The 54,560-nt window shown below is 61.1% G+C and carries 60 protein-coding genes, 1 tRNA gene and 1 pseudogene (1 of these 62 running past the window's edge); 38 read left to right on the top strand and 24 right to left on the bottom strand.

Annotation, left to right across the window (positions count from 1 at the left end; translation table 11 throughout):
• From V4T21_RS13285 to V4T21_RS13265, 5 genes are all read right to left on the bottom strand, one after another.
• A protein-coding gene (locus V4T21_RS13285; protein ID WP_332717589.1) for a phytanoyl-CoA dioxygenase family protein crosses the window boundary here: on the bottom strand, positions 1 to 61 show its beginning. Its footprint begins 728 nt before the window's first position; only the first 61 of its 789 coding nucleotides appear in the window; the start codon lies at positions 59 to 61; its stop codon lies beyond the left edge, outside the window.
• 206 nt (positions 62 to 267) lie between these two features.
• Complete coding sequence (gene catB / locus V4T21_RS13280; RefSeq protein WP_332717587.1) at positions 268 to 894, bottom strand: type B chloramphenicol O-acetyltransferase; 627 nt, start codon at positions 892 to 894, stop codon at positions 268 to 270.
• A gap of 202 nt (positions 895 to 1,096) precedes the next feature.
• The gene (locus V4T21_RS13275) at positions 1,097 to 1,957 is read right to left on the bottom strand and encodes an alpha/beta fold hydrolase (protein WP_332717585.1); all 861 of its coding nucleotides are present in this window, start codon (positions 1,955 to 1,957) and stop codon (positions 1,097 to 1,099) included.
• Between the two features lie 124 nt (positions 1,958 to 2,081).
• The gene (carB, locus tag V4T21_RS13270; protein ID WP_332717583.1) at positions 2,082 to 5,393 is read right to left on the bottom strand and encodes a carbamoyl-phosphate synthase large subunit; all 3,312 of its coding nucleotides are present in this window, start codon (positions 5,391 to 5,393) and stop codon (positions 2,082 to 2,084) included.
• Positions 5,394 to 5,642: 249 nt separating this feature from the next.
• Complete coding sequence (locus V4T21_RS13265) at positions 5,643 to 6,101, bottom strand: GNAT family N-acetyltransferase (RefSeq protein WP_332717581.1); 459 nt, start codon at positions 6,099 to 6,101, stop codon at positions 5,643 to 5,645.
• A gap of 143 nt (positions 6,102 to 6,244) precedes the next feature.
• Here V4T21_RS13265 and V4T21_RS13260 point away from each other — a divergent pair, with 143 nt between their 5' ends.
• The 4 genes from V4T21_RS13260 to V4T21_RS13245 all read left to right on the top strand — a co-directional run bounded on the left by V4T21_RS13260 (position 6,245) and on the right by V4T21_RS13245 (position 8,450).
• Positions 6,245 to 6,457: a hypothetical protein gene (locus tag V4T21_RS13260; RefSeq protein WP_332717579.1), complete on the top strand. Its 213-nt coding sequence runs from the start codon at positions 6,245 to 6,247 to the stop codon at positions 6,455 to 6,457.
• Positions 6,454 to 6,960, top strand: coding sequence for a hypothetical protein (locus tag V4T21_RS13255; protein WP_332717577.1), 507 nt, complete (start codon positions 6,454 to 6,456; stop codon positions 6,958 to 6,960). Before V4T21_RS13260 ends, V4T21_RS13255 begins: the two co-directional genes overlap by 4 nt.
• A gap of 4 nt (positions 6,961 to 6,964) precedes the next feature.
• Positions 6,965 to 7,870 (top strand): KPN_02809 family neutral zinc metallopeptidase, encoded by a 906-nt coding sequence (ypfJ, locus tag V4T21_RS13250; RefSeq protein ID WP_332717575.1) that lies wholly within the window; start codon positions 6,965 to 6,967, stop codon positions 7,868 to 7,870.
• Positions 7,871 to 8,054: 184 nt separating this feature from the next.
• Complete coding sequence (locus V4T21_RS13245; protein ID WP_332717573.1) at positions 8,055 to 8,450, top strand: GFA family protein; 396 nt, start codon at positions 8,055 to 8,057, stop codon at positions 8,448 to 8,450.
• A 13-nt stretch (positions 8,451 to 8,463) separates the two neighbouring features.
• Here the strand turns inward: V4T21_RS13245 and V4T21_RS13240 are convergent, their stop codons facing one another.
• Positions 8,464 to 9,342 carry an NmrA family NAD(P)-binding protein gene (locus V4T21_RS13240; protein WP_332717571.1) on the bottom strand — a complete coding sequence of 293 codons (879 nt, stop codon included), beginning with the start codon at positions 9,340 to 9,342 and terminating at the stop codon, positions 8,464 to 8,466.
• Between the two features lie 85 nt (positions 9,343 to 9,427).
• On the opposite strand from V4T21_RS13240, the gene V4T21_RS13235 reads away from it, so the two are divergent.
• The gene (locus tag V4T21_RS13235; protein ID WP_332717570.1) at positions 9,428 to 10,408 is read left to right on the top strand and encodes a LysR family transcriptional regulator; all 981 of its coding nucleotides are present in this window, start codon (positions 9,428 to 9,430) and stop codon (positions 10,406 to 10,408) included.
• Here V4T21_RS13235 and carA read toward each other — a convergent pair.
• Positions 10,362 to 11,549, bottom strand: a complete 1,188-nt coding sequence (gene carA / locus V4T21_RS13230) for a glutamine-hydrolyzing carbamoyl-phosphate synthase small subunit (RefSeq protein ID WP_332717568.1) — start codon at positions 11,547 to 11,549, stop codon at positions 10,362 to 10,364. The genes V4T21_RS13235 and carA overlap by 47 nt on opposite strands.
• 217 nt (positions 11,550 to 11,766) lie before the next feature.
• On the opposite strand from carA, the gene V4T21_RS13225 reads away from it, so the two are divergent.
• The 8 genes from V4T21_RS13225 to V4T21_RS13190 all read left to right on the top strand — a co-directional run bounded on the left by V4T21_RS13225 (position 11,767) and on the right by V4T21_RS13190 (position 18,308).
• Entirely contained in the window at positions 11,767 to 12,222 is a 456-nt protein-coding gene (locus V4T21_RS13225; RefSeq protein WP_332717989.1) for a GatB/YqeY domain-containing protein, read from the top strand.
• Between the two features lie 63 nt (positions 12,223 to 12,285).
• On the top strand, positions 12,286 to 12,843 hold the full coding sequence (locus V4T21_RS13220) for an HdeD family acid-resistance protein (RefSeq protein ID WP_332717567.1): 558 nt from the start codon (positions 12,286 to 12,288) through the stop codon (positions 12,841 to 12,843).
• A 35-nt stretch (positions 12,844 to 12,878) separates the two neighbouring features.
• Entirely contained in the window at positions 12,879 to 13,181 is a 303-nt protein-coding gene (locus V4T21_RS13215) for a BrnT family toxin (RefSeq protein ID WP_332717566.1), read from the top strand.
• Positions 13,165 to 13,467, top strand: a complete 303-nt coding sequence (gene brnA, locus V4T21_RS13210; RefSeq protein WP_332717565.1) for a type II toxin-antitoxin system BrnA family antitoxin — start codon at positions 13,165 to 13,167, stop codon at positions 13,465 to 13,467. The genes V4T21_RS13215 and brnA overlap by 17 nt, the downstream gene beginning before the upstream one ends.
• A gap of 22 nt (positions 13,468 to 13,489) precedes the next feature.
• On the top strand, positions 13,490 to 15,412 hold the full coding sequence (gene dnaG, locus V4T21_RS13205) for a DNA primase (RefSeq protein ID WP_332717564.1): 1,923 nt from the start codon (positions 13,490 to 13,492) through the stop codon (positions 15,410 to 15,412).
• Positions 15,413 to 15,613: 201 nt separating this feature from the next.
• Complete coding sequence (gene rpoD, locus V4T21_RS13200) at positions 15,614 to 17,647, top strand: RNA polymerase sigma factor RpoD (RefSeq protein WP_332717563.1); 2,034 nt, start codon at positions 15,614 to 15,616, stop codon at positions 17,645 to 17,647.
• Between the two features lie 77 nt (positions 17,648 to 17,724).
• On the top strand, positions 17,725 to 18,012 hold the full coding sequence (locus V4T21_RS13195) for an HlyU family transcriptional regulator (protein WP_332717562.1): 288 nt from the start codon (positions 17,725 to 17,727) through the stop codon (positions 18,010 to 18,012).
• Positions 18,013 to 18,083: 71 nt separating this feature from the next.
• Complete coding sequence (locus V4T21_RS13190) at positions 18,084 to 18,308, top strand: hypothetical protein (protein ID WP_332717561.1); 225 nt, start codon at positions 18,084 to 18,086, stop codon at positions 18,306 to 18,308.
• 12 nt (positions 18,309 to 18,320) lie between these two features.
• On the opposite strand, the gene V4T21_RS13185 is transcribed toward V4T21_RS13190, so the two are convergent.
• On the bottom strand, positions 18,321 to 18,497 hold the full coding sequence (locus V4T21_RS13185; protein ID WP_332717560.1) for a hypothetical protein: 177 nt from the start codon (positions 18,495 to 18,497) through the stop codon (positions 18,321 to 18,323).
• Between the two features lie 84 nt (positions 18,498 to 18,581).
• Complete coding sequence (locus V4T21_RS13180) at positions 18,582 to 19,193, bottom strand: tellurite resistance TerB family protein (RefSeq protein ID WP_332717559.1); 612 nt, start codon at positions 19,191 to 19,193, stop codon at positions 18,582 to 18,584.
• Positions 19,194 to 19,309: 116 nt separating this feature from the next.
• Between V4T21_RS13180 and V4T21_RS13175 the strand changes: the two genes are divergently transcribed.
• Genes V4T21_RS13175 through copM form a run of 3 tightly spaced genes read left to right on the top strand, consistent with a single transcriptional unit; the run spans position 19,310 to position 20,636 of the window.
• Complete coding sequence (locus V4T21_RS13175) at positions 19,310 to 19,927, top strand: GyrI-like domain-containing protein (RefSeq protein WP_332717557.1); 618 nt, start codon at positions 19,310 to 19,312, stop codon at positions 19,925 to 19,927.
• On the top strand, positions 19,924 to 20,268 hold the full coding sequence (locus V4T21_RS13170; RefSeq protein WP_332717556.1) for a hypothetical protein: 345 nt from the start codon (positions 19,924 to 19,926) through the stop codon (positions 20,266 to 20,268). Before V4T21_RS13175 ends, V4T21_RS13170 begins: the two co-directional genes overlap by 4 nt.
• Before the next feature lie 2 nt (positions 20,269 to 20,270).
• A complete protein-coding gene (copM, locus tag V4T21_RS13165; protein WP_440589655.1) occupies positions 20,271 to 20,636 on the top strand; it encodes a CopM family metallochaperone in 366 nt (121 codons plus the stop codon).
• A 72-nt stretch (positions 20,637 to 20,708) separates the two neighbouring features.
• Here the strand turns inward: copM and V4T21_RS13160 are convergent, their stop codons facing one another.
• Positions 20,709 to 23,144 (bottom strand): OmpA family protein, encoded by a 2,436-nt coding sequence (locus V4T21_RS13160; RefSeq protein WP_332717552.1) that lies wholly within the window; start codon positions 23,142 to 23,144, stop codon positions 20,709 to 20,711.
• Between the two features lie 143 nt (positions 23,145 to 23,287).
• Entirely contained in the window at positions 23,288 to 23,695 is a 408-nt protein-coding gene (locus V4T21_RS13155) for a hypothetical protein (protein ID WP_332717551.1), read from the bottom strand.
• Positions 23,696 to 23,895: 200 nt separating this feature from the next.
• Here V4T21_RS13155 and V4T21_RS13150 point away from each other — a divergent pair, with 200 nt between their 5' ends.
• Together V4T21_RS13150 and V4T21_RS13145 are read left to right on the top strand one after the other, a co-directional pair.
• Complete coding sequence (locus V4T21_RS13150) at positions 23,896 to 24,318, top strand: secondary thiamine-phosphate synthase enzyme YjbQ (RefSeq protein WP_332717549.1); 423 nt, start codon at positions 23,896 to 23,898, stop codon at positions 24,316 to 24,318.
• A gap of 75 nt (positions 24,319 to 24,393) precedes the next feature.
• On the top strand, positions 24,394 to 25,224 hold the full coding sequence (locus tag V4T21_RS13145) for a sulfite exporter TauE/SafE family protein (protein WP_332717547.1): 831 nt from the start codon (positions 24,394 to 24,396) through the stop codon (positions 25,222 to 25,224).
• Positions 25,225 to 25,263: 39 nt separating this feature from the next.
• On the opposite strand, the gene V4T21_RS13140 is transcribed toward V4T21_RS13145, so the two are convergent.
• Positions 25,264 to 25,983, bottom strand: coding sequence for an SIMPL domain-containing protein (locus tag V4T21_RS13140; protein ID WP_332717546.1), 720 nt, complete (start codon positions 25,981 to 25,983; stop codon positions 25,264 to 25,266).
• 174 nt (positions 25,984 to 26,157) lie between these two features.
• Between V4T21_RS13140 and V4T21_RS13135 the strand changes: the two genes are divergently transcribed.
• The 5 genes from V4T21_RS13135 to V4T21_RS13115 all read left to right on the top strand — a co-directional run bounded on the left by V4T21_RS13135 (position 26,158) and on the right by V4T21_RS13115 (position 31,341).
• Positions 26,158 to 26,233: transfer RNA gene (locus V4T21_RS13135), tRNA-Ile, on the top strand.
• Positions 26,234 to 26,487: 254 nt separating this feature from the next.
• Positions 26,488 to 27,501, top strand: coding sequence for an ABC-three component system protein (locus V4T21_RS13130; RefSeq protein WP_332717544.1), 1,014 nt, complete (start codon positions 26,488 to 26,490; stop codon positions 27,499 to 27,501).
• Positions 27,486 to 27,977 carry an ABC-three component system middle component 2 gene (locus V4T21_RS13125; RefSeq protein WP_332717542.1) on the top strand — a complete coding sequence of 164 codons (492 nt, stop codon included), beginning with the start codon at positions 27,486 to 27,488 and terminating at the stop codon, positions 27,975 to 27,977. Before V4T21_RS13130 ends, V4T21_RS13125 begins: the two co-directional genes overlap by 16 nt.
• Before the next feature lie 4 nt (positions 27,978 to 27,981).
• Positions 27,982 to 29,868 (top strand): AAA family ATPase, encoded by a 1,887-nt coding sequence (locus V4T21_RS13120; RefSeq protein WP_332717540.1) that lies wholly within the window; start codon positions 27,982 to 27,984, stop codon positions 29,866 to 29,868.
• A 330-nt stretch (positions 29,869 to 30,198) separates the two neighbouring features.
• On the top strand, positions 30,199 to 31,341 hold the full coding sequence (locus V4T21_RS13115; protein ID WP_332717538.1) for a Fic family protein: 1,143 nt from the start codon (positions 30,199 to 30,201) through the stop codon (positions 31,339 to 31,341).
• A gap of 73 nt (positions 31,342 to 31,414) precedes the next feature.
• Here V4T21_RS13115 and V4T21_RS13110 read toward each other — a convergent pair whose 3' ends face one another.
• Positions 31,415 to 31,822: a hypothetical protein gene (locus V4T21_RS13110; RefSeq protein ID WP_332717536.1), complete on the bottom strand. Its 408-nt coding sequence runs from the start codon at positions 31,820 to 31,822 to the stop codon at positions 31,415 to 31,417.
• A 549-nt stretch (positions 31,823 to 32,371) separates the two neighbouring features.
• A complete protein-coding gene (locus V4T21_RS19205; protein WP_422394811.1) occupies positions 32,372 to 32,512 on the bottom strand; it encodes a DUF6634 family protein in 141 nt (46 codons plus the stop codon).
• 103 nt (positions 32,513 to 32,615) lie between these two features.
• Here V4T21_RS19205 and V4T21_RS13105 point away from each other — a divergent pair, with 103 nt between their 5' ends.
• From V4T21_RS13105 to V4T21_RS13090, 4 genes and pseudogenes are all read left to right on the top strand, one after another.
• The gene (locus tag V4T21_RS13105) at positions 32,616 to 32,966 is read left to right on the top strand and encodes a transposase (RefSeq protein WP_332717534.1); all 351 of its coding nucleotides are present in this window, start codon (positions 32,616 to 32,618) and stop codon (positions 32,964 to 32,966) included.
• On the top strand, positions 32,963 to 33,307 hold the full coding sequence (gene tnpB / locus V4T21_RS13100; protein ID WP_332717533.1) for an IS66 family insertion sequence element accessory protein TnpB: 345 nt from the start codon (positions 32,963 to 32,965) through the stop codon (positions 33,305 to 33,307). The genes V4T21_RS13105 and tnpB overlap by 4 nt, the downstream gene beginning before the upstream one ends.
• Before the next feature lie 73 nt (positions 33,308 to 33,380).
• Positions 33,381 to 35,011 (top strand): annotated as a pseudogene (tnpC, locus tag V4T21_RS13095) (IS66 family transposase).
• 38 nt (positions 35,012 to 35,049) lie between these two features.
• Positions 35,050 to 35,547, top strand: coding sequence for an SPW repeat domain-containing protein (locus V4T21_RS13090; protein WP_332717531.1), 498 nt, complete (start codon positions 35,050 to 35,052; stop codon positions 35,545 to 35,547).
• Between the two features lie 38 nt (positions 35,548 to 35,585).
• Here V4T21_RS13090 and V4T21_RS13085 read toward each other — a convergent pair whose 3' ends face one another.
• Positions 35,586 to 35,996 carry a MerR family transcriptional regulator gene (locus V4T21_RS13085; RefSeq protein ID WP_189424535.1) on the bottom strand — a complete coding sequence of 137 codons (411 nt, stop codon included), beginning with the start codon at positions 35,994 to 35,996 and terminating at the stop codon, positions 35,586 to 35,588.
• A 145-nt stretch (positions 35,997 to 36,141) separates the two neighbouring features.
• Between V4T21_RS13085 and V4T21_RS13080 the strand changes: the two genes are divergently transcribed.
• Positions 36,142 to 36,384 (top strand): GDCCVxC domain-containing (seleno)protein, encoded by a 243-nt coding sequence (locus V4T21_RS13080; protein WP_244639968.1) that lies wholly within the window; start codon positions 36,142 to 36,144, stop codon positions 36,382 to 36,384.
• Positions 36,381 to 37,730 carry a dihydrolipoyl dehydrogenase family protein gene (locus V4T21_RS13075; RefSeq protein ID WP_440589654.1) on the top strand — a complete coding sequence of 450 codons (1,350 nt, stop codon included), beginning with the start codon at positions 36,381 to 36,383 and terminating at the stop codon, positions 37,728 to 37,730. Before V4T21_RS13080 ends, V4T21_RS13075 begins: the two co-directional genes overlap by 4 nt.
• A gap of 260 nt (positions 37,731 to 37,990) precedes the next feature.
• Here V4T21_RS13075 and V4T21_RS13070 read toward each other — a convergent pair whose 3' ends face one another.
• Positions 37,991 to 38,344: an ArsR/SmtB family transcription factor gene (locus tag V4T21_RS13070; protein ID WP_189424737.1), complete on the bottom strand. Its 354-nt coding sequence runs from the start codon at positions 38,342 to 38,344 to the stop codon at positions 37,991 to 37,993.
• 47 nt (positions 38,345 to 38,391) lie between these two features.
• Here V4T21_RS13070 and V4T21_RS13065 point away from each other — a divergent pair, with 47 nt between their 5' ends.
• The 5 genes from V4T21_RS13065 (at position 38,392) to V4T21_RS13045 (ending at position 42,920) form a co-directional block, all read left to right on the top strand.
• Positions 38,392 to 39,285: a cation efflux transmembrane domain-containing protein gene (locus V4T21_RS13065; RefSeq protein ID WP_133676200.1), complete on the top strand. Its 894-nt coding sequence runs from the start codon at positions 38,392 to 38,394 to the stop codon at positions 39,283 to 39,285.
• An 82-nt stretch (positions 39,286 to 39,367) separates the two neighbouring features.
• Entirely contained in the window at positions 39,368 to 40,369 is a 1,002-nt protein-coding gene (locus tag V4T21_RS13060) for a sodium:calcium antiporter (RefSeq protein ID WP_332717520.1), read from the top strand.
• Positions 40,369 to 41,112, top strand: coding sequence for a cytochrome c biogenesis CcdA family protein (locus V4T21_RS13055; protein ID WP_332717518.1), 744 nt, complete (start codon positions 40,369 to 40,371; stop codon positions 41,110 to 41,112). Before V4T21_RS13060 ends, V4T21_RS13055 begins: the two co-directional genes overlap by 1 nt.
• A 27-nt stretch (positions 41,113 to 41,139) precedes the next feature.
• Positions 41,140 to 41,610: a signal peptidase II gene (lspA, locus tag V4T21_RS13050; RefSeq protein WP_332717516.1), complete on the top strand. Its 471-nt coding sequence runs from the start codon at positions 41,140 to 41,142 to the stop codon at positions 41,608 to 41,610.
• Between the two features lie 29 nt (positions 41,611 to 41,639).
• A complete protein-coding gene (locus V4T21_RS13045; protein ID WP_332717514.1) occupies positions 41,640 to 42,920 on the top strand; it encodes a cytochrome P450 in 1,281 nt (426 codons plus the stop codon).
• A 511-nt stretch (positions 42,921 to 43,431) separates the two neighbouring features.
• Here the strand turns inward: V4T21_RS13045 and V4T21_RS13040 are convergent.
• Positions 43,432 to 45,354 carry an AAA family ATPase gene (locus V4T21_RS13040; protein ID WP_332717512.1) on the bottom strand — a complete coding sequence of 641 codons (1,923 nt, stop codon included), beginning with the start codon at positions 45,352 to 45,354 and terminating at the stop codon, positions 43,432 to 43,434.
• A 131-nt stretch (positions 45,355 to 45,485) separates the two neighbouring features.
• Positions 45,486 to 46,091 carry a hypothetical protein gene (locus tag V4T21_RS13035; protein ID WP_332717510.1) on the bottom strand — a complete coding sequence of 202 codons (606 nt, stop codon included), beginning with the start codon at positions 46,089 to 46,091 and terminating at the stop codon, positions 45,486 to 45,488.
• 155 nt (positions 46,092 to 46,246) lie between these two features.
• On the opposite strand from V4T21_RS13035, the gene V4T21_RS13030 reads away from it, so the two are divergent.
• Positions 46,247 to 46,570 (top strand): helix-turn-helix transcriptional regulator, encoded by a 324-nt coding sequence (locus V4T21_RS13030; RefSeq protein ID WP_332717508.1) that lies wholly within the window; start codon positions 46,247 to 46,249, stop codon positions 46,568 to 46,570.
• 438 nt (positions 46,571 to 47,008) lie between these two features.
• Here V4T21_RS13030 and V4T21_RS13025 read toward each other — a convergent pair whose 3' ends face one another.
• Entirely contained in the window at positions 47,009 to 47,485 is a 477-nt protein-coding gene (locus V4T21_RS13025) for a DUF305 domain-containing protein (RefSeq protein ID WP_332717506.1), read from the bottom strand.
• 37 nt (positions 47,486 to 47,522) lie between these two features.
• A complete protein-coding gene (locus V4T21_RS13020; RefSeq protein ID WP_332717504.1) occupies positions 47,523 to 47,828 on the bottom strand; it encodes a hypothetical protein in 306 nt (101 codons plus the stop codon).
• A gap of 21 nt (positions 47,829 to 47,849) precedes the next feature.
• Between V4T21_RS13020 and V4T21_RS13015 the strand changes: the two genes are divergently transcribed.
• The 3 genes from V4T21_RS13015 (at position 47,850) to V4T21_RS13005 (ending at position 49,925) form a co-directional block, all read left to right on the top strand.
• Positions 47,850 to 48,314 (top strand): hypothetical protein, encoded by a 465-nt coding sequence (locus V4T21_RS13015; protein WP_332717502.1) that lies wholly within the window; start codon positions 47,850 to 47,852, stop codon positions 48,312 to 48,314.
• A 127-nt stretch (positions 48,315 to 48,441) separates the two neighbouring features.
• Positions 48,442 to 49,485 (top strand): acyltransferase family protein, encoded by a 1,044-nt coding sequence (locus tag V4T21_RS13010; protein ID WP_332717500.1) that lies wholly within the window; start codon positions 48,442 to 48,444, stop codon positions 49,483 to 49,485.
• A complete protein-coding gene (locus tag V4T21_RS13005; RefSeq protein WP_332717498.1) occupies positions 49,482 to 49,925 on the top strand; it encodes a FixH family protein in 444 nt (147 codons plus the stop codon). The genes V4T21_RS13010 and V4T21_RS13005 overlap by 4 nt, the downstream gene beginning before the upstream one ends.
• A gap of 22 nt (positions 49,926 to 49,947) precedes the next feature.
• Here the strand turns inward: V4T21_RS13005 and V4T21_RS13000 are convergent, their stop codons facing one another.
• The 4 genes from V4T21_RS13000 to V4T21_RS12985 form a co-directional block, all read right to left on the bottom strand.
• A complete protein-coding gene (locus tag V4T21_RS13000; protein WP_332717496.1) occupies positions 49,948 to 50,844 on the bottom strand; it encodes a cytochrome c in 897 nt (298 codons plus the stop codon).
• Positions 50,841 to 51,410, bottom strand: coding sequence for a c-type cytochrome (locus tag V4T21_RS12995; RefSeq protein WP_319019399.1), 570 nt, complete (start codon positions 51,408 to 51,410; stop codon positions 50,841 to 50,843). The genes V4T21_RS13000 and V4T21_RS12995 overlap by 4 nt, the downstream gene beginning before the upstream one ends.
• Positions 51,411 to 51,852: 442 nt before the next feature.
• A complete protein-coding gene (locus tag V4T21_RS12990; protein ID WP_332717491.1) occupies positions 51,853 to 52,716 on the bottom strand; it encodes a WD40/YVTN/BNR-like repeat-containing protein in 864 nt (287 codons plus the stop codon).
• Between the two features lie 56 nt (positions 52,717 to 52,772).
• A complete protein-coding gene (locus V4T21_RS12985) occupies positions 52,773 to 54,254 on the bottom strand; it encodes a multicopper oxidase family protein (RefSeq protein ID WP_332717489.1) in 1,482 nt (493 codons plus the stop codon).
• Positions 54,255 to 54,560 lie beyond the last annotated feature (306 nt).

Here is a 54,560-nt window from a genome sequence, read left to right as displayed (position 1 = left end):
TGCGGACGAAGCCGTCGGTGATGAAGGCGTCGATCTGCGCCGGGGTGAGGGTATTGGGCATTTGAAAAGTCCATGAGTTCGCATTGCCGCGATGCGCGCGGCGGGAGGGCGGTGGCCCTGCTGATGCTTCCGAGGAGAAGCGCCTGTCAGGCGCCGAGGAAGACTGCGAACTTGGTGGACGTCATGAACATGAGCGGCATTATAAGGTTGGCGGCAGGAGCGTCAACTGGGAGAGGTGCCCGCGCGCCGAGGCGCGCGGGGGATGGGTTAGCGGCGGCTTTGCCAATGGGCATGGAGCGCGCCGACATCGCCGGTGGTCATGATGGGCATGGCGGTGGCCAGTGCGTCTTCGGGCCAATCCCACCAGGCCATTTCCAGAAGCTTGGCGATTTCATCCTCGGAAAAGCGTTTGCGGATCGGCTTGGCGGGGTTGCCGCCGACGATGGTGTAGGGTTCGACATCGCGGGTGACCAGTGCGCGGGTGCCGATCACCGCGCCGTGGCCGATGGTGATGCCGGGCATGACGATAGCTTCCGAGCCGATCCAGACGTCGGAGCCGATGACGGTATCGCCGGAGGGGAGATAGCCGTTGGCGGCGCCGGCGAAGGTTTCGACTTCAGCCATGAAGTGGAACGGGAAGGTGGAAATCCATTCGTTCCGGTGGCCCTGATTGCCGGCCATGATGAAGGCCGCGCCCGAGCCGATGGAGCAGAAGCTGCCGACGATCAGTTTGTCGGCATCCGGATCGGGCAGGAGGAAACGGGCGCAATCGTCGAATGAATGGCCGTGGTAGTAGCCGGAATAATAGGAATACCGGCCGACGGTGATGTTGGGATGGGTGACCTGCTCGCTGAGCAGCTTGCCCTTGAAGGGGCTTTCGAAAAAATTGGTCATGATGAACCTGAAATCGATATGTACCTGTCGGACGGTAGCGCAGCACAACGAATGGCGGCGCCCCGCCCGGCGGATGCGCTTTTGGCTCGGTTAGGCCGAGTAAAGCGCGATGGAGGTGGTTCGGTCTGCCGATTTCATGGTGGCTGAGGTTTAGCAGCGCGGGCCGGAAAAGAGAAGGGGCACCGGGGCGCCCCTTGCAGTGTTACATGAAGCCGGCGGGTGTTTCATCCTGGAGGAAGGGCTCGATCAGGAGGTGGAGCAGGTCGGGCTGGTTGATGACCGCCGTGTGCGAGGTGGCGGGCAGGACGGCGAGGCGGGAGGCGGGGAGGGGTTCGCCCATATCGCCCATGACGCCGCCGCCGAGCAGGCGGAACAGGGCGACGTTGTGTTCCAGCGTCGAGACGTCGGCGTCCCCAGCGATGATGAGGATGGGGAGATCGAGTTCTTTCACATCGTCTTCCCAGGCCATCGGCTCGTGTTCCAGGGCGATGAGCTTTTCGACCAGGGCGGGGAAGCCTTCGGGATCGGCGGCGAGCTCGCGATAGGCGTCTTCCATCGGCGTGCCGATAAACATGTCGGGCGTCATTTGTGGGATGAAGTCGCTAAACGCGGGCTGCCAGCCTTCGGCGTCATAGGCGACCGAGGCGGCGACGAGGCGGTCGATGCGGTCGGGGTGGCGGATGGCAAATTGCAGGCCGGCGGCGGCGCCCATGGAATAGCCGAAGACATCGGCAGTTTCGAGGTCCACGGCGTCCATGAAGGCGGCCACGTCGTCGGCGAGGTTGGGGTAGGTGATGGGGCGGTCGATATCGGTGGTGCGGCCGTGGCCCTGGAATTCGATGGCGTAGACGGTGTGGGTTTCGGCCAGCATGGGGATGATTTCGCCCATGGAGGGGATGTTCATATAGGCGCCGTGCAGGACGACGAGCGGGGGGCCTTCGCCCGACACCTCGTAATACATGTCCATGCCGTTGACCTCGACGGTCTGGTCGGTGGCGTCCTGGGAAAGGGCGGGCTGGACGGTCAGCAGAAGGGCGGCGGCGACAAGAGTTGCGCGATGCATTTTCGGTCTCCTCGGTTTTGAGCGGTTTTTTGCTCTTCACAGAGGAAGACGAAGGGGCGGGGTTCGATCCGACATCCGGGCAAATAAAAACGGCCGGGGTGGTGCCCGGCCGTTTTTGGGAAGATCAGGCTGCGAAATATTCTTGCAGCGCTTTGACCGTGAGGGCATCGCCGCGATAGGCGAGGATGCCCTGGACGGCGGCGGCGGCGCCGCGAACGGTGGTGTAATAGGGCACCTTGCTCATCAATGCGGCGCGGCGGATGTCGCGGCTGTCGGAAACGGCCTTGGCGCCATCGGTGGTGTTGATGACGAGCTGGACGTCGCCATTCTTGATGGCATCCACGATATGCGGGCGGCCTTCGAGGACCTTGTTGATCTTGGTGCAGTCGATGCCCTGGTCGGCGAGGAAACGCTGGGTGCCGCCGGTGGCGATGATCTTGAAGCCGGCGGACGCCAAATTGCGGATGGAGTCGACGATGGCGGCCTTGTCGTCATCGCGGACCGAGACGAAGACCGTACCCTCGCGCGGGACCTTGACGCTGGCGCCGAGCTGGGACTTGGCGAAGGCGGTGGCGTAATCGGTGTCGAGGCCGATCACTTCGCCGGTCGATTTCATTTCCGGGCCGAGGACCGTATCGACGCCGGGGAAGCGGGCGAAGGGGAATACGGCTTCCTTGATGGCGATGTGGTCGATCTGACGTTCTTCGAGGTTGAAGGCGCCAAGCTTTTCGCCGGCCATGATACGGGCGGCGATCTTGGCGATGGGGTAGCCGATGACCTTGGCGACGAAGGGCACGGTGCGCGAGGCGCGCGGGTTCACTTCGAGGACGTAGAGCGTGCCGTCCTTCAAGGCGAACTGTACGTTCATCAGGCCGCCGACATTGAGGGCCTTGGCGAGGCCGGCGGCCTGGCGCTTGAGCTCATCGATGATTTCGGGGCTGAGCGAGTGCGGGGGGAGCGAGCAGGCGCTGTCGCCCGAATGGATGCCCGCTTCCTCGATGTGCTCCATGATGCCGGCGATGAAGACGTCTGTGCCGTCCGAGAGGCAGTCGACATCGATTTCGGTCGCGCCCTGGAGATAGCTGTCGAACAGGAGCGGGTTGCCGGCGAGGACGGAGTTGATCTGGCCGGTCTTGTCGTTGGGATAGCGCTGGCGAATCTCGGGCGGGACGAGCTCGGTGAGGGTCGACTGGACGTAGCGCTCGAAATCGTCTGCCGAATAGCAGATGACCATGGCGCGGCCGCCGAGCACGTTGGACGGGCGGATGACCAGCGGGTAACCCAGACCGTCAGCGACGATGCGAGCCTGTTCGAGGCTATAGGCGATGCCGTTGCGCGGCTGGGTGAGATCGAGCCGGTTCAGGAGCTTCATGAACTGGTCGCGATCTTCGGCCAGGTCGATCTTGTCGGGCTGGGTGCCCAGGATCGGGATGCCAGCGCGCTCGATGGCGTTGGCGAGCTTGAGCGGCGTCTGGCCGCCGAACTGGACGATGACGCCATGCAGCGTGCCGTTCTGCTGCTCGGTGGTGAGGATTTCGAGAACGTCTTCCTCGGTGAGCGGCTCGAAATAGAGGCGGTCGGAGGTGTCGTAGTCGGTCGAAACGGTCTCGGGGTTGCAGTTGACCATGATGGTTTCATAGCCCGCGTCCGAGAGGGCGAAAGCGGCGTGGCAGCAGCAATAGTCGAACTCGATGCCCTGGCCGATGCGGTTGGGGCCGCCGCCCAGGATGACGACCTTCTTGCGGTCGGACGGGCGAGCCTCGTCGGCGACGGCGCCGGCAAAGGGGGCTTCGTAGGTCGAATACATATAGGCGGTCGGCGAGGCGAATTCGGCCGCAGAGGTGTCGATGCGCTTATAGACGGGGCGGACGCCGAGCTTGTGGCGGTGGCTCCAGACGTCCTTGGCGGTCTTGCCGGAAAGTTCGGCAAGGCGGGCGTCGGAAAAGCCCATGGCTTTGAGGCCACGCATCTGGCCTTCGGTGTCCGGCAGGCCGTATTCGCGGACCTTGGCTTCGGTATCGACGATCGACTGGATCTGTTCGAGGAACCAGGGGTCGATGCGGCAGGCCTCGTGGATCATCTGGTGGTCGTGGCCGAGCCGCATGGCTTCGGCGACCCAGAGCAGGCGGTCGGGAGTGGGGGTGCCGAGTGCGGCCTTGACGGCGTTCTTGTCGTCGCCTTCGCCCAGGCCGGGGATGCCGATCTCGTTCAGGCCCGTGAGGCCGGTTTCGAGCGAGCGCAGGGCCTTTTGCAGCGATTCGGGGAAGGTGCGGCCGATGGCCATGGCTTCGCCGACAGACTTCATCGAGGTGGTCAGGCGATTGTCGGCGCCGGGGAATTTCTCGAAGGCGAAGCGGGGGATCTTGGTGACGACATAGTCGATAGTGGGCTCGAACGAAGCGGGGGTGGCGCCGCCGGTGATGTCGTTTTCCAGCTCATCGAGTGTGTAGCCGACGGCGAGGCGCGCGGCGACCTTGGCGATGGGGAAGCCGGTGGCCTTGGACGCCAGCGCCGAGGAGCGCGACACGCGCGGGTTCATCTCGATGACGATCATGCGACCGTCTTCGGGATTGATCGCGAACTGGACGTTGGAGCCGCCGGTCTCCACACCAATCTCGCGCAGGACGGCCACCGAGGCGTCGCGCATGATCTGGTATTCCTTGTCCGTCAAGGTCAGGGCCGGGGCGACGGTGATGGAATCGCCTGTATGCACGCCCATGGGATCGATGTTCTCGATCGAGCAGATGATGATGCAGTTGTCCTTTTTATCGCGGACGACTTCCATCTCGTATTCTTTCCAGCCGAGGACGGATTCCTCGATCAGGACTTCGCTGGTGGGCGAGGCGTCGATGCCGCTCTCGCAGATGGCGAGATATTCCTCGCGGTTGTAGGCGATGCCGCCGCCGGTGCCGCCCAGGGTGAAGCTGGGGCGGATGATGGCCGGCAGGCCAATATCCTCAAGGGCTTGCAGGGCTTCGATCGTGTTGTGGGCGAGGCGCGATTTGGGGGTGGCGAGGCCGATCTTGGTCATGGCGTCGCGGAACAGTTCGCGGTCCTCGGCCTTGTCGATGGCCTCGGCATTGGCGCCGATCATTTCGACGCCGAATTTTTCGAGTACGCCCATCTTGTTGAGAGACAGCGCGCAATTGAGCGCGGTCTGGCCACCCATGGTGGGGAGCAGCGCGTCGGGGCGCTCCTTTTCGATGATCTTGGCAACCACCTCGGGAGTGATGGGCTCCATGTAAGTGGCGTCGGCGACGTCGGGATCGGTCATGATCGTCGCCGGGTTGGAGTTCACCAGGATGATACGGTAGCCCTCTTCGCGCAGCGCCTTGCAGGCCTGTGTCCCCGAATAGTCGAACTCGCAGGCCTGACCGATAATAATCGGTCCAGCCCCGATGATGAGGATGGATTTGATGTCTGTGCGTTTGGGCATAGGGCTTCTCGTGCGGCAAGCGCGCGGCAGCGGAAACTGACGCGCCTGGGAAGGGGCTGGAGCTTTCCGGTGAACCCTCTCACCGAAAATGCCCCAAGTCTTCTATTTGTCGCGCTTCCGACCGCAAAAGTGGGCTCCACTTTTGCTGGATGCGCTCAGAACGTTGGCTAGGCGGTCTCCTTAGAGCAAGCTTGGGCCGATTTCCAGCATTATGGCGCGGATTCTTTTTTGCCCCGGCGTGGGGTGGGTTCACAGATAGAGCTTGAACCCTTCGTGGCTTTTGGAAAATCCGAGGCGTTCGTAAAAGCGGTGGGCGTCGGTTCTTTGCTTGTTGGAGGTGAGCTGGACCAGGATGCAGCCTCGGGCGCGGGCGGCCTCGGCGGCCCAGTTCATCATCTTTTCGCCGATACGTTTGTTGCGGTGCGCGGGCGAGACGTGCACGGCCTCGACGGTGCAGCGCCAGGCGCCTTTGCGCGCGATGCCGGGGGTAAAAGTCAACTGGAAGGTGCCGACCGGCTCTCCCTCCAAAGTCGCGATCAACAGCATCTGGTTGGGGTCCGCATCGATGGCGGCGAGCGCAGCGAGATAGGCGGGGCCTTGCGGGTTCGACACATCTTCGGTGGAGCCGGCCACGCTGTCGGATTCTATGTGGTCTATGATGAAGGGCAGGTCATCTGCCGTTGCGTTGCGGATGATGATTTCAGCCATGATTGCCTCCGGACGGTGTGTTCATGTCTCACGATTCGGCAGGAAGGGGCAGCGGCGCCGAACCGCGCTTCAACCGCCGCAGAGGAACTTTGGTTCGGGCTTTCCGTTTTCCGGGTGAAAGCAAGACCCAAAGGAATTGAAAAATGATCGAACGGGATCGTGAAACTGTCGTCGTCACCGATGGCGGAGGTGGAGGGCGTGGGGGCGGATTGATCGCCGTGATCGTCGTGGCGCTGATCGTGGTCATCGGCGTCATCTATTTCGTCAATGCCAATTCGGGCGGCGAGGGTGGCTCGGTTTCCATCGACGTGCCGGCGGTCGATGTTCCGGAGGTGGATGTGGACGTCACGCAATGACAGCCGGCGTCGAAACCATGACACTGGGGCGCAATGGGTATTTTCCCAATAGCGAGTTGCCCGTGCTGGTTTATCGCGGGACGGTGGCCGGACCGGTTACGGCAGAGGCCGTCAAAGCGGTTTTTGCCCGCAACGATTGGCCGCCGCAGTGGGTCGATACGATTTTCGACTACCATCATTTCCATTCCACGGCCCATGAAACCTTGGGTGCCGCCTCGGGATGGGCGAAATTGGAATTGGGTGGGCCCGGCGGGCGGCTCGTCGCAATCGAAGCGGGCGATGTGATCGTCATTCCGGCAGGGGTGGCGCACAGGCTCGACGATTCCGGTGGGGAATTCGCCGTCGTGGGTGCGTATCCGCCCGGTCAGGATTGGGATATTCTCAAAGGCGAAGAGGGCGAGTGGGATATGGCGATGCAGAATCTGGCGCGCGTTCCACTGCCGCGAACCGATCCCGTAGAGGGTGCGGGCGGCAATTTGCCGAACGTTTGGGGCAAGGAGTGACGACATGAAGTGGCGGGGACGCAAACGCTCGAGCAATGTGCAGGACCGGCGCGGCGCGAGCGGCGGCATGTTCGGCCGGTCGGCGGGGGGCAGCGGCTTTCGCATACCCACTGGAGGCGGGGCAGGCGGCGGCTTGGGGATCGGGGCGATCGTCATCATCCTCATCATTGGCGTGGCGTTGGGGATCAACCCGCTGTCGCTGCTCGATGGATCGCTGGGGACGGGGACGAGCGGGACCGGTTCGGTTTCGCGTCCGCTGCCCGAGGCCGGCGAGGACGACCTTGCCGATTTCGTCGGCGTGGTGGTTCAGGACACCGAAGATCTCTGGACCGAGGTGTTCCTGGAAAATGGATCGACCTATGTGCCCGCGACCGTGGTTCTGTTCACGGACATGGATCAATCCGGATGCGGGATGGCCGATGCGCGCACGGGGCCGTTCTACTGCCCGAACGACCAGACAGTTTACATCGACCTAGCGTTCTACGAGACGCTGCGGAGCCAGTTCGGGGCGCCGGGCGATTTCGCGCAGGCCTATGTGATCGCCCATGAGATCGGGCATCACGTTCAGAACCTCACCGGCGTTCTGCCGGAGTATTCGCGGGCCATTCAATCGATGAGCCAGGAGGAGGCCAACGCCTATTCGGTGCGGATCGAATTGCAGGCCGATTGCTATGCGGGTGTGTGGGCAAACTATATCGGGGAAGAAAACCTGCTCGAAAGCGGGGATGTCGAAGAGGCGATCAATGCCGCCGAGCAGATCGGGGACGATGCCATCCAGCGGCGCACGCAGGGCGTGGTCGTTCCCAAGACCTTCACCCATGGGACTTCGGCGCAGCGGCAGGACTGGTTCGCGCGCGGTTATTCGGCCGGCGATCCGGGGCAGTGCGACACGTTCTCGGGAGCGATCTGACCGCGAAACCTGAAGTTGAACCATGAGGCAAGGGCGCTTCGGTCCTGAATCCGAAGCGCGGGGTAAGTGGTTGTTTCGGAATCGAGAATTTACGCGAGGTTGGTGGATGTAGCCTGCTGACAGGAGTTGTCATGGCGTGGGGGTAGGGTCGTTTCCGTCAACACCTGAAGGGAAGACCGAAGCGATGAGCACCAAAACCTATCACGGAAGCTGCCAGTGCGGATCGATCCGTTTCGAGGCCGACATCGACCTCTCCGAGGGGACGGGGAAATGCAATTGCACGAGCTGCCGCAAGCGGAGGTGGTGGAGCGTGAGCGTCAAGCCCGAGGCGTTCCGGGCGCTGGAGGGCGAGGCGCTTCTGGAGCCCAATTCAGCGGGGAAATCGTTTTGCCCCCATTGCGGCATCACCCCGTTCGGGCGGGTGGCCGCCGCGGAGTGGAACGATGGTGAGAGCGTTTCGATCAACGTCGCGGCTCTCGATGACGCGACGCCGGAGGAGCTGATCGCTGCGCCCGTCACCTATTATGACGGGCTCAACGACAATTGGTGGGAGACGCCGGCAGAGACCCGGCATCTCTAGATTGCGCCAGCCGTTATTGGGCCGCGACCCTGATATCGGCGACGATGCGGCCGATGGCGTGTTCCAGCGTCGTGGTGCCATGCCGGGTTTCGTGGCCTCCTTCGGGAGCTATGCGACCGCTTTCGATCCCCTCATACATGCCGAGCAAGGCATCGGCGACTTCGCGGGGCACGCCGGTTTCTTCCATGAGCGCGGGGCGTTGTTCCGGCGGGACGAAGACGGCTTGCACCGGGCGGCCGAGGGCGGTGGCAAAGGCGTGCGCCACGTCGGTCGCCGTCCAGTCGGCGAGACTGAACAGTTCGACGATGCGCTTGCCCGTCCAACTCTCACTCATGAGTTGGGCGGCGGCGTGGCCCACGTCGGTCGTGCTCGCCATGGAAATCTTGAGGTCGAGCGGGAGGAAACTGGGCAGGACGCCATCGGCCACGGCGGACTGGGCGACTTCTTCCCAGGTCTCGACGAAATAGCTCGAGCGCAGGAAGGCCACGTCCGGCGCGGCGTTCTCAAGAGCGGTTTCGAACTGGTGCAGCGTGGCGATCACGCCGGTGCCCTGGTCGAGTTGTGCGCCGATGGAGGACAGCAACACGGCCCTGGGAAGGGAGGCTCTGTCGGCAGCTTCGGCGAGCGTTGCGCTGACTTTCGCGGCGCGAGCATAAGGATCGCCGCTGACCGGCGGTGGGCTGAGCAGGAAGGCCGCGGAGGCGCCTTCCAGCGCGGCGACCACCGTGGCCACATCGTCGAAATCAGCGATGGCGACATCGGCACCCCGTTGTTTCCAGCGCTCGCCTTGTTCGGGGCGCCTGACCACCACGCGTACGCGATGGCCGCGTTCGATTAGGGCGTTTGCCGTTTCTCCGCCGGCCCTTCCGCTTGCTCCAAATACCACGTGCATTTTTCCGTTCTCCGTTTCGGTTGATGTGGCGGAAGAATACCGAGGTGCGCTGTCATGCGTCCAATGCATGCGATATATAGTCAGTATGCGTGAAGTGGATTTACGGAAACTCGACCTCAACTTGCTGGTGATCCTCGAAGCGCTTCTGGAAGAAAGAAGCGTGACACGGGCAGCCGAACGGCTGGGCATGAGCCAGCCGGCGGTAAGCCGTGCGCTCGCGCGGTTGCGCGCGATGTTTTCGGACGCGGTGCTTGTCGAAGCGCGGCAGGGTTATGTGCTCAGCGCTCGCGCCGAGCGGATGCAGCCGGTGCTGCGGCGACTATTGGCCGGCGTCGGCGATCTGCTCGATGCGCGGCCGTTCGATCCGGCGGGCGCAACCGGGCAGGTGCGTCTGATGATGCCCGATTTCCAGGCCGGCGTGCTGGCTCCGCGCTTGCTTGCCCGGATCACCGCCGAAGCGCCCGCGCTTAACCTCGATATCGTGCAGCCGGATGCCGCGCTGCTTGAGGCGCTCGAAAAGGATGCTGTCGATGCCATTGTGGGGGTGATCGATGACGCGCCTGCCGGTATCCGTCGGCGCGGGCTCTATGACGACGGCTTCGTTACGCTGATGCGGGTCGGCCATCCGGCGGCGGAGGGCACGTTGACGCTGGAGCGATATCTGGAGCTTGCTCATATCGTCATCAGCGTCACCGGAGTCGGCCCGGCTCCCATGGACGAGGCCTTGGCGCGCATGGGGCGCACCCGCAGGATCGGTGTGCGCGTGCCGAGCTTTCTGGCGGCAGTGGAGATCGCTGCACGCTCCGACCTTGTGATGACACTGCCTGCCAGTCTCGCGCAGGCAGCGGCCGGCATGGCGCGCTTCGTCGTCCTGCCGCCGCCGGTGGACCTGGGCTCTTTCACAATGAGCCTGGTCTGGCACGAGCGTCATCAGGATGAGCCGCGGCATATGTGGTTGCGCGGCGTCGTGGTCGACGCCGCCAAGGAGGTTGCCGGCCGCGGTGGCGGGGCGAAAAAGCCTATTCGGCGAGCGCCGGCTGGCCCTTCTGTTCGCGCACGAGATTGAGAAAGCGCGTGAACAGATAGTGGGAATCGTGGGGGCCGGGGGAAGCCTCGGGGTGGTATTGCACCGAGAAGATCGGCTTGCCGTCCACGGTGAGCCCGGCGTTCGAGCCGTCGAAGAGCGAGACGTGCGTCTCGCTCACGCCCGCCGGCAGGCTGGTGCTATCGACCGCGAAGCCGTGGTTCATCGAGGTGATCTCGACCTTACCGGTGGTCATGTCCTTGACCGGATGGTTGGCGCCGTGGTGGCCTTGATGCATCTTTTGGGTCTTGGCGCCCAGGGCGAGGGCCAGGAGCTGATGGCCCAGGCAGATGCCAAAGACCGGCGTACCGGTTTCCATGATCTTCTGGATGGTGGGCACCGCATATTGGCCGGTCGCGGCGGGATCGCCGGGGCCGTTTGAGAGAAACACACCATCGGGGTTGTGGGCCATGATGTCTTCGGCGGTCGCGGTGGCGGGCACGACGGTGACGCGGGCGCCCTGATCGGCGATGGAACGCAGGATGTTGCGCTTGGCACCGTAGTCGATGGCGACGATGTGGAACTGGGGATCTTCGAGCCGGCCATAGCCCTCGCCCCAGCGCCAGCGGGTCTCGTCCCAGCGATAGGTCTGGGTGGTGGACACTTCCTTGGCGAGGTCGAGACCTTCGAGACCGGGGAAGGCGTCCAGTTCAGCCTTGAGGGCGGCGTCGTCGAACTGGCCATCGGGCGCGTGGGCGATGACGGCATCGGCCGCGCCCTTGTCGCGGATCAGCGCGGTGAGGGCGCGGGTGTCGAGCCCGGCGATGCCGACGATGCCGCGCTTCTTGAGCCAGGCATCGAGCTTTTCGGCGGCGCGGTAGTTCGAGGGGCTGGTGATATCGGCCTTGATCACCGCGCCGCGCACGCCCGAGGCAGCGGCCATGTTGACGGTTTCGATGTCTTCATCGTTGGCGCCGACATTGCCGATATGGGGGAAGGTGAAGGTGATGATCTGGCCGGCGTAGGAGGGATCGGTGAGGATTTCCTGATACCCGGTCATGGCCGTGTTGAAGCAGACTTCGCCCGCCGCCATCCCCGTCGCTCCGATGCCGCGGCCCTTGAGGCGCGTCCCGTCGCGGAGGATGAGGACTGCGGTGGGGGCGGATTCTTTCCAACCGGACACGGGGATTCTCCTTAAGGTGGCGCCGCTGTGAAACGCGCGGGTTCGGGCACACGGAACCGCCGGCCAAGCTTGCCGTTTGGTGGTTCTATCCGCCCTATATTGAATTTGAGCGAACCTATTTGAAGGGGCAGGCGCGGTCAACCACGAACGCAATTGGCTTTGCCGGAACGTTTGGAGTATAGGAGCGGCACGCACCGAACCAATACAAAGGATGCCGATCATGCGCGATCAGATCAGTGCTGCCATGAAGGACGCCATGAAGGCCCGCGACGGGCGCCGGACCACGACGCTGCGGTTGATCAACGCTGCGATCAAGGACCGGGAGATCGCGGCGCGCGGCGAGGGCAGGGACGGCATCACCGACGAGGATATCCTCGCGATCCTGCAGAAAATGGTCAAGCAGCGCGAGGAATCGGCAATCCTTTACGCCCAGAACGGAAGACCCGAACTCGAGGCGCAGGAGCGCGAGGAAATCGAGACCATCAGGGAATTCCTGCCCAAGCCGCTGACCGAAGCGGAAATCGACGCGGCGATCAAAAGTGCGATCACGGAAACCGGTGCCGAGGGATTGCGGGACATGGGCAAGGTCGTGGGCGTGCTCAAGGCCAAATATCCCGGCCAGATCGATTTCGGGCAGGCCTCCAAACAGGTGAAGGCTCAGCTCGGGGCCTGAGGGTTTTCCGCAAGTAAAATCAGGCGTATGGTTCCCCCGTTGTTGCGGCTTGTGGGGTTTTCCATGTCTGATGAACCGAAGTCCTCTCGTTTTCCTTCCATCCTGACCGGCCTGCGTGGTGTGCTCATGCTCATCGCGGGGATTTATGCCGTGCTGTTCCCCGGACCGGCGCTGCTGGTGCTGACGACGGTCGCGGCGGCGCTGTTCGTCATCGACGGCGTGCTGGGCCTGTGGGCCATCACGTTCGGCGGCGCCAAAACCGGAAATTTCTGGTTCGACGTCGTCCGGAACGTGCTGGCGATCATCGTGGGTATCCTCATCCTGATCTCGCCCCTGCTGGGCACGCTCGTCACCGCCACGTTCCTCATCTATCTCCTCGCCTTCGAAACGATTTTCGTGGGCGTGATGGAGATCGTGACGGTCATCCGAGAGCGCGAGCTTTACGCCAAGATCTGGCCGGTGCTGCTCTCGGGCGTGCTCTATGTGCTGTTCGGGCTTTTGCTGCTTTTCGCGCCGTTGGTGGGTGCGCTCGCCATGGTGATGGTGGGCGGCGTGATGATGATCATCTTTTCCTTCGCGCTGTTCGGCTATGCCTGGAAGCTCTGGCAGACCGGGCACTGACTCGACAGAAATGTATATACTGATTATATACATTCATGATCGATTGGTCGCAGATCGCTGGATTTGACTGGGATCGTGGAAACGAGACCAAGAGCCATGACAAGCATGGCGTTTCCAGACTCGAGGGCGAGCAGGTGTTTTTCAACGAACCCCTGCTCGTTCTCGGCGATCCCGCTCATAGTCGCGATGAAATGCGATATCATGCCTTGGGGCACACCGATGCGGGGCGGCTCCTGCACATGACGTTCACGGTGCGAAGCAACGGGACGCTGATCCGCGTCATTTCGGCCCGCGACATGAGCCGCAAGGAGAGAATGGTCTATGGCAAACACGTTTAAGCCAATGCCGAGCTTTTCGGATGAGGCCGAAGAAAAAGCCTTTTGGGAAAGCCATGATTCAGCCGAGTACATTGATTGGTCCAAGGCCGAGCGTGTGCGCATGCCGAACCTGAAACCGTCTTCGACGTCCATCTCCTTGCGCCTTCCACAATCGCTGCTGGAAAGCATCAAAATCGAGGCCAACAGGCGCGATGTGCCTTACCAATCGCTGATCAAGGTCTGGCTATCGGAACGGGTGGGTGTGGAGACCGTGCATAAGGCCGCTGTTTCGCGTGACAGGAAGTAAGTCAATACTTACCTTATAGGCCATGCGCTTTTCCGATGCCTTTCTGGATGAGATCCGTAACCGGCTGCCCATTACGCAGGTGGTGGGCGAGCATGTGCTTTGGGACAAGCGTAAATCGCAGCCCGGCAAGGGCGACATGTGGGCGTGTTGTCCGTTTCACGGTGAAAAGGGCCCCAGTTTCCATGCCGACGATCGGCGCGGGCGGTATCACTGCTTTGGGTGTGGGGCCAGTGGGGATCATTTCCGGTTTTTGACCGAAAAGACGGGGATGAGTTTTCCCGAGGCGGTAGAGCTTCTGGCGGGGCGCGCCGGCGTGCCGATGCCGGCGCGGGACGAGAAGGCCGAAAAGCGCGCGGAGGCGCGGCGGTCGCTCTATGACGTGATGGAATTGGCGACAGCCTATTTCATCGAGGCGCTGGCGCACAATGTCGGCGCGCGGGCGCGTGGATATCTGCTTGAACGCGGGGTTTCGGGGAGCATGCAGCAGCGGTTCCGGATCGGGTATGCGCCCGACAGCCGGAACGGGCTCAAGGAGTTTTTGGCCGCCAATGGGGTATCGGCAAAGGAAATGGCCGATACCGGGCTTGTGGTGCATGGTGAGGATATTCCGGTGCCCTATGACCGGTTCCGCAACCGGTTGATGTTTCCCATCACCGATTTTCGCGGGCGGGTGATCGCATTTGGCGGGCGGGCGCTTTCGGCGGATGTGGCGGCGAAATATCTCAATTCGCCGGAAACCGAGCTCTTTCACAAGCGCCAGACCCTCTACAATGGCCAGGCGGCGCGGCAGGCGGGTTATGACGGCAAACCGCTGATCGTGGTCGAAGGCTATCTCGACGTGATCGCGGCGGTGGCGGCCGGGTTCGAGGGCGCGGTGGCGCCGTTGGGGACGGCGCTGACCGAGGATCACCTCAATTTGCTCTGGCGGATGACCGATATTCCGGTGCTGTGTTTCGACGGGGATAGCGCAGGCATGCGTGCGGCGGAGCGTTCGATCGATATCGCGCTGCCCATGCTCAAGCCGGGAAAATCGATCAAGATCGTGACGCTGCCGGGAGGGCTGGACCCCGACGATTTGATCAAGCAGCAGGGGCGCCAGGCGTTTGCCGACCTCATCGCAGGCGGGCGGTCGCTGGCCGATGCGGTGTGGGGGATGGAAACGGCTGGGGGCATTCCCGAAGCGCCCGAGCAGCGCGCGGCGCTGGAGGCCCGCCTGCGTGAAAGAGCCGCACGGATCGCCGATGTTTCGGTGCGCCGGCATTACAGCCAGGCGTTCGACGAAAAGATTTCCTCGCTGTTTGTTTCCACGCGCGGCCAGTATCAGGGCGGGCGGGGGCGGGGCGGCTATGACCAGCGGCGATTGGGCGCGCGGGGCAACCCCAAGATGCTGGTTTCCGATACGCTGCGCAATTCGCGGCTTTTGAAGGGTGGCAACGCGCCGGACGTGATTCCCCGCGAGGCGGTGATCATCATGAGCGTGGTCAACCACCCCGAACTGGCCCAGTCGCGGCTGGAAGGGCTGGCGGAAATCGAATTCCGGTCGCTGCCGGCGCGGCAGGTTCTGGCGGCGCTTCTCGATCTCGTCACGGTCCATCCCGATCTGGGCCCCAATGGCGTGGCCGAGGCGCTTATCGCGCGCGGGCTTGGGCCCGTGCTCGACAAAATGCGGAACCTTCTGGCGCGTCAGGGCGTATGGCAAGCGGATGCGGACAGCGCGCAAATCGATGCGGAGACAGGATTAAAGCACGCGCTGGCCTTGCATTACAAATCGGTTCAACTAAATAGGGAACTCAAAGCGGCCGAACTGGCGCTAGGCGAAGACCTGAGCGAAAACGCATTCGAACGGCTGCGCGACATCCAGAATCAGATTTCCAGTGTCGACGGTACAGAGGCATTGATAGAAGGATTTGGTTCGTTATCCGGGCGTGCGACACGAAGTCTTTAAAAAAGATGATTCGTGTCCGCGCGTTTTTGCGTGTATGGAGCGCTCCATCACAAAACGGGTTCGAACCGGATTTCAGGGTCTTTTCGCCATAAAGAAGCGAAGTGTTAACCCTGAATCGTCTTTCAATCCCAGTTCCAGTGCGATCATCAGGCGATGACACCAGTGCCGCAGACCACGGTGCGGCTCAGGAGAGCGAACTATATGGCCACCAAGGCAGCCAACCAGACCAAGACCGAAACCGACAACAAGCCGGAATCGCAGACAGAGGGTCCCGATGGACCGCTTCTCGACCTTTCCGATGCTGCGGTCAAGAAGCTCATCAAGACCGCCAAGAAGCGCGGTTACGTGACCTATGAAGAGATCAACGCCGTTCTGCCCAGCGAGGAAGTGACCTCCGAGCAGATCGAAGACATCATGGCCATGTTCTCGGACATGGGCATCAATGTCGTCGACGAGGACGAGGTCGAAGAGGCCGAGGCCGACAGCAGCGACGATGAAGGCGGGGAAATCGCCACCACCGGCAGCACGGCGGTCGCCAATACCTCCAACACCAAATCGGGTTCCGACCGGACCGACGATCCGGTGCGCATGTATCTGCGCGAGATGGGATCGGTCGAGCTTTTGAGCCGCGAGGGCGAAATCGCCATCGCCAAGCGCATCGAAGCGGGTCGCGAGACGATGATCGCGGGCCTGTGCGAGAGCCCGCTGACCTTCCAGGCCATTATCATCTGGCGCGATCAGTTGGCCGAAGGCGAAATCCTTCTGCGCGACATCATCGACCTCGAAGCGACCTATGCCGGCCCCGATGCCAAGATGGCCGAGCCGGCCGCCGGCACGAACGACGAGGACGAAGAGGAAGAAGCGCCGGCCCAGCGCTCCGAACGTTCCGCCAAATCCTCCGAGGATGGCGAAGGCGGAGAGGGCGCGGCTCCGGAAGAAGACGACGAGGACGACGAGTACGAGAACAATCTCTCGCTCTCGGCCATGGAAGCGGAACTCAAGCCGCAAGTCGTCGAGACTTTCGACCGGATCGCCGAGACATATGGCCGGATGCGCAAGGTCCAGGACCAGCACGTCGAGGACCAGCTTGCCGCCAAATCGCTCGACGCGGGCGAGGTCAAGGAACTGGAAGCCTGGCGCGGACAGGTGATCGCTGACGTCAAGTCGCTGTCGCTCAATGCTTCGCGTATCGAAAGCCTTGTCGAGCAGCTTTACGACATCAACAAGCGGCTCGTGCGCAACGAAGGACGCCTGCTGCGGCTGGCCGAAAGCTACAAGATCAAGCGCGACGACTTCCTCAATGCCTATTACGGCTCGGAGCTCGATCCTGACTGGGCCGACAAGGTCGGTGGGCGGGGCGACAAGGGCTGGCCCGATTTCGTGGCGCGCGAGCGTGCGACGATCGATGAGCTGCGCGGGGAAATCCAGACGCTGGCCACCGAAACCGGTCTCGATATCGCCGAATACCGCCGCATCGTTTCCAAGGTGCAGAAGGGCGAGCGCGAGGCGGCCATCGCCAAGAAGGAGATGGTGGAAGCCAATCTGCGTCTCGTGATCTCGATCGCGAAGAAGTACACGAACCGCGGGCTGCAATTCCTTGATTTGATTCAGGAAGGCAATATCGGGCTGATGAAGGCCGTCGATAAGTTCGAGTACCGGCGCGGCTACAAGTTCTCGACCTATGCGACGTGGTGGATTCGGCAGGCGATCACCCGTTCGATCGCCGATCAGGCGCGCACCATCCGTATTCCGGTGCACATGATCGAGACGATCAACAAGATCGTGCGCACGTCGCGCCAGATGCTCCATGAGATCGGACGCGAGCCGACGCCGGAAGAGCTGAGCGAAAAGCTCCAGATGCCCCTCGACAAGGTGCGCAAGGTTCTCAAGATCGCCAAGGAGCCGATCAGCCTCGAAACGCCGATCGGCGACGAGGAAGACAGCAACCTTGGGGATTTCATTCCCGATACCAATGCGATCCAGCCGATCGACGCGGCGATCCAGTCGAACCTGCGCGAAACGACGACGCGGGTTCTGGCATCGCTGACGCCGCGCGAAGAACGCGTCCTGCGCATGCGGTTCGGGATCGGGATGAACACCGATCATACGCTGGAAGAAGTCGGCCAGCAGTTTTCGGTGACGCGCGAGCGTATCCGTCAGATCGAAGCCAAGGCGCTGCGCAAGCTCAAGCATCCGAGCCGGAGCAGGAAGCTCAGGAGCTTCCTGGACAACTGAGCCGGGTAGGGCCAGGTTTCAAGACCAATCGAGAGGGGCGGCCGAGAGCCGCCCCGCGCATGTTAGGAGAAACCGAGATGTCGTTTCTGAAGAAGCTGTTCGGCGGCGGTTCGGACAAGGTGGGGACCTCCTCGACGGTCGATGGCGAGGAAGAGTTCGAAGGTTATGTCATCAAGGCGATCCTGATGCGCAGCGGTGGTGAGTATCAGGTGGCCGGCACTATCGAAAAAGAGATCGATGGCGAACTCAAGGTCCACAATTTCGTCCGCGCCGACAAATTCGCCGACAAAGAGGCCTGCGTCGCGACGACGCTGAGCAAGGGCCGGCAGATCATCCGCGAGCAGGGCAAAACGCTGTTCGCCTGAGGAATTTTCCCAACACTTCCCTATGGCCTGTCGCATATAGCGACGGGCCTGTTTCATTTTGGAGACCAATCATGGCCAAGAAACCAACCGTGCGCACCGAATTCGTGCTTTTCGACATCGTCTATGAGGACGGAAGCCAACGATCCAACAGGAAGGTCGACGCCAGCCTGCTGGGCGGGTTGGACGGAGATGAGCCCGCGCTGACCGCGATTATGGATCAGGACCGGGCGATATCGGAAAAATCGGGGGTGCCGCCGCTCAAGATCACTTCGATCAAGCGCAGCGGCAAGAAGTAGGAGCGGGCCGGCTCACAAGGGGCGGGCCGCCGGTTCCTGAATTATTTCGGGGCGGCCCGTACCGTCGTTATCGCCGACGGTGAATGCGAACCACCCGAATGCCACCAAGGCCAGCGCCGCGAGGATGCGCAGCACGATCTGCCCGGGTGTCGGGCCGTGACGGGACTGTTCCGGATCGAGATAGGTCATCGCCAGCCTCCTTGGTGAGCCGTTAATAATAAGGGCTCACGGCGCGTTTCGTTCCCGAAATAGGGGAGCCCATCCGATCCCACATTAGCGGGCGGCGGCCTTGTGGATTTCCCCCACCAGGGCGTCGGGCAGGCTGAGCCGGTTGGCCAAAGTGTCGAGATAGGCGCGTTCGGTGGCTGTGTCGGCTTCGATGGCGACCAGAGACGCGGCGTAGATTTCCGCTGCATGTTCGGGGGTATCGGCGCCACGGACCACGGCTTCGATATCGAGCGGGGTCGAGAGTTCGTCGAAGACGAATGCCTTTTCCTGGGCGGAGAGGTTCATATCCTCAAGGCGCTGGAAGATGCGCTCCTTTTCATCGGCATCGATGCGGCCATCGGCCTTGGCGGCGGCGATCATGGCGCGCACGAGGGCCTTGCCCAGAGCTTCCTGGCCGGCTTCGTCATTGCGGGCGGGCATGAAAGGGCCCTCGGGGGGCGTTTCGACATCGGCGACGGTATTATTCTGGCGGCTTTTCTGCCAGGCGTTGTAGGCCAATCCGCCGATCGCGGCGAGGGCGCCATATTTGGCCACCTTCTTCATGCCGCCCCCACCCAGCAACATGCCTGCCGCAAGCCCCGCGGCGCCAGCGCCTGCCGTGCGCTGCATGTTGGGATCGGTCTTGAGGGCAGTCATGATCTTGTCGATGTCAAACATTGGTTTCTCCGAATTGGCTCAGGTTACAAATGGGGATGTCGGGCAAAGCGCGCAAGAATTCTTTCCAATTTTTAAGGGTCTGATTATCGTTCGTGGCGCCGAGGGAGCTGCCCTGCATGGAAAAGACCGACTTTAAAAAACATCTCAAGACGCTGTATGGGCCGACGATGCGAATGGGCATCCATCTGGTCGAAGTGCCCGCCATGCGCTTCCTCATGATCGACGGGCATGGCAATCCCAATACCGAACGCAGCTATGCTCAAGCCGTCGAAACGCTCTATTCGGTCGCCTATGCCCTCAAATTCGCGTCGAAAAAGCAGCTCGAACGGGACTATGTCGTGCCGCCGCTCGAGGGGCTGTGGTGGGCCTCGGACATGGAGAGCTTTGTAACGCGGGAAAAGGACAAATGGGATTGGACCATGATGATCATGCTGCCCGATTGGCTGGGGCCGGCAATGATCGAAAGGACCATCGAAACCGTGCGCAGCAAGAAGGCGCCGCCGGCGCTCGACAGGTTACGGGTCGAGAAACTGGAGGAGGGGCAGGCCGCCCAGGTACTCCATATCGGTCCCTATGACGATGAGGGACCCGTGCTCGAAAAGCTTCATGCTGAATTCTTGCCGCAAAATGGGTTAAAACCAGTGGGCAAGCACCACGAAATCTACCTTTCCGACCCACGAAGGGCAGATCCGGGGAGGCTCAAAACCATATTGCGGCACCCCGTGAAGCGATGAAAATTTTTGCCCGGACAGTTCTTGCCGTTCTGCTGCTCATCTCAAGCAGTCTTGCCGTTACGGCCATGGCGGCGCCGGGGCCGCATGAGCATATGGCGCATGAACACGGCGCGCCCGCTATGGATCATGACGGCGCCGATTGCAGCGCCGCATTGTGCTGCTTTGCGCTGGAGCCTTCCGAAGTCGTCGGGCCGTCCGGCTGTTCTCCCTCGGTCCCCAAGCCGTCCGCCGGGGAGCTGCGCCTGCCAATGCATACCGATCCGCAAGAGCGACCGCCGCAGGCGAGCTGGCGCGGCACGCATGAGCGTGCGGAAATCGCTATGCACATTGAAAGGATATGAAAATGCACAAGCTGCTTATCAGTGCCGGGCTGGTGCTCGGATCGGCCTTCGCTTTTCCCGCCATCGCCCAGGATGCTCATGCCGGGCACGATATGGGCGAGAGCACGGAGCCTTCGGTCACTGCCTATATGGAGGCGATGGACCGGATGCATGAGGCTATGGGCGAAATGGACTACACCGGCGATGCCGATGTCGATTTCGCCGTGGGGATGATCCCGCATCATCAGGCGGCCATCGATATGGCCAACATCGTTCTCGAACATGGAGACGACCCTGAGATCGCCGCGTTGGCCGAGGAGATCATCGCGGCGCAGGAAGCCGAGATTGCTCAGCTCGAGGCCTGGCTGGCCGAACATGGCGGCCACTGACGCCATAGGGACTTAGAAACAGGGGGCCGGAGTGGATGCTCCGGCCCCTTTCATCGTTATCGATCGGCTCGATCAGCCGGCGTTGCCGGTCATCGGGGTGACCAGCGGGGTGATCCGGCGGATCGTGACGCGGCGGTTGGTGCGTTCCTCGTTCTGCGTGTTCACCTTCAGATACCGCTCGCCATAGCCCTGGGTCGCCAGGTTTTCGGCGGGGATGCCATAGACCCGGGTGAGGGCGTAGGCGACGGCCTCCGCGCGGCGGTCCGACAGGGCGAGGTTGGAGAGATCGGAGCCGACCGCGTCCGTGTGACCTTCGATGAGGAAGGTTTCGGCGGGGTTCTGCTGGATCAGCGTCAACATCGCGTTGGCCACTGCCGAGAGCGTACCGATCTCGCTCTGGGAAATGGTGGCGCTGGCCGTTTCGAAGGTCAGGTCGCCGATTTCAAGCCGGCGGACCATGTCGCGCAGGCGGGCCGAGCGCTTGACCTCATCGATGGTGTAGTAGCGCTGGATGGTTTCCACCGGCGGCTGGTCGAGGAACTGGGCGACCTGCTGCTGATCGGCGAAGGATGCATCGAGCACATACTCACGCGGCGGAATGTTGAGCTGGAGCGGGGGAAGCTGACGGCCCGGATCGATCCAGCGGCCCTGCTCGTCGTAGCGGGTATAGCTGGGGTCGACATAGACCAGCAGAATTTCGCGCCCGTCGGGCTCGATGCGCGAACGGCGGACGATGTCGCCGTAACGATCGCGGATCGTCACGATGCGGCTGCCATCGGCACGCAGGATGACCTCGCGGGTGCGCCCCTCGGTCAGGTCCTCATAGTAGTATTCCTGGTCGTCAGGATAGACGATGCGAGGTGTATCGGGGGTATCGATGAACTGATTGGCCCCGATCGCGAAAATGGTCGCAAGGCCGATGGTTGCGATGATCTCCGCATTGGAGGGGCCTTCGCGAACCGGGCCGACGAGCACGCCGCCCTGTTGGGCAGCCTGTGGCTGGGCAGCGCCCTCGGTAAGCGTGGCACCTGCAGCGGCCTCGGCGGCTTCCTCGATTTCCTGAATGGAAATCTGCTGACGATCTTCTGCCTGTTCTTCGTCGATCGAGGGGATTTCCTCGACGTTGATTTCGACGGGTGCAGCCGGTTCGACCGGTGCCTCGACGGGGGCTTCGGCAGGCTGATCGGCGGGAGCCTGTGCATCGACCTCGGGTTCAGCCGGTGTTTCGGCCTCGACCGGAGCTTCCTCTTCGAGAAGACCGGCGGCGGCGTCCTTCTGGCTGTCGAGCAGCGGGGCGACGTTTTCGACGTCGGTGCCTTCGGGCACGATTTCGCCCTGCACGTCACCATCGAGGACGATATCGTCGGTCAATTCCTCAGCCGGGGCTTCTTCAGCGGGGAGTTCCTCGGCGGGAGCCTCTTCGACAGGGGCTTCGCCTTCGGGGGCCGCGGGTTCGGTCACTACGGGGGCATTGAGATCGACGAGTTCGAGCTCGATGCCGAAGCCGGCGAGGCAGGCCTGAAGATCGGTCTGACCCAAGGCCTGACAAATGGCGCCGATTTCGGCTTCCGCATCCGCCACAGCCTGAGCCGACGCCGTGACGTCGCCACCGGCTGCCGCTGCCGCCTGATATTCGGCCGCTGCGGTCTCATAGGCGGCGACGGCATCAAGGAGCGAGCCGGGGGCTTCCGAGGACGGAGCGGGCTGGGGTTCGGCAGGCTGGGCCTCCGGTGCGGGAGCTTCCGCGTCGGGGGCGGGCGCCGGTTCTTCAACGGGCGCCGGAAGGGGTACGGGTTCGGCTTCCGGGGCTGGTTCTTCGGCAGCCTCGGGAGCGGGTTCAGGAGCAGGTTGCTCTACCGCTTCGGGGGCAGGGACCGGCTCTTCGACCGGGGCCTCTTCAACGGGAGCGGGTTCTTCGGCGGGAACAGGTGCCGCATCCTCAACCGGAGCCGGCTCTTCAACGGGTTCAGCAGCCGGTTCTTCCACGGGGGCAGGGGCGACCTCCTCGGCCGGAGCCGGAGCAGGTTCCTCGACCGGCGTGGGTTCTTCGACAGGTGCCGGTGCCGGCTCTTCAACCGGTGCTGGGGCAGGCTCTTCGACGGGCGCGGGAACAGGTTCCTCAGCGGGGGCTGGGGCCGGTTCTTCGACCGGAGCGGCTTCTTCCACAGCCGGAGCGGGCTCTTCGGCAGGCGCTTCGAGTCCGCCGCTTTCGAACATGGCGATGCACGATTCGATATCGCCCTGGCCTATTGCCGAGCACAGCGCACCGAGTTCGTTCTCAGCGGCAGCCAAAGCAGCTTCGGCGGCAGCGACGTCGCCACCTGCCTGCTGGGCGGCGGCAACGGCGGCCTGAGCTTCGCGATAGGTTCCGATGGCGCCAGCCAAGGCCGGCGGCGCCGCCTGTGCGACGGTGATGGTGGAACTGCTGCTCTGCGCAAAAAGCGGCGCCACAGGGGTGCCGAGCATGAGCATGGCAGTACTGGTCAAGAGCACTTGTTTGAAGTTCATAAGGTTATCTCCCTTGCCCCCCGGCAAAAGTCGCGGCCACTTCCAGCGGCCCTGCGAAATCTGTTGGTAACACCGTCAAACTGACGCCAAGCTGAACAGAAACGGGCGCGGTGTCCATGGAAACCGCGCCCGATGACCGTTTGTTACTGAGCCGGAGCCGCGGGGGCCGGTTCAACCGGAGCCGCTTCAGCAGGAGCCGCTTCAGCGGGGGCGGCTTCGGCAGGAGCTTCATCGGCGGGAGCGGCAGCTTCGGGAGCAGCCTCAACCGCCGGAGCGGGTTCCTCGACCGCCGGAGCGGTTTCGGTCATGGGGGCGGGTTCGGTAACCGGCGCGGTGTCCGTTGCCGGAGGTGTCGTTTCCACCGTAGCGGGGGCGGTATCGACGGGGGCGGGCTCACCTCCGCTCAAAGCAATGAAACCGATGATGAGCACGGCAAGAACAAGAATACCGCCGATCCACCAGCCGGCACTGCCGCCGGAATTGACTGCATAGACGCGCTCACGCTCGGTAGTGCGGTTGCGGTCCGTGTAGTCGCGATCAATATCAGCCATTTTCAGTCTCCATTTTGTGACACGGCGGCGGCGGTCGGCCGTCGGGTGCCGGGTTCCTGAGAACGCTCGTGCAGCACCGCACAGGACTTGCGACGCCGCCGCAGAAGGCGCGGACTCGAGATGTCACAAAAACGCGACCGGGCTATTTGGGTTCCCGAGGAGGACTCAGATACGATCGGCCTGGACCGGGGAGAAAGCATATGCGGCAGGCAAACCAGACACTGACGATTTCGACGGATGGTCCGGGGCTTTACGAATTTACCCGCCCTATCGGCAGCTTTCTGGCGCAGAACGCGGTGACGGATGGCCTGCTGACCGTCTATTGCCGGCATACTTCGTGCTCGCTGCTCATCCAGGAAAATGCCGATCCGGACGTGCAGGACGATCTCCAGACGTTTTTCCGCAAGCTGGTGCCTGAGGGGATGGATTGGATCGTCCACACCACCGAGGGGACGGACGATATGCCGGCGCATATCAAGGCGGCGCTGACGCAGACCTCGCTGTCCATTCCCATCATCGAGGGGCGGCCAGCGCTTGGAACCTGGCAAGGCGTCTATCTTTTCGAGCACAGGCATGCGCCGCATCGGCGGCAGGTGGTTCTGCATGTGCTGGGAGAGGGTTGACGCGCGTTAGCGCTTGTCCAGGATGAAAGAAGGCCGTACCGTTGGGTACGCTATTTTCGACTCCGGAATTTTTCCTTGTCCGATCTGATCTCCCAATACCTTCCCTTTGCCCTGGGACTCGCCGCAACGGGCGCGATATCGGGCGTCATGGCCGGTTTGCTGGGCATCGGCGGGGGCATCATCATGGTTCCGGCCATGGTGCTGGCCTACCAATTGCTCGGCTACAATCTAGAGGTGATCATGCATGTCGCGGTCGGCACCTCGCTGGCCGTGATCATCCCCACCGGGCTGCGCAGTGCCCGCTCGCACGACAAGCGCGGGGCGGTGGATGGCAAGATTCTCCGGCGCTGGGGGCCGTGGATCGTCGCGGCGTCCCTGATCGGCGGGCTCATGGCGGGGCTCTATTCGGCGGCGGCGCTCAAGATCATTTTCGGGGTAATGGCGCTGTTCATCGCGCTCAACATGGCACTGCCGGTCCAGCGCAAGCTCATGGAATCGCTGGCCGATGTGCCTATGGTCAACCGCATATCGGCTGCGGTGATCGGCTATATTTCGGCGCTGATGGGCATCGGCGGCGGTTCGCTTACGGTGCCCACGCTCGTCGCCTTCGGCGCGCCGATCCACACGGCGGTGGGCACGAGTTCGGCCCTGGGGGTGATCCTCGCAGTGCCGGCCGTTATCGGCTTCATCATTTCGGGGTGGACGGCAGTGGGTACGCCGCCGTTGAGCTTGGGGTTCATCAATATCCCCTCGCTGGTGCTGATCGGTGGGTTGGCGACGTTGACGGCACCGCTAGGGGTGGCGCTGGCGCACAAGCTCGATGCGAGGCTACTCAAAATCGTTTTTGCGATTTTCCTCGTGGTCGTCGGTGCGCGGATGATCCTGCAGGCACTTGGGATTTGGTAAAGCAGCCGGCAATTAATCCGGCTGCTCCGAAAACAGACGTTAGTCCCTGCGGTCTTCGATTTCCCAGGCGATGGTCGCGGTGATCGAATAGGCCATCTCGCCTGCTTCGACCGGTACCGAGGCGTCGGCGGCCATTTCCATGGCCTGGGCGCGATACATCGGCATGGGGGGCTGGGGAAGGTCGACTTCGGTGATCGATTCGATCGAGCCGAGCGCGATGCCGGCGGCCATTGCATAGGTTTCGGCCTTGGCGACCGCGTCGGCAACGGCGAGCTTGCGGGCTTCTTCCTCGAGCTTGTCGGTATCGGCGACTTCGAAGGACACGCCATTGATCGTGTTGGCCCCGACCGTCACGGCCTGATCGAGCACGGCGCCCAGGATATCGAGGTCCCGCACGACGATCGTCACCGAATTGGAAACCTGATAGCCCTGAATTTCGGGCGGGAGAGTGTAGCCGTTTTCGTCGCGCTGGTCGGAATAGACATATTGCGGGCTGACCGAGAAATCAGAGGTCTGGATATCGCGGTTCTCGAGCCCTGCTTCGCGCAAGGCCGCGATGAGATCGGCCATGGCTGCGGTATTGGCGTCGAGCGCTTCGCGGGCGGTTTCGGCCTGGGTAGTGACGCCGGTGTTTACGGTCGCCATATCGGGGGCGGCGCGAACGGTTCCCGTGCCGGACAGGGTGATGTTATCGGCAAGTGCCGGTGTCGCAAGCAGTGCCGCGAAGGCGACCGGGGCGAGCGTGATGGGAAGGCGCATGGGAAGTCTCCTCGAATATCGTCGTTGGAAATTGATTTTGCCCCTCGCAGAACGGGCCCAGTTTTTGAGAGGTAATGCGTCGGATTTGGGGCGGGGCGCTGGCCGGAAAAATACCGAGCCATCAATAAAACATGATGGACCTCGACCGAGCAAATCGCTAGGAGTGGCTGGCGTGGGCCTGTAGCTCAATGGTTAGAGCCGACCGCTCATAACGGTCTGGTTGCAGGTTCGAGTCCTGCCGGGCCCACCATAGATCATCAAACTTGATGCGACCAAAAAATGTTGAGTCGATTTAAGCCCGGAAATCCGGGAAGCGACCAAAAGTTTTGAGTCGATCCGACCGGGCAACATGAATCTCGTTGCGAGATGGTTGGCCACAGGATCTCGGCAGCATGGGCTGGTAGCTTGCCAGATGCTATGCCATCTTCAGGAGGGAGGCGGCGCTGTGACCCCTAGGGCGTTCTCTTGGATCAGTTAGCGTGAAGTGACGCATGGTAGGATGAGATGGGCGGCAAGCTCACATATAGAGATGATATTCTGCTGCTCTCCGCCAAGGGGCTGGAGCGCTTCGTTCACCGCTGGGTCGCAACGCGCCTGACCGACTATGTCGACCATCACGAATTCGGTGATGCGTCGGACATGGGCCGTGACGTCGGCGGATTCATCAGCAGCGCCAAGCACGAAGGCCCTTGGGACAATTTCCAGTGCAAGATGCTGGCCAAGCCCCTCGATGGCCCCACCATGTTTGAAGAAGTCGGCAAGATTCTCCACTTCGCGTCGGAAGGCCATTTCACCGCACCGCGGAAATATGTGTTCGTCGCCCCCAAGGGCTTCAATCGTGGGGCCGAGCAGCTGCTGCACAATCCCGAGCGCTTTCGGTCGACGATGCTCGCCGAATGGGACGCGCGCTGCTCCCGCAAGATTAGGAGCAACGGGGATCCGGTCCCGATGACGCCAGCACTGCGGCAGTTGATCGAGGAGTTCTCGTTCGCCGACATCGAAGGCTGGGACGTTGACAAGATGCTCGCGCTGCCCGGTATGAACCTCGTTCTGGCCGACACGTTCGGCGATGACCCCGGCGACGCGCCCAAGGGCATCTTACCTGGCGCCGTGGCTGACGAGGAATCGGTATATGTCGGGCAACTGGTCGTCATTTATTCGGAGTGCGCCGGCGTGCCGTTCGCCGATGCAGATGCGGTACTGGCCGATGCCGAGCATGGCATTCATCTGACAATGCAACGCCGGCGGTACTACGACACCGACGCCTTCCGCCGTCACTTCCGGGACAACCTCGAGCCTGAGCATCTGCAGCTTTTCAACGAAGAGGTGCATGCTGGGGTTTTCGAGACCTATGCCAGTACGAGCGGATTCGAACGGCTGACAAGGGTGATGGACCGTGCAGGCACGGTTGAGGTCACCGGCATTTTTGGACGGCATCGGCGAGCGTCTGTCCAGGTTCGCCAGGGCACATGCCATCACTTCGCCAACGAGGGGATCATGCCGTGGACGAAGATGTGACCGCCGCACCACGCCTCTTCAACGGCAGCGTCGAGACTGGCGTGCGATCGCTGTTGATCCTCGAGGCTTGTTATCCGGCTGCCCTCGATCTCGACACCATGTCACTGTTCGACTTCTTCGTGGTCCACACGGCCGATATCGGCGGCCCGGTCAGCCTGCATCCAGCCATCGGATCGCGGGTGGGCGAATATCATGTGCGCAGGCGCGTCATCCAGGACGGCTTGGGTCTAATGCGGCGCGCCAGTCTCGTGGACGTGGTCGAGGCCGACGACGGCGTTCGCTTCGCCGCGTCCGAGGACGCGCCGGCCTTCGTCAGGCTCATGGGCACCGATTACAACCGCGACCTCTTAGACCGCTCCAAATGGTTGGCCGAACAGTGGCAGGACATTGGCGACGAATTCCTGACGCGGTTGCGCGCAAGTATCGAGCGCTGGAGTCTTGAGTTCCGGGAAGAAGGCGGTTCTGCGGATGCCTGAGCCTATGCTTGCCAAGCTCCGGCTGGAGCATCTCACGTTCGTCGGCGATGGCCAAGAACCGGCCGGAATCGAGTTCGCGGAAGGTTTGACCCTCATCTACGGCGGATCGAACGCCGGCAAGTCCTATTCCCTTAAGGTGATCGACTTCATGCTGGGCGGAAAACCCCCCGACATCCTGAAGAACCACGGATCGGAATATACAAAAGTGCTGCTCGGGTTGACGCTCGGAAACGGCCGGCAGGTGACCCTCGAGCGTGCGCGCAAGGGCGGTGGCTTTAAGGTCTACGAGGGTTTGGCAAAAGATGGTAGGCTCGCCGGCGGGACTGGCGTGGTGCTGTCCGCCGATCACGGCAAGGGTAAGACGGGCAGCGTCTCCGAATTGCTGCTCGAAAGCATCGGCATCAAGGATGCCAGGATCGCCTCGACCGAGGCGGCGCAGCTCGTCCCGTTCTCCATCCGTCATTTCATGCCTTACGTCACTGTAGACGAGGACCGGATGTTTTCGGAGGGCAGCCCGACCATCGTGAGCCCGAAGAACGGGCCCACGCTAAACAAGAACGTCTTTCGATTCATCCTGACTGGGCAGGACGACGGCGACGTTATCGAAGTGCCCAATGAGAAGGCAATCAAGGCCAGTAATACTGGCAAGGTCGAACTTCTGGATGAAATGATCGGGGAGATCGACCGCGAACTCGGCGACGTCGATCTGGCCAGCCTCGATGCCGAAGTCGAACGGCTGACTGCACAGCTAGAGGATTTTGGAGGCTCGCTGGCCGAGCTTCAGCAGGACCTCGACACCGCCACGCGGGAGCGCCGCGGCCTCATGGACACAATGGATGCGGACCGCTCTAAACTCGGTCAGCTGGTTGCAATGAAGGCTCGCTTCCTTGAGCTTCAAGACACTTACCGCATCGATATTCGGCGGCTCGAGGCCATCGAGGAAGGCGGATTCCTGCTGCAGCGCTTCGAGGACCAGCCATGCCCGATGTGTGGTGCGCTGCCCGGCGATCAGCACCTGCCGCACGAGCTCGGGGACCTTGATCGCCAACACGCAACAGCCCAAGCCGAGATCACCAAGATTCGCCGCGACATGCGCGGTCTGGAAACCGCCTTGGCCGGTATCGACGCCGAGCAGACCGCCCTCGACTTGCGGCTGGAGTTCACGGCGAAAGAGATTCGCGCCCGCGAGGCGACGATTTCCCGCCTGAGACCGCAGGAGGCGTCGGGACGCCGGGACTACCAGGCGGCGGCCGAACGACTCGCCCGATTCGAGAACTTATCGGAGATGCGCTCTCGGCGATCGGCAATGCAGGTCAAGCGGGATGCAATATCCGCCTCAACGGTGGGACGCCAGAAGGCCGACGGTCTGATCATCGGCATCGACGGGCCGACGGGTCACGATTTCGCGCAGGTGGTTCGGGACGTTCTCAAGGCATGGGAGTATCCTAGTGTGGAAGCAGTCACGTGGGACGAGAAGCGGCAGGACATTGCCATCAACGGCCAGCCGCGGGGCCAGAACGGCAAAGGCGTCAAGGCGGTGTTTCACTCCGCCTTCGTGGTGGCGGTAATGATCTATTGCCGCACCAACCGTCTGCCGCATCCGGGTTTCGTGGTCTTGGATTCCCCGCTCGTGACCTATCGCAAGCCGGTCCACTACGAACGTCATGGGGAACTGGAGGCAGACGAGAAGGCCATCGCGAGCACAACGCTGGACCAAGCGTTCTACAAGCACCTCGCCGGTTTGCGCGAAATCGGACAGGTCTACGTGATTGAAAACAACGATCCGCCAGGCTCGATGCCGGACGGCGTCAAGATCGAGCTGTTCTCTGGTGAATCCGGTGATGGCCGGCAAGGATTGTTCCCCGTTCGCCGACGTTTGGCGTCGACCTGAAGTCGAAACTTGGCGAGCCATTCCTCCATTTGCGCGATCTCAACTCTTTGCCAGGAGAAGGTTGGAACGCCGGAAAGGGGCTTGGCTGCAGGTTAGCAGCGACGTGGCAACGGGGTGGTCGTTTAGCAGCCGTCGTCGCCGCCTCCGCGCCATCGCCGAACTGAACGTGCTGCCACATGGATATGCCGCTTCTGGTAGTCTGATGATGTAAGGCGAGGGCGAATGTCACCGCCGGCCAGGTAAGCCGACCGGAAAGAGTCCGGAAACAACAATTGCGACTTTCGTTATTAAGGGTTATCGTTAAAACCGTTCATAACGAAAGCTTCTGCTATGGTTTTTGGGTCTTTCTTCCTCGATGAGAACCGTGCCTGCTATCGACCCGGTGTGCCGGTCGTGCCTGCCCTCGAAGACGTGGTGGACGGTCTGCAGAAGACCACCATTGCATTGGCTGAATTTGACCGTCGGGTATCGAAACTTGGAGTACAGGGTTCCATTGGCCGACTCTTCGCGCGCCTCGATGCCGTACATTCCTCAGGGGCTGAGGGCAGCACGACGACCTTCACCGACCTCATGGAATACGAGAGCATTCCCGACGCAGCGTCAGATCCGGAAGATGCCAAGGTCGTGGCTGCATGCGCCTACGCATTCGAGGCATCGCTTGACACCCCAGACCCGCTGCAGGCCGTTCTTGCAATCCATCGGCGCCTGTTCGAGAGGGATACGAATGCGTTCAAAAAAGGTGGCGCCGGCGCATTCAAGTCGTTGCCTAATTCCACCTATGACCCTGAATCCATCGGCGGACTGTTCTTTTATACCCATCCTTCCCAACTGCCAGATGCGCTGCAAGAGTGGCTCGGATTCACCATGCAAGTCGACTCCCGCACGCCCGAGCTCATCCGGCAGCTCTGCTCGCACTGGATGTTCGAGAGTATTCATCCCGTTACGGACGGCAACGGCCGCATCGGCCGACTGCTCCTGCCGTTGGTGATGAAATGGAAAGGGGCGACCCGTTCGGGTTCCACATTCATTGGCGAAGCCGTCCATGCCGACAAGGATATCTACATAGATGCCTTAAAAGATGTGCGTCGGACTGGGGATTTCACTCGGTGGTGCAACATCGGGTTATCGTTCGTTCGCCAAACGGCCGAAAGCAATATCGAGCGGCTGGACCGATTGTCTGAAATCACCAGCGAATGGAATGGTCAGTTAGAGGGCATTCGCAAGGACAGCGTCCTTCACCGTATGGTTCCGTGGATGCTCACCAAGCCGGCCTTTACGGTCAAGGATGCGAGTAGCGAACTCGGTGTATCGTTCCCGGTGGCAAACAACGCTATCCAGATGCTTGTGGAAAAGAAGATCGTCACCCTAGCGGGGGAGGGTCGTCGAAACCGCTTATTCCTCGCCGGTGACGTGCTCGATGCATTTGATCGGTTCAGAGCTCCTGAGCCCAATAACACTTCCTTTTACCGGTGATTTTGGCAGTCCGAGAGAAAGGGCTTCCAATCTGATACTGCCGAAGCAAGGTAAACGAGACGGCATAGTCTATTCAAAACCGCGTCGGCCCTGCCAATGTCTTGAACGCGCCCTCGCTATATTGGCGCTCAAGCTCCATCAGGAGGTGGTTCAACCTCATTCGCAGGGCCTCTTGATCCGTCTCATCGTCGGTTGCGATGGTCAGGATCGCCTCGGCGATGACACCGGCCGCACCGACATTTCGCCCACGGGCACTGGGGATCTGGGTCCGCCGAAATTTGCCCTCAATCTCGACCGGTCCAACCGCGCGGGCAATACGAATCATGGCGTTGCGGATTCGGGTGGCAGATGCCTTGGCTTCATGGCTCATTACCGCGCCAGGGTTCGCCTGACCTGCATCCCAATATAGAGCAGACAACCGCGCGAGCACGAGCAGATCCCCGATCGACACATCGGGCTCGAATATAGTCTCTTTTGCCATGCTTCACCTCAGAGGCAAAATGGCAGCTTCCTGATAACAAATCCCTAAATTGAAGTTGTGTGGCCACGGCGCAATGGCAATGTGCCATCGGCGAGAACGGGCAAGCCATTAGCTGATGGCTTATGAGGGCCAAATTCGAGGAAGTATGAACCTCAACATACTGGCTGATGGCCTCAACCAAACAGCTAATGGCGTTAAGCCATCAGCCAGTGTTATTGAAGCGACAGGTAATGGCCTGAAGCCACTGGAAGATGGCGGTAGCGCGATCGGCACTGACGCTCAGGCGAACAGGTATTTGTGCTTCGGGAGTCACGGCGATGATGGGAAAATCCGATCGCAGCCATCCAAGCGCCGGTCGGTGCAGCGGCATCATTTCTTTTCAGATCCGTTCGGACCGACACTTCGCAAACTGTGCCGTCCGTCGAAATCAACAACGTCCTGTGCCTCGCTACGCCGATCGCTTGCTTCGGTTATGGAAAAGTTGTCAGGCGGCACCTGTATTGCTGGCCCAAAATGCAACGTATTTGGCCCTCCGTGCCCCCGAGAACCTCAGGTCGGTCCGAGACGATAAAAGCGGGAAAACGTCCTTGCCCATCCGGCCGCGTGATCAAGGGCATAGACTTCGGACGTCACGATCGGCCCATTGTCCAAATAGGGATGTGCTTGAACGGTCGTAAGCGAGAAGCCCACCCCGTCTGGTGACGGCCGACATCCGGCGGTATTGGCACCCGAGAATTTGTGATGGGTGTTATGTTCTATGTCTACGACTATGCCTGGAGATGGAAGTTTTCATATGATCGAGGCGGTGCCTGATCGTATGGAGGGCGCGCCTGTCGCTCGGCGGCGCCGGTGGTCGGATGCGTTCAAGGCCGAGATGGTGGCGCGCTGTCTTGAGCCTGGGGCCAACGTGTCGGCGCTGGCGCGCGAGATCGGGATTTCTCCTTCGCAGTTGTTCGGTTGGCGCACCGAGGCATTCAAGCGCGGCGAGGTCGCAAAACGCGATGACGATGCAGGAGTGGTAGCCGCCGCAAGGTCTGAGCGCGGTATGATCGAGATCGTGGTCAGTGACACGGTGGTCCGGGTTGGCTCCGATGTCGGAGACGCCCATCTGCGGCGGGTAATCCGCGCTGTGCGGTCGGCATGATCCCTACGGGTGTAAAGGTTTATCTGGCCAGCCAGCCCGTGGACTTTCGCAAGGGGCCAGACGGTCTTGTTGGTCTGGTGCGCGATGCTGGAGCGGACCCCTTCAATGGCGCGCTCTATGTCTTTCGCGCCAAGCGGGCCGACCGGATCAAGATCGTGTGGTGGGATGGCACCGGACTTTGCCTTTACGCCAAGCGGTTGGAGAAGGCGGCGTTCTGCTGGCCGCGGATTGGTAATACTCGGGTGCAGATGAGCTACGCACAGCTGCTGGCACTGATCGAGGGGATGGACTGGAAGCGGGTGCGAACAGTGCCGGTGAACCGGCCGCAATCTGCTGGGTAAACGTCTGCGGCAGACTGACTCAGGGAGCGCAAGAAGCCAGGCAATCGGGGGTGTTTTGTGCCATGATCGCGGCATGAACCCGGCCGATTTGCATGCGCTCCCCGATGACGTCCACGCCCTCAAGGCGATGATCGTGGCGGCCCAGGACAGGGTGGCGTCGGCCGAGCAGCGGCGCCGGGCTCTGGAAGCTGAAATCGCCGCGCATGAGGCCGAGATTGCCGCCATGAAGGCGGACAAGGCTGCCGACGCGGAAAAGATCGGCCGGCTGGAATCCATCATCGCCCTGCTGCAGCGGGCCCAATACGGCACTCGCTCGGAAAAGCTGCGGATCGCCCCCCTTGATGACGAGCAGATGGCTTTCGCCTTTGATGAGTTGCGGACCGGTCTTGGCGAGATCGAGGCCAAACGCGAAAAGCAATCCGGACAAGCCGCGCTCCGTCCTTCGCGTCCCCGGAAAGGGTTTGCACCGCACCTGGAGCGGATCGAGGAGGTGATCGAGCCCGAGGTGCCGGCCGAGTGCGAAGGCCTTGATGCCGTGCGGATCGGTGAGGACGTCACCGAGCGCCTCGATGTGACGCCGGCCAGGTTCCGCGTCATCGTCACCCGTCGCCCCAAATACGCCTATCGCCTGGCGGACGGCCAGGATCGCATCGCGCAGGCTCCGGCGCCCAACCATCTCATTGCCGGCGGCATTCCCACCGAGGCGGTGCTGGCCCAGGTGGCGGTCAGCAAATACGCCGATGGCCTACCGCTCTATCGCCAGGAAGAGATTTACTCTCGTGATGGGGTGGAGCTGGATCGGTCTCTGATGGCGCAATGGATGGGGCGGCTGAGCTTCGAGCTCGAGCCACTCGCCCACCATGTTCTCAAAACCATCAAGCTCGGTGAGCGGGTTTTTGCCGACGAGACCCGGCTTCCGACCCTGGCGCCTGGCACTGGCAAGGTGAAAACAGCTTGGCTTTGGGCTTATGCCCGGGACGACCGGACCTTTGGAGGATCAAGTCCACCGATGGTGGCCTATTGCTTCGAAGACAGCAGATCAGGCGAATGCGTCGCCCGGCATCTGGACGGCTATCGCGGGATCCTGCAGATCGACGGCTATGCTGCCTATAACCGACTGGGCAAAGCGAGTGGCGCCAACGACGCCATGACGCTCGCCGGGTGCTGGGCGCACGGCGCAAGTTCTTCGATCTCCAGGCCAGTGACGGTTCGCCCTTTGCCGGTGCCGTGGTGACGGCGATGGCACCGCTGTGGGCCATCGAAGACGACATTCGTGGTCACGACCCCGATCTGCGCGCCGCCATCAGAGCCGAGAAGTCCGCGCCGATCGTGAGCGACCTGCTCGCCGTTCTGGACCGGGAACTGCCCCGCATCTCGGGGAAATCGAAACTGGCCGAGGCGATCCGCTACACGCTCGCCCGGCGTGCCGTGCTCGAACGCTTCCTCTCGGATGGCCGCATCGAGCTCGACTCCAATATCGTCGAGCGCGCCATCAGACCCCAGACCATTACGCGCAAGAACAGCCTTTTTGCCGGCAGTGACGGGGGCGGCCGCTCCTGGGCAACCATCGCAACGTTGCTCATCACGGCCAAGATGAACGATGTCGACCCACATGTTTGGCTCACCCAGACCCTCGAGCGTATCGCCAATGGCTGGCCCAACAGCGACATCGACGCCCTCATGCCCTGGAACTACGCCGGCTGAACGGTCCTGCCTTCTCGCTTACCGATGAGCTCGTGGCGATGGGGCAGTTCCTGGTCCTAAACAAGCGGCGCGGACGACCGTTCTGGCGATCTTTCTTCAAGGGCGACGCGCTGCCCGGCAGCGGCGAGGACAAGCAGTCCGGCTTCGATTCCGATCTCGGGGGCACCATCAAGTCGGCGACCCGTGGGGTGACTGTACCGTGGACGCTCGTTGGAAGCGCTGCCGTTGGCCTTTGGCTGATGTTCAGCCGTCTAGCGTTCGGTACCGAGCCACCGATGGCGGACAGCGATCATCTGGTCGGCGCGCTCATTGTCACCGTTGCCGTGATGGCTATGGCGGAAGTCGCGCGGCCCTTGCGCTTCATCAACGTAGCCTTTGGGCTGTGGCTGATTGCGTCGCCTTGGCTGCTTATCGGCGCGGCGCCGCTCGCTTCGGGGGCAAGCGTTATCACCGGCATTCTCCTGATCGGCCTTAGCCTGCCGCGCGGTCCCCGTAGTAAGGAGCATTATGGGAGCTGGGACCGCTATGTCGTGTGAGCCGTGAGAATCCGCGGCTTGTCGCGACATGGCAATCATCAGCCCGGCGCCCGGCTGAGCACGTCGATAATCGGGCAGTCGGCAGCCGTTCCGCCCTCACAGCGTGCGGCCGTATCGGCAAGCGTACGCTCCATGCGCCGAAGATCGGCAATCTTGAGCCGAATATGCTTCAGATGGGCCAGCGCCGCCTCCTGCACATCGCCGCAGGCGTAACTGCCTTCGACAAGTCCTAACAAATTGCGGATTTCGTCGAGGGTGAAGCCCAGCTCACGGCTGCGCCGGATGAACACCAGCCGTTTCCGGTGCGCGCTGGAATAAAGCCGGTGGCCGCCTTGGGTCCGGGGCGGCGATGGCAATAGCCCGACCCGTTCATAATAGCGGATCGTTTCGATATTGACGGCGGTTCGCTGTGACAGCTCCCCAATGCCGAACTCCCGGTTTTGAGCCAAAAATAACCTCTTGTATCTGTAGCCGCTACAGATTGTATCCTACAGCTTGAAGCCAACCGGATCGAGGGAAACTGGACGTGCTGCCAGCCCTCGCGGTCTTCACCGGGACTACGATTTACGCTCTTTAGAGAAAGCAACCGACGACATGGCGGATTTTAAGAGCACTCTCATCTGTCCGCGCTGTGGACACCAGGAAACCGAGATCATGCCTACGGACGCATGCCAGTTCTTCTATGACTGCAAAGGCTGCGGTACTGTCCTGCGCCCGCATGACGGCGATTGCTGCGTCTACTGCTCCTATGGATCCGCGCCGTGCCCGCCGATTCAGGAAGCTCGAAAACGCGGTTCATCCGGGAACTGCTGCGCCGCTTCAGGGGTTGGCGCATGATGACAGAGAAATTCGACCTGATCGTTATTGGCACCGGAACGGCCGCGCGCGTGGCGGCGATGCGCACCCACGCGGCGGGGCGTTCCGTCGCCGTGATCGACTACAAGCCCTTTGGCGGCACCTGCGCGCTCCGCGGCTGCGATCCGAAAAAGATGCTGGTCGGCGGGGCCGCCGCGATCGACCATGCCAGGCGCATGCAGGACAAGGGGATCGCCGGCATGCCGCTTATCGATTGGCCCGAGCTGATCGCCTTCAAGCGCAGCTTTACCGATCCCGTACCGGAAATGCACGAGGACAGTTACGCGGAAAAGGACATTGCCGCCTTCCACGGCCAGGCGCGATTTACCGGACCGAACAGCGTCGAGGTCGAGGGAACCGCGCTCGAAGGCGCCCACATCCTGATCGCCACGGGCGCAAAACCGGTGACGCTCGGAATCCCCGGCGAAAAACATTTGATCGACAATGAGGACTTTCTTGCCCTCGAATCCCTGCCGGAACGCATTGTCATGGTCGGCGGCGGCTATATCGCGGCCGAGTTCTCCAGTATCGCGGCGCGCGCCAACGCGAAAGTGACGGTGCTGCAACGCGGCGATCGGATGCTCACCCATTTTGAGCCGGAGCTGGTCGGCTGGCTGATGGAGAGTTTCGAGGCGGTCGGGATCGACGTGCGCACGGGCACGGAAGTGACGTCGATCGAGACGGCCGGAGACGGATATCGCATCACAGCTTCATCGGGCGGACAGAGCGTGACCATAGAGGCCGACTTGGTCATCCATGCCGCCGGGCGCGTCCCGAACCTCGACGGCCTCGATCTTGACGCCGCCGGGGTGGCGGTGAAGGATCGCCGCTTGCAGCTCAATAAGTATCTGCAAAGCGTCTCGAACTCGGCTGTTTATGCAGCCGGCGATGCCGCCCAGGTTGGCCCGCCGCTCACGCCAGTATCGAGTCACGACGCAAAATTGGTTGTCAGCAACATCCTTGAAGGCAACGGGCACAAGCCAGATTATCGTGGCGTCCCGCGCGTTGCGTTTACGCTTCCGCCGATCGCCGCCGTGGGCCTGAGCGAAGAAGAAGCGCAGCGGCAGGGGCTAAAATTCAGCATAAAGTCACAAAAGGCCTCGGACTGGTTCACCGCCCGGCAGACGGCCGAGCCGGTTTACGGGTTCAAGGTGATGGTCGAGGAAGGTACTGAACGGGTGCTCGGGGCGCATCTGGTCGGCCCGCACGCTGATGAAATCATCAACCTGTTCGCGCTCGCAATCCGGCACGAGCTGACTGCAACGGCGCTCAAGCAGACGATGTTCGCCTATCCGACCGGAGCCTCTGACATCGGTTACATGCTTTAGGAGCGCAGCGTTTAGCCTCGCCTTTGCGCGCGGCGCCCGGGAATAGGGTCCATCAAGGTGTAGAAGGCCAGCGGCGGCAACGTGACGACCTGTCCGTCAGGCCCTTCGAAACGGATCACGTCCGCGGCCCGATCCTGGACTTGCATGGCCAGGAACGGCGATCCGCGCCGGTGTGCTGCCGAGGAAGGTACGCCTCATGCGCGACCTGAAATCGGCGGGACCGCAAAATGGAGCGCTGCGCCAGCAATAACCCGCTTGGATCAGCTTGTGCCATAGTTCCCGCAGGTATCTACGGCGCACGCGGTCTCCGTCAGCAGCTCGTCGCTAAGCAAAAACAGATCATTCAGACGTTGATCGCTCAGGCGATAATGGACAAAACGGCCGCGCTGCTCGCCGGAGACGAGGCCGCATTCGCTGAGACACCGCAGATGGTTCGACGCGTTCGGCTGCGACAGACCCGTGATCGCGACGATCTCGCCGACAGACAACGGCCGCGTGCGCAAAGCATCAAGAATTGACAAGCGCGAGGCATCGGCCAATCCCCGGAATAGCTTCGTACGCAGAGCAAAGGTTGTATCCTTGATCCGCTCCAGCACTTCGACATTACTAGACATATCAGTCACGGATGATATATAGCCTCTCTCGAACAGGAAAGATAGCCATGACAATAGCAGCATCAGCGCACGATGCCGAGACCGCACGCTACCGCGTCACCGGCATGGATTGCCCCTCCTGCGCGGCTAAGATCGAGAAGGCAGTGCGCTCGGTTGGGGTGGACGAGGTAAAGGTTTCGACTGCCACGCAGATCATGACGTTGCACGTCAGCGACCCCGCGTCCTGCCTCCCGGAGGTCGAACGCGCTGTCAGCGGCATCGGATACCGGCTTGACCGTCTGGATGCACCCGAAACCGACACCGAGGGCGACATTGACGATCTGCCCAAGGACCTATCGCACATTACACCGGCCTATAAACGCGCGTTGTGGATCGTGGTCGTACTCAATGTCGGCTACGGAATCATCGAGATGTTCGGTGGCTTTATTTCTGGTTCGCAGGCGCTAAAGGCCGACGCACTCGATTTCCTGGGCGACGGCCTCATTACTTTTCTTGGCATCCTCGCCATCGGGTGGAGCATCGTCTGGCGCGCCCGTTCCGCCTTAATCCAAGGCCTTTTTCTTGGAGCGCTCGGCCTTGGGGTCCTTGTGAATACGGCCTATCGCGTGCTGGTGCAGCAGCAACCCGAGGCCGAGTTGATGGGCCTGTTCGCACTGGTTGCACTCGTCGTCAATGTGGTTGCGGTTCTTCCATTGCTGCCCCACCGAACGGGCGACGCGAATGTGCGGGCGGTCTGGCTTTTTTCGCGCAACGACGCGATCGGAAACGCAGCCGTCGTCGTGGCGGCAGGCCTGGTGGCTTGGACAGGAACGGCTTGGCCGGACCTCGTCGTCGCCGCCGTGATCGCCGGCCTGTTCCTGCAGTCGTCCTGGTCGATCATCCGCGACGCCCGCAGCGATTTGCGGGAAGCTTCGTCGACACGGCGGAGCGCTCCGGCATGATATCGAGCCGCAAACCCGACCGCTCCTTCACGAACCGCGCCTTGTCGATCAGCTCGATCCGGACAACCTGTCACGGAGGAGCATGAGCACTTGGATATGGGCTGCTGTCCTGTTGGCCGCCGTCTTCGCGGCGGCGTGGGGTTCCGATCATCTGGCGGAGCCCCTTCGTAAGTTGCGCAAACAGTGGGGGCTTTCGGCGGCTGCTGGCGGCTCTCTGATTGGCATCGCCACTGCAAGCCCGGAAGTCGGTGTCAACGTTACCAGCGCCGTGCGGGGCGTGACCGATATCGGCTTGGGGGCAATGCTCGGCTCGACCGCCATCGGCATCCCCGCGCTCGTTTCCGTCGGCTATCTCGCAACGCGCAAGCGCGACATTCCGGATGATCCGGGACATCAACAGCACCTGCGCGAGCACCTATTGCGTGTTGATCCGAAAGCAGCAACCGTGCAGGCTCTTCCATATCTCGGCATATTGGCGCTCGCGGCTCTCCTGATCCTTCCTGCGCCCTGGCAGGGGCTACAGCCAATTGATGGCGGGGTCCTGTTGGCCGCCTATGCCGCCTATGCCGCCCAGGCGTTTTTTCGCGGCCGCGAGAAGCCCGAGCAGGTCGAGTGGTCGCGCAAGGGGATATGGATGGCGGTCGCCGGCGTTGGGGTTCTCGCACTCGGCGCCTATTTCACCGTCATCTCGACCCAAAATCTAGTGCAGGCGTTTGGCATCTCGCCGATCATCGGCGGCCTGTTCATCACTGCGCCGGTTGCCGCCCTGCCAGAGATCTTCGCGTCCTGGAAGGTGTCGCGGAGCGGCCAGATCACGCCGGCACTCACCAACATCATCGGCGATCACGCCATGACCATGACGGTCGGATTTCTGCCCTTGGCGCTTGTCGGGACGCAGATCGACAACTTCCGGCTGGTCTGGGTAAGTTTCGTCTTTGTCGCGCTTATGCCTGCGCTCTACGCGGCGTTCGTCCGCTGGGGCGGGTCCGAACCCGGCTTCCGCCGCTGGCAGGTTCTTACCCTGGTTGGCGCCTACGCTACCTATGTAGCCGTCGTTGTCGTCTGGGTGCTGGAGCTGGTCTGATGGAGATTTCCAGTATCGGAATAGCGACAGCCTTCGCCGCAGGCGTGATATCCTTTTTGTCGCCCTGCGTTCTGCCGCTAGTACCGGGCTATATATCCTATGTCGCGGGGCGCACGATCAGCGCCGACGGGGTTCCGGCCCATTCCGGAATAAAGGCGGCGAGCCGAACCCTCGGCCTCAGCCTCTGCTTCGTTCTCGGCTTCTCGACCGTGTTCGTCTTGCTCGGGGCCAGTGCGACCGCGTTGGGCGGACTCCTGCGCACGCATCTTTACGAAGCAAACCTGATCGGCGGTGTGATCGTCGTCATCTTCGGCTTGTTCACAACCGGCCTTGTACCGATGCCTTGGCTCGATCGTGACGTGCGGTTCCATTCCAGTCCGAACAGCGGCGGCGCTTGGTCTGCCTACTTGCTCGGTCTCGCTTTCGCGTTCGGCTGGACCCCATGCATCGGACCTGTGCTGGGCTCGATCCTGGCCCTATCCGCCGCTAACGCCACGGTTGCAAGCGGAACGGCGCTGTTGGCCGTATACTCGCTGGGCCTTGGCCTGCCCTTTATCCTGGCCGCTCTGTTCATGCGCGGATTCATGACACGGATGTTGTCAATGCGCCGAACTGGCCGGGTGCTCAAAATCGTCGCTGGCGGGGTGATGGTGGTCATGGGTATCGCCATGATTACCGGCCATCTCTCCAGCTTTGCAATTTGGCTCCTCCAGACGTTCCCGGCCCTCGGCCGAATCGGCTGAGCCGGGGTTTTTAAGGGATTATGCGATATGCTCAGGCTCGGCCTTCCAATCGTCCTTGGCGGATTTCTCCTTGATCAGGCGACGAAATGGTTGGTCCTGAACCATGTCATGAACCCACCTCAGGTCATCCCTGTCACCGATTTCTTCAATCTCGTGCTCGGCTTTAACACCGGCGTGAGCTTCGGATTGTTCGGCGAGGCTCCGGCTTGGATCCTGATGGCGTTCACGCTTGCCATAGTCGCCGGGCTCCTGGGCTGGATCAAGCGAACCGACAACCGTCTCACGGCCGCCGCCCTCGGGCTTATCGTCGGGGGCGCGCTGGGCAATCTGCTCGACCGGCTGCGGCAGGGCGCCGTGACGGATTTTCTGGATTTCTACATTGGCAGCTATCATTGGCCAGCCTTCAATCTTGCCGACGTGGCGATCGTATGCGGGGCGGGGCTCTTGCTCATCGAGAGCGTCCTAGCCAGAGACGACACGAAAGCCCGTAGCGCCTGAACCAGTGCCTGCCCGACGAAGGACGCTCAATGCCTCAGATCCCCCGCACCGCAACGCCGGACGCCACTCTGGCCCTTATCAATGATCCGTATCGGTTCATATCGAAGCGATGTCGGAAGTATGGGGCAGACCTATTCGAAACACGGCTGATGCTGCAAAAGGCGACCTGCATGACCGGGCCGGAAGCGGCTCGGCTCTTCTACGACAACGACCGGTTCATGCGGCGTGGCGCCATGGTCGGGCGGATTCAAAAGACGCTGCTCGGACGGGGAGGCGTGCAGGGCCTGGACGACGAGGCTCACAAACACCGCAAGCAGATGTTCATGTCGCTGATGAGCGCTGAGCAGCTCGCTCGGCTGGTGGCGGGAACCGCCGAAGAGTGGCAGACCTGCGCTCGCGCCTGGACGCTAAAGGACGAAGTGGTTCTATATGACCAGTTGCACGGCCTTCTCACGCGCGCTGCCTGCGCCTGGGCCGGTGTGTCGCTCGCGGACTCAGAAGTCGCGCAGCGAACGCGAGAGATCACCGCGCTATTCGATTATGCCGGATCTATTGGGCCGAAACACTGGTGGGCTCGCTTGGCCCGCAAGAGGAGCAACCGCTGGATCGAGACCATCATCGGTCAGATTCGAAGCGGCCGGTTACGCCCCGCCGAACAATCCGCTGCCCATGTTATTGCATGGCACCGGGATCTGAACGGTGAGTTGCTGCCGCCTCACTTCGCTGCTGTGGAAGTGCTAAACGTGATCAGACCGATTGTGGCCGTCAGCGTCTACATCACGTTTGTAGCGCACGCCCTGCATCAATATCCTGAGTGTCGGCGCAAGCTCCAGGCCGGCGATGATGAGAGCTACACTGAACTCTTTGCCCAGGAGGTCCGCCGGTTCTATCCTTTCTTTCCTGCTGTCGCGGCACGGGTGCGCCGTGACTTTGAATGGCAGGGGTATCACTTCCCCCAAGGACGCCGCGTTCTCCTCGACCTTTACGGCACAAACCATGATGCGCGCTCATGGGAAACACCCGAAACGTTTCGGCCAGAACGGTTTGGTGATTGGGACAGGAGCCCCTTCAACTTCGTCCCTCAAGGTGGCGGCGATCACCATATGCATCACCGATGCCCAGGTGAGTGGATCACGATCGAACTGATGAAGCAGGCTTCGGAGGTTCTATCCAGAAGCATACGGTATGATGTGCCGGAGCAGGATCTGCGGATCGACTATTCGAGGTTGCCTGCTCTGCCGCGCAGCCGCTTCATCATCAAAAACGTTCGGCAGACTTCGACCCGCATTCCTGCTGCGTCGCCAAGCTGACGCCGTGCGTTCAACGGCAAATTTGGCTGGGTGCATTGGTGCCGGCGACGTCCGGCAACAATAAGCGAGAATGGACATCAAAATCGTTCTCCGCTCGCCGCGACACAAGCTCAACGAGCTGCCGGTTGCCAAAATTGCATAATCATAGCATCTTGAGTATTATGTTTAAAATCAATGGCTTAGTTCCATAATGTTAATTATGCGACAAACATGGATGGCTCGGCTTTAAGCCCTGACCGCGACTTTACGCGTTCCGTTCTCAACGCTTTCGAACGGTCCCAACAATTGCAGGAACCGGACGGAGTCTCACTCCCCACTCCTCAAGCATAGGAGCATTTGAAAGCTCAACTGCGCCGGGCTCAAATATGGTCATCTTCTCGAGATCGTCAGCAAGAGCCCGTAATTTAGAGACCGTCGCGAGGACATCGGCGCGCATGAAGTCGATTCTGGCCATTTCGCTTACTCGGGGTTTGATAGAGAAGGACAGTGTGAGGAGAAAAGCCCCGTTCACCTATGGTTTTGGGCCGTTCCGCTCGAGAATGGACAGAAAGTTCGACCCGTTGAGGAAGCGCTTGTCGATGAGGGCGTCGGCAATTGCACGAACGTCCCGTTTGTGGGTGACAATCAAGTCCTTGCTTTGGCCGTAGAGTTCTCGAAGATGCTTGTCTACCGCAGCGGAGTGTCGCTCACTTCGCGCAAGGATCATCGGCACACTCTCCTTGTCGGCACGAAAAATCATTTCCTCGCCGAGACCGGTGCCAAGGTGAAGCAGGCCGATGTGCATGGTTGCGCGAGCAAGGTCACTCGCAGAACTTCCACCCGAGCCGGTGCCAGGCTCACCGAGCAGCACTTCTTCCGCGGCCCGTCCGGCGAGCGCCTGGATGACGTGGCGTTCCAGGTCGGAACGCGTTGACAGGTAGGGATCAGTGTCGGTTTGGGTGTATCCCCCATGGTTTTGTCCCGAGATGATCGAGATTGCCTTGACCTCTCCCAGTCCAAGGGCGTGGCACACAACAGCGTGCCCGGCCTCGTGAACTGCCACGCGTTCGACATGAGGAGCGGTGCGGCGTTCGTCGGGAACGAGGACCTCCAGAAGGTCGATCATCTCCATGGCTCGCTTTGCGCGACGCGCCGTCCGTCGTGCTGACCTCACCCGGTCGACGACTTGGGCCCCGGTCGCTCCATACGCGAGTTCAGCGATATAGGTAAGGTCTTCGCCGACAAGGTCGCTGCCGAGATGTTGCCTGAAGATCCCCGCGAGAGCGTCGGCGTCCGGAAGTTCGATCTCAATGATCTTCGACAGGCGCCCAGGCCGGACCAGAGCCCGGTCGATACGGTCTCCATGGTTGGTTGCACCAAGGATGATCAAATTGTTGGTGGCGTTCGAAACCGCGCCGTCCAGCGTGATCAGCAGATGGGTGATCACCGGCAACCACCAGTCCGCTCCGCGAGGAGAGATGGTGGCACGATCAGGGACCGCGTCCAGTTCATCGAGCAGCAGAATGGCAGGAGACATCGCGCGAGCCGCCGCAAAGGTTTGGTCGATCTGCTTGATGATGCTGTCGAGATACCCAGGCGAATTTGCGAACCAGGCTCCGACGCTGGTGGCAATCAGGGGCAACCCCGCACTCTTGGCCAGACTGCGCGCGAATGTGGTCTTGCCCATGCCCGGGGGTGAGACCAGGACTGCGTTGCGGTCGATGGCTTCAAATGGGATCTCACCCCGGCGCCAACTTTCCAGGTCCTCCAGAAGATTGACTGCCCATTCTTTCGCTACACCGTATCCGTGGAGGTCGGCGATTTCGGGAACGTCAGCCAAGGTGGTGTCGATGCGACGTTTGGAGTCCACAGCGCGTCGCAGGCGGTTCAGACACTCATCGGCATTAGATCCCTGGCGGATACAGGCCGCCATTTCCTCAAACTCGAGACCTGCGATATCCTTGTTGTGGAGTCCCTCCGGGATAGTGCCGGTCACAGCCTTGATGGCGGCCGAGATGACGCGTGCATCCGGAGGTGGGAGTTTAAGCACTTGATCGGCTGAGGCCAACATCGCTGGCGGGAGCATTTGCGCGGGTTGATGGGAAATGCCGAAAGCACGACCGCCTGTGCCGAGGACGGCGACAAGTTGCTGTGAGGTGACGTCATCTCGCGAGGGTTTCTTGATGGCGGGCGGGCAATGGTGAAGGTCCCACGAACCCATCGTCTTGAGCGCGCGATGCAGAGGTTCACACCAATCGAATGACGGCGCCTCCACCACAAGGCAGAACCCCTCACGCGTGCTGATGTCGCGGATGCCTTCGATCCCGATAACGCTCTCGATCAATGCCCGCGGAAGAAGGTTCTCCACCGTGTGGCCGCGCTTGCGTGGAAACCTTGCGGTGGATGGTTCCAGTTCGAGATCAAGATCGTCCAAATAGTCGTCGTTATCGGCCATGATGTCTCCAGAGCACCTCACCTACCGGCGGGCGCGGATTTTGATGGATGCCTTGCGATGCGCGGCAGCGAGATCGGGTAGGCGGCCCTGTTGGTGAGGCCCGGGCCTCACGCTCTCGGCTGAGGGTTAGATCAATCCTGACTACTGATGAGATCAATTCGCGAATGCGGAAGAATAGGTTTGTCGAGATCGATCATCAGCGTGCCGTCGCTGATCATTTGAAAAACGGCGGCCACGGGCGGGGCGGACTTGACCTCACGGGCACAATCGATGACCGTTGAGTAGCCATTCTCGATGAGGTGCAGCAGGACGGCCATGCGATCTTCGGGAGGCACCCAGACCTGGGCGGCATTGCTGATATATTGGCTGTTCGAGAGTCGGGGCTGTCGATGAACGACCGATTCCGGTATGATGCAAACACGACGCGTGGCGGCACTACGTTCACGTTTGATCGCGCGGATTCGGAGCATAGGAAGTTTTTCGTGCCAAATGCCGCCCGGAACGACGATAATGGTCATCACGTTGGCTTTGTAGCTCACGCGATGCGCAATCACAGAAGTCAGACCTGCCGCATCGAGTGCCTTGCGAATGACGGCATCATCTCCCAAAGAGTGGGAGCAGGGACAGGCTTTGATGAGCGAGAGAAAGTTTCGCAGCAGACGAGGGGGCGGGGGGCCAGCGGAAAAGTTGCCAAGTTGAATCGGGATCATCTCGGGGTCGTGGAAGGCGCAGGACATCGGGTACCCTCGCAATGGTGGGATGGAACGACGCGAGAAAGCACGCGCCGGCCTGATTAGCCGCCGCAGACGCTCGATTGATGATGTTTGGAAGGACGGTGGTGCAGTCACCGTGGACAGGCTTGTTGCACAAAAACGACGAAAGATCAAGAAGAATGTCGAAAAACGATACTTTGGCCGCTGATTTGGTTAATAAATCTTCCTCTGCGACATCATCTGCGGGCAATCGAAAACGTCTACCCAGTGCAGCGCAGGTGCGCGCTGCGAGGGCTATTCTTGACTGGACTCAAGATGACCTCGCTGGCGCGGCGGGTATCACGCCACAGACCGTCCGCCTCCTCGAGACCGGTCAAAGAGTCCCGTTTGATCGCACTTTGCGCGCCATGAAAAGCGCCTTCGAGGCCGCTGGCGTTACCTTCGTCGTCGAGGCCAGGGGGGAGGGCGTAATCCTATTACAGGCAGTTTCCGAACAAGAATGAGAAGGGCATTTTCCGGTAAATGCGGATACCTCCGGTTGTGCGATCGTAGATGCCGCGCGGTTGTGAGGGCCTGGGAGTCGGCAGTGGCACCGAGAGCACCGGGAACGCCGAGACGAAAAAGCAGAAGACGGTTCTGGCAAACAGGTTGTTGAATTAGAAAGCATGCCGCATCGAGAGGGGCAGCGCCCCGGGTGTATTACCGTTCGTCGGGGAGCACGCCCCGGGATAGTCGCTTGAAAGGTCGGGGGTCGGGGTGATCCCGGCCGAAGCTGATTGCAGCAGGAAGATCAGCGTATGATCTGCCAGATTTCGGCAACGGAGGGCAGAAAGATCGCGACTCCGCCGCGCACCACATCGAGTGCAGCCAGCATGGCATTAACCATGGCAATGCCATGCTAAGGTAAGAAGGTGACCGGGATCGCTCCCGGTCACTGCCATTTATCGGGCGTCGAGCCACTCAAGCATTTCGGCGATCTCACGTTCCTGGGCGTCGACGATTTCCTCGGCGAGCTCCTTTACCCACTCGTCCTCGCTATACTCCAGGGCCGCGTTGGCCATCGCGAGCGCGCCCTGATGGTGTGGGATCATGCCGCAAATGAAGGCGACATCGAAGTCTTCGGCCATCATGGCCGCCATCATATCGTTATGCATGGCGCCCATATCGGCCATCATGGCCTGGTGGCCCTCGCTCATCCCTTCCATCATTGCACCCATGTCCATCGACATGCCGGCCATGTGGTCGGCGTTCTCGAGACAGATTTCGGGCAAATCCGAGCTTTCATTGGCATCGGCATCCATGCTCATTCCGTCCATGGACATGCCATCCATGTTGGAATGATCCATGCCCTGCGCCATCGCAATTGACGTTGTGCTGGTCAAGAGGATGGCGAGGCCGAGGGTTTTGAACGTCTTCATTGGTATTCTCCGGTTTGAAATTGATCGTTATCGCGGTTCAAACCAGTGGCTTTGGAGGAGGGGCAGGAACCTTGGGATCTTCGCCGCTTCTGTGCAGGACAGGATAGGCATCAACCAGAACAGCCGTTCGTTCCAAAAGTATCGGGCGAGCTGTGTTGGCAGGCATCAGGCAGCAGGCAATCGCTGCACACTCCTCGTGGCCACTTAAATCGTGCTCCACGTCGTTGTGGTGCGCAGCCGTCTGCTGCCCATCTTGCGGAGGCGAACTCATGGCGCTCGGCGCAGCCAGAAGGCTGAACACGACCAATAACGGAAGAAGAATCAATTTCGCAAATTCGGGCATCAGTCTGATGAGAAATCTTCCATGGTCGGCGCTTCAGCAGGGGAACGTCTTTGGGTGGACCTGATCGATTCGGTTCCCTATGGTGACAAGGTAGTCATCGTATTGGGGCAAATTGCGGCAGTGACCGGTCCAACGGCGAACGCCTCTTCGTGGAAAACGTTCTTGCGCCTGATCGTTGTGGCGTGGGTAATCGTTGTTGCGCTGCCTCTACAGGCGACCCACGCCCCGCTGCATGGCCCCACTGCGGAAACTCTCTTGTCGGGAATGGACTGGGCTGGAGATCCCCAGATCGATGAGGCCGGCACACTTGGTGCTGGCCAGCACGACAACACCGACCACGTCCATGAAACGCCCATAATCGTGAACGCCCGCTGGGCGAGTCTACCCGACTGGTTGCGGTCGTGGAAACATTCTCATGTCAGGACTCAGATATCAGATCGTCCTGCACCAATTGATCAGCCCCCGAGACCGGAACAGAGCGCATAACTCTGTTTTCTGACCCGCCGAACATCGGTTTCAGCGGTGACGAGATGTAATCCAACATCAGATTCCGGTATGACCAATGAACCGACCCGTCAATGGGCCGGCGTCAGCTTCTGGCGCGGGCACGCCCATGATGCTTTCGACCGCCTTCGGAAACCCCGACAACAGTTACAATGCCGTGCGCTTGATCGCTGCGTTGAGTGTGGTGCTCTCCCATTCGCTACTTCTGGGCTTGAACTCACCGAGTTACGATCCCTTGAGCTGGGCCGCTTACGATCTGGGGGCAACAGCAGTAAACGTGTTCTTTGTCATATCGGGCGCGATGCTCACCCACAGCGTGTTGCAGCGAGGACTCGGGCAGTTTGTCCGGAATCGATTCTTGCGGATCTACCCGGCGCTGATCGTCAGCGCTGCACTCATTTCCCTCATTATAGGTCCTTTCGGAACAGGTGCACGCCTTTGGGAGTATTATTCCAGCCCACAGACCTGGCTCTACCCTCTCAACGTCGCATGGAACTTCGAGGGGGCCGTCCTGCCGTCCATGTTCGAGCACGGCCGATATCCCGGCGATGTAAACGTACCGCTCTGGACCATAAAATACGAAATCCTGAGTTACATTGTCTTCGGGATTGCTGCGGCTTTGGGACTTCTGCGCCATCCATCCATTGCGTTTGCTGCGTGGGCGGCGTTCGGCTTTGCCCTTCTGGCCGACGTTGGCGTCGATCCCACCGGTGAAACGCCAGTCGAGAGCCTCTTCCGCTTTGGATTTGCCTTTCTCACCGGGGCGGTGGCGCGACGATTCGGCGAAGTAATTCCCCTGCGGTTTGGTTGGGCAATGGCGGCGCTTGCCTTGGCGGTGGCCGGCACGGGAACCCGGTTTGGCGAGGTGACCTGGATCATTGGGATAGGGTATGCAGCGCTCTACGTGGGCGCCAAGAACTGGGGTCGGATCGCCGAGTTCGCGCGGCGGCACGATCTTTCCTACGGCATCTACCTCATGGCATGGCCAATCCAACAGGTCCTGACGCGGGAGCCCATCTGGTTCGGGCCGCAGGTTGCTGTGCTTTTCTTGCTGTCCAGCACCATTTCCGGAAGCCTGGCGTATCTCTCTTGGAAATTCGTTGAGAAGCCAGCCCTTCGCCGCAAAGCGCCAGCCTCGGAGAAGGAACCGTGAAAGCGAAAGGAAAGAGCCGACGCCGGAAAGCGAGCGGAATCTCGTTGGTGATGATCTGGACAGTCGGGACCTTGTTTTTTGGCCTTGTCCTGATCCTTGCGAGCATTCCACTCGTTTCCAATCCCGCTCAGCGTGCGACCGGTGAGGACACCGTCGATACGTCGGGCATCACGGTCAATGTCAGTGCCAGCTTGGCGGACGATAGAACCCTCACCGTATTCATCAGGTCGCCCGTGGATCGAGCCGATATCATCGATCCACGGGTAAAAATTGAGATGCCTGGACATCAGATGACTGTAGATGCCGACGTCTTGTCAGCAGGTCCCGGAGCCTTTCAAGCCAGTGCGATGCTACCGATGGCCGGGCAGTGGGAGGTGCAGGTCAGTATCGGCGACGACGTCATAAGATTGCCGGTAGATGCGAACCCGGCTGGGCCGTAGCCACTAAAACCAACACCGACCCTCACTGATCCATCAAAAATTCAGCCATGTCCTCAATATGCTGATCCAACAAATAGCTGGTGGAGAGGTGAACGACTTCAGCCATCGCACCTCCAAAAGCATCGCCAGTCGGGGTGAGCCCGGTGCGCAGCGCCGCAATCAGGCTTTCCTCGGTCCAGCCCCCCTCGGCAAGCGCCTCGGTGGTGATCGGGGGTGCGGTCCAACCCGCAGTGCCGCCTGAAGCACCAGCGAACTGAGCGTCAGTATCCAAGCCGCCAGCAAAGTTTCTCGGTGTGTGACAGGCAGCGCAATGGGCCGGTCCCTCCACCATAAACCGTCCACGGTTCCACGATGTCGATTTGGTCTCGTCGACGACATAGTCCACAGGCTCGTAGAAAAAGGTGCGCCAGAGCTTCACGCCCTGGCGAATGCTGAATGGCAGTGGGACCTCGTTCTCTTCAGGCACGAAGTTGGATGGAGGAACCTCTTGGACAGCGGCCCACATGTCGGCCATATCGCGATCGGTAAGAGTGGCATAAAATTCGAACGGGAATGCCGGGTAATATGGAGATCCATCGGGCGCAACCCCGTGCCTTACGGCCCGAACGAAGTCTTGGAAGCTCCAGTCGCCGATGCCAAATTCTGGATCAGGGGTAATGTTTGGGGATACGAAGGTGCCGAAATCAGAGGCCAATGAAACTCCCCCAGCCCATGGGTCGCCGTCTTCGATCGTGTGGCAGGTGACACAGCCCGATAGGCGGGCAAGATACGCACCGCGCTTGGCGTCACCGGTAATTTGCTGCGACAAATCGGGAGTGGAGCTAGGCATGAGCATCCAGGTCACCAAGCCCAGGCCAAAGCCGCCCAAGAGCACCGCGGTTACAACGGGCCATTTGAGATCGATTTTTGGCCAGGTCACTTGCGAAACACCGTGTGGCAGGCCGAGCAGGTGCCGGCGATATCGGTTGCAACCGCGGCAGCGCTTCTGATCGATTGTGTTTCCGGGTCAGAGCTTGAATTTTCGGGGTCAGATTTCGGCGCCAGTCCGAGCAGCACCGAGGTATCCATGCTTGTCCAGTCATTTCGCGCCACCCGAGCGGTCTCCAGCGTCGGTTGGTCAGTGGTCCTTTCTAACTCTTGGGCCAGGCTCTCCAGTTGCTGGGCATACTGAGCAAAGAGAGCCCAGTCCTCCCATATTTCCGGACGTGCTTCCGAAGGGAATTCCGTAGTGCCTTGGGGGAACAACTCGGTCATTGCGTTGCCGGAGTGAGCCGCAATCATTGCTGCGGCCTCCTCAATCACCGCAGGGCCTGGATCGGAAGAGCCGTTGATGATTGGCGTCAGGACCTGCATCTGCTCGCCCAACATCATCATGCCCATCATCCTGTCGGCGACTATGCCGGTGGCGCCGTTATGCGCAAATGCGGACGCACAGCCTGTTGCTGCGCCGGCAAAAGCCAGCGCATAAAAACATGTTCGTTTCATAAGATATCTCTCGGTTGGAACTCGAAATTGCTGTCAATCAGACAGCCAAGGAGTCCTTCCGAGGAGGAGGGGGATCGACCACGAATAAATGAACCGTTAGCTCCAGCGCCGCACTGGTCCAAACCGTTGTCGTCGTATCGAGACGGAGCGCTGACGCTAGTGGGTGCGACAGCAGCAGAGGTCCGCAGTGTTTCGATCCGTGGCCCGAATGGGTATCGTCGGCTGCCGATCGGTCAAGAGACGAGGACGTGTGGACGTGGTCACTGATCTCGACATTTTGTGCTGCATGGAGGTGAGCAGTCGAGGCCACCATCAACGCAAGTGCCAAAAAAATGGTTCCCAGCGCCTTCAAACCCGAGCCTTCACGAATCGCCAACCTAATGGCCCATTGATACCGATGATGATGGTTTGATTAGGGCCGTCGGCCCCAATCGTGGCTCATTTACGGAACCGAAATATCGACTGACCCATCCGACGAAAGGAGAACAAGTCCACCTCCATCGGTTGCCGCTACATACCCGCCTTCAGGCATGGATGTGAGATGAAGTAGATAGGTATCATCGAAATCGTCGGCGACAACGGCGAAGTCGAGTTCAGTCTCAGGTGAATGCACCACGCCAACCCCAAGAACGAAGGCATGAACCCCGTTTGCGTCTACATGGACAGAAGAAACCGGCGCGCTTGTTTCATATATCCTGACCCAGGTTCTGCCCGCGTCCTCACTTTTGAAAAGACCTGAATTGGTCGCGGCATAGAGGGCATCCGGAGAGATGCCCGATGCGGCAAGATCGATAATGCCGTCCGGCAGCAGACCAATCTCCTCCCAACTGCGGCCGGCGTCTGTGCTCGTTTGAAGGGAGGCGCCGTGATGTACGCCATAAAGGACTTCCGGATTGGCGCCGCTGACCGTCATCTGGTGGAAATCGACCGGCCCACCGACGCCTTCAGCGATCTTGGACCAGGTCTCGCCTCCGTCGACGCTCTCGATGACACCTATATTGCCGCCCGCGATCGGATGACCGCTGGCCCAGTATCGTTCGTTTTCAGTTGGGTGGGTCGAGAACCCCATGAAGTCGTCGCGGCTGTCTCCTAAAAGCTGGGCAGTCTCGTTGTCGAGATTTACACTCCACAGTCCATGGTGGGTTGCCATAAGGACTTCGGCGGTATTCTCCTGCGACGCCAAGCCGTGGACGTGCGTGGTTTCCAGAACTTCGCTCAGCGGCTGAAGCTCCTGTCCTAGTGCGGCCTGAGAGAGCGTTGCGGAAGCAGCTATCAGAAGTGCGGTCATGCTGCGGTTCGTGATCATGAATATCTCCAAAAATAGTGGACCAGCCCCGCTCGACGGGGTCGGTCGGTTCTGGTTTAGGCCTGGACCCGGAATTCGGTCATCATGCCGGTCGACAGGTGCGGCATGTGATGGCAGTGCAGCATCCATCGAGCCGCCTCGCCTGCGTCCATGGCAATTGTTACGCTGGCCATCGGGGGGACATAGACAGTGTCGCGGACGGCTCCGGAAATCCGGCGAGCGTTAAGGCCGACGACCTGGAAGGCGTGCCCGTGCAGATGCATCGGGTGGCCCATCATCGACATGTTGTGGAACATCAGCTCAACCCGTTCGCCGCTCTTGGCCGTGATAGGCCTATGTTCGCCCCAGCCGCGACCATCGATTGTCCAGACATAGGGCGACATCGACCCGTCCAGCATAATCATCTGGCTGTTGCTCACCTCCCTGTCGGAGAGAGGATTGATCGCGCGGAACCGCCCTTCCTGGGAGAGATCGATGTCGAAAGCGGGTGACGACGTCTCCCCCAAGTCTGACATTTTCGATACTGCCGCCCCTGCCGGTGCAAGCATCAGACCGGTGCGCTCGCGCTCGCCTTCGCGGAGCGCCAGGATGGGGAAGGTGCGCGTCTCGGAAGGGAGGTCGAGGTCGATATCGAGACGCTGTCCCATCGCAAGTCCGAACCGGTTGCCGTTGAGGGGCGAAATCCTGTGGCCATCGACCGCTACTAAACGCCCCCCGATGCCGGTGTCGATCCAGAAGGTGGTCGCCGACGAGGCGTTGATGATGCGCAACTTGACGCGCCCGCCGCGTTCGACCTGAACGACTTCCGGGTCGTCGAGCGTGCGGTCGTTGGTGAGATACGCATCGAAGTTGAAGTCATTGAGATCCATGGCCATGGTCGACATGTTTGCCATATCGCTCATATTCATCTGCCCCATGTCCATGTCGCCATGGTCCATCTGCATCGAACCTTGTGGCGTCGCAACGGAAGAACCGTGATCCATGTCCGCATGCCCGGCGCCCTGGGTAATCTCATCAAGGACCGCTTGTGGATCCTTGAACGAGAAATCGTGCAGGAACATCACCACTTCCTGGCGGTCCTCAATAACGTCTTCTGTGCTGCGCACGATGAGCGGTGCAGCAAGGAGGTTCATTTCCTGGGTCGGCACGTGGCTGTGCATCCAGTGGGTGCCCGCCAGCGGCTCGAAATCATAGTCCCGGGTTTCGCCAGGCACGAGCTTGGGGCGTGGCAGATCCGGAACGCCGTCCTGGATATTGGGCGGTATCTGCCCGTGCCAGTGAACGATGGTTTCAACGTCGAGGGTATTCTCCAAGGTGAGCTTAAATCGTTCGCCGGGATCGAGGATAAGTCCCTGACCGCCGCCAGGGCCGGCGATACCGTAGACGGAGGCGGCCCTTCCGTTGACCTCGATGGTGCGAGTAGCGACCGTGAGTTGGCGAGACGATTCCTGAGCCCGACCTATGCGAGGAAGGACAGTGGTTGCCGCAAGCGCGGCAGTTGCCGTGAGAAAGCCACGGCGGGTCAGCACGTTTGTCATTTGAATAGTCCGATCGATGCGCTCAAAAGGCGCGACTGTACGTTACCGCTTGTGAGGCGGCGCGTTAGACGAGGATCGGATTGTGTTTCGGAGGGCGCCGGCCAGGTTCGGGAACAAAAGAGATTGGACCCAAGCCATGAGGCGGGGCAGATCTCAGGGTCAGAGCCAGAGGCGAATGCAAGCTCACCGGCTCAGACAGCGGACCGGCCACTGCACATGCGGTCGCGCACAGCGTATCGTGGTGCCGCTCGTGTCCGTCGTCAGAACATTTGGCACACCTCGCGGCGTAGATTAGCGGAGTGCGGG

The organism is Pelagibacterium mangrovi (assembly GCF_036662815.1).
GTDB lineage: Bacteria > Pseudomonadota > Alphaproteobacteria > Rhizobiales > Devosiaceae > Pelagibacterium > Pelagibacterium mangrovi.
This window is presented reverse-complemented; position numbering and strand designations above follow the sequence as displayed.

Bases quoted from the DNA above. Each gene is read 5' to 3' on its own strand.
- catB (WP_332717587.1), bottom strand. From the start codon at position 894: ATGACCAATTTTTTCGAAAGCCCCTTCAAGGGCAAGCTGCTCAGCGAG.
- V4T21_RS13275 (WP_332717585.1), bottom strand. From the start codon at position 1,957: ATGCATCGCGCAACTCTTGTCGCCGCCGCCCTTCTGCTGACCGTCCAG.
- carB (WP_332717583.1), bottom strand. From the start codon at position 5,393: ATGCCCAAACGCACAGACATCAAATCCATCCTCATCATCGGGGCTGGA.
- V4T21_RS13265 (WP_332717581.1), bottom strand. From the start codon at position 6,101: ATGGCTGAAATCATCATCCGCAACGCAACGGCAGATGACCTGCCCTTC.
- V4T21_RS13260 (WP_332717579.1), top strand. From the start codon at position 6,245: ATGATCGAACGGGATCGTGAAACTGTCGTCGTCACCGATGGCGGAGGT.
- V4T21_RS13255 (WP_332717577.1), top strand. From the start codon at position 6,454: ATGACAGCCGGCGTCGAAACCATGACACTGGGGCGCAATGGGTATTTT.
- ypfJ (WP_332717575.1), top strand. From the start codon at position 6,965: ATGAAGTGGCGGGGACGCAAACGCTCGAGCAATGTGCAGGACCGGCGC.
- V4T21_RS13245 (WP_332717573.1), top strand. From the start codon at position 8,055: ATGAGCACCAAAACCTATCACGGAAGCTGCCAGTGCGGATCGATCCGT.
- V4T21_RS13240 (WP_332717571.1), bottom strand. From the start codon at position 9,342: ATGCACGTGGTATTTGGAGCAAGCGGAAGGGCCGGCGGAGAAACGGCA.
- V4T21_RS13235 (WP_332717570.1), top strand. From the start codon at position 9,428: ATGCGTGAAGTGGATTTACGGAAACTCGACCTCAACTTGCTGGTGATC.
- V4T21_RS13220 (WP_332717567.1), top strand. From the start codon at position 12,286: ATGTCTGATGAACCGAAGTCCTCTCGTTTTCCTTCCATCCTGACCGGC.
- V4T21_RS13215 (WP_332717566.1), top strand. From the start codon at position 12,879: ATGATCGATTGGTCGCAGATCGCTGGATTTGACTGGGATCGTGGAAAC.
- brnA (WP_332717565.1), top strand. From the start codon at position 13,165: ATGGCAAACACGTTTAAGCCAATGCCGAGCTTTTCGGATGAGGCCGAA.
- dnaG (WP_332717564.1), top strand. From the start codon at position 13,490: ATGCGCTTTTCCGATGCCTTTCTGGATGAGATCCGTAACCGGCTGCCC.
- rpoD (WP_332717563.1), top strand. From the start codon at position 15,614: ATGGCCACCAAGGCAGCCAACCAGACCAAGACCGAAACCGACAACAAG.
- V4T21_RS13195 (WP_332717562.1), top strand. From the start codon at position 17,725: ATGTCGTTTCTGAAGAAGCTGTTCGGCGGCGGTTCGGACAAGGTGGGG.
- V4T21_RS13190 (WP_332717561.1), top strand. From the start codon at position 18,084: ATGGCCAAGAAACCAACCGTGCGCACCGAATTCGTGCTTTTCGACATC.
- V4T21_RS13185 (WP_332717560.1), bottom strand. From the start codon at position 18,497: ATGACCTATCTCGATCCGGAACAGTCCCGTCACGGCCCGACACCCGGG.
- V4T21_RS13180 (WP_332717559.1), bottom strand. From the start codon at position 19,193: ATGTTTGACATCGACAAGATCATGACTGCCCTCAAGACCGATCCCAAC.
- V4T21_RS13175 (WP_332717557.1), top strand. From the start codon at position 19,310: ATGGAAAAGACCGACTTTAAAAAACATCTCAAGACGCTGTATGGGCCG.
- V4T21_RS13170 (WP_332717556.1), top strand. From the start codon at position 19,924: ATGAAAATTTTTGCCCGGACAGTTCTTGCCGTTCTGCTGCTCATCTCA.
- copM (WP_440589655.1), top strand. From the start codon at position 20,271: ATGCACAAGCTGCTTATCAGTGCCGGGCTGGTGCTCGGATCGGCCTTC.
- V4T21_RS13160 (WP_332717552.1), bottom strand. From the start codon at position 23,144: ATGAACTTCAAACAAGTGCTCTTGACCAGTACTGCCATGCTCATGCTC.
- V4T21_RS13155 (WP_332717551.1), bottom strand. From the start codon at position 23,695: ATGGCTGATATTGATCGCGACTACACGGACCGCAACCGCACTACCGAG.
- V4T21_RS13150 (WP_332717549.1), top strand. From the start codon at position 23,896: ATGCGGCAGGCAAACCAGACACTGACGATTTCGACGGATGGTCCGGGG.
- V4T21_RS13140 (WP_332717546.1), bottom strand. From the start codon at position 25,983: ATGCGCCTTCCCATCACGCTCGCCCCGGTCGCCTTCGCGGCACTGCTT.
- V4T21_RS13130 (WP_332717544.1), top strand. From the start codon at position 26,488: ATGGGCGGCAAGCTCACATATAGAGATGATATTCTGCTGCTCTCCGCC.
- V4T21_RS13120 (WP_332717540.1), top strand. From the start codon at position 27,982: ATGCTTGCCAAGCTCCGGCTGGAGCATCTCACGTTCGTCGGCGATGGC.
- V4T21_RS13115 (WP_332717538.1), top strand. From the start codon at position 30,199: ATGGTTTTTGGGTCTTTCTTCCTCGATGAGAACCGTGCCTGCTATCGA.
- V4T21_RS13110 (WP_332717536.1), bottom strand. From the start codon at position 31,822: ATGGCAAAAGAGACTATATTCGAGCCCGATGTGTCGATCGGGGATCTG.
- V4T21_RS13105 (WP_332717534.1), top strand. From the start codon at position 32,616: ATGATCGAGGCGGTGCCTGATCGTATGGAGGGCGCGCCTGTCGCTCGG.
- tnpB (WP_332717533.1), top strand. From the start codon at position 32,963: ATGATCCCTACGGGTGTAAAGGTTTATCTGGCCAGCCAGCCCGTGGAC.
- V4T21_RS13090 (WP_332717531.1), top strand. From the start codon at position 35,050: ATGGGGCAGTTCCTGGTCCTAAACAAGCGGCGCGGACGACCGTTCTGG.
- V4T21_RS13080 (WP_244639968.1), top strand. From the start codon at position 36,142: ATGGCGGATTTTAAGAGCACTCTCATCTGTCCGCGCTGTGGACACCAG.
- V4T21_RS13075 (WP_440589654.1), top strand. From the start codon at position 36,381: ATGATGACAGAGAAATTCGACCTGATCGTTATTGGCACCGGAACGGCC.
- V4T21_RS13070 (WP_189424737.1), bottom strand. From the start codon at position 38,344: ATGTCTAGTAATGTCGAAGTGCTGGAGCGGATCAAGGATACAACCTTT.
- V4T21_RS13065 (WP_133676200.1), top strand. From the start codon at position 38,392: ATGACAATAGCAGCATCAGCGCACGATGCCGAGACCGCACGCTACCGC.
- V4T21_RS13060 (WP_332717520.1), top strand. From the start codon at position 39,368: ATGAGCACTTGGATATGGGCTGCTGTCCTGTTGGCCGCCGTCTTCGCG.
- V4T21_RS13055 (WP_332717518.1), top strand. From the start codon at position 40,369: ATGGAGATTTCCAGTATCGGAATAGCGACAGCCTTCGCCGCAGGCGTG.
- lspA (WP_332717516.1), top strand. From the start codon at position 41,140: ATGCTCAGGCTCGGCCTTCCAATCGTCCTTGGCGGATTTCTCCTTGAT.
- V4T21_RS13045 (WP_332717514.1), top strand. From the start codon at position 41,640: ATGCCTCAGATCCCCCGCACCGCAACGCCGGACGCCACTCTGGCCCTT.
- V4T21_RS13040 (WP_332717512.1), bottom strand. From the start codon at position 45,354: ATGGCCGATAACGACGACTATTTGGACGATCTTGATCTCGAACTGGAA.
- V4T21_RS13035 (WP_332717510.1), bottom strand. From the start codon at position 46,091: ATGTCCTGCGCCTTCCACGACCCCGAGATGATCCCGATTCAACTTGGC.
- V4T21_RS13030 (WP_332717508.1), top strand. From the start codon at position 46,247: ATGTCGAAAAACGATACTTTGGCCGCTGATTTGGTTAATAAATCTTCC.
- V4T21_RS13025 (WP_332717506.1), bottom strand. From the start codon at position 47,485: ATGAAGACGTTCAAAACCCTCGGCCTCGCCATCCTCTTGACCAGCACA.
- V4T21_RS13020 (WP_332717504.1), bottom strand. From the start codon at position 47,828: ATGCCCGAATTTGCGAAATTGATTCTTCTTCCGTTATTGGTCGTGTTC.
- V4T21_RS13015 (WP_332717502.1), top strand. From the start codon at position 47,850: ATGGTCGGCGCTTCAGCAGGGGAACGTCTTTGGGTGGACCTGATCGAT.
- V4T21_RS13010 (WP_332717500.1), top strand. From the start codon at position 48,442: ATGATGCTTTCGACCGCCTTCGGAAACCCCGACAACAGTTACAATGCC.
- V4T21_RS12995 (WP_319019399.1), bottom strand. From the start codon at position 51,410: ATGAAACGAACATGTTTTTATGCGCTGGCTTTTGCCGGCGCAGCAACA.
- V4T21_RS12990 (WP_332717491.1), bottom strand. From the start codon at position 52,716: ATGATCACGAACCGCAGCATGACCGCACTTCTGATAGCTGCTTCCGCA.
- V4T21_RS12985 (WP_332717489.1), bottom strand. From the start codon at position 54,254: ATGACAAACGTGCTGACCCGCCGTGGCTTTCTCACGGCAACTGCCGCG.